Annotated in this window: 60 protein-coding genes and 2 pseudogenes (2 of these 62 cut by a window edge); 35 read left to right on the top strand and 27 right to left on the bottom strand. The window is 68.5% G+C overall.

The window, feature by feature from the left end; all coding sequences use genetic code 11:
* From GGQ61_RS17260 to GGQ61_RS22740, 5 genes and pseudogenes are all read left to right on the top strand, one after another.
* Positions 1–249: the final stretch of an HlyD family secretion protein gene (locus GGQ61_RS17260; protein WP_183775548.1), read on the top strand. The gene continues 852 nt to the left of window position 1, outside the view; only the last 249 of its 1,101 coding nucleotides appear in the window; its start codon lies off the left edge, out of view; it ends in the stop codon at positions 247–249.
* 12 nt (positions 250–261) lie between these two features.
* Complete coding sequence (locus GGQ61_RS17255) at positions 262–1,881, top strand: DHA2 family efflux MFS transporter permease subunit (protein ID WP_343056172.1); 1,620 nt, start codon at positions 262–264, stop codon at positions 1,879–1,881.
* Positions 1,881–2,489: a TetR/AcrR family transcriptional regulator gene (locus tag GGQ61_RS17250; protein WP_183775546.1), complete on the top strand. Its 609-nt coding sequence runs from the start codon at positions 1,881–1,883 to the stop codon at positions 2,487–2,489. Before GGQ61_RS17255 ends, GGQ61_RS17250 begins: the two co-directional genes overlap by 1 nt.
* 46 nt (positions 2,490–2,535) lie before the next feature.
* Positions 2,536–3,066, top strand: a pseudogene (locus GGQ61_RS17245) (discoidin domain-containing protein); the annotation flags it as partial.
* A 63-nt stretch (positions 3,067–3,129) separates the two neighbouring features.
* Positions 3,130–3,240 (top strand): annotated as a pseudogene (locus GGQ61_RS22740) (PEPxxWA-CTERM sorting domain-containing protein); the annotation flags it as partial.
* 4 nt (positions 3,241–3,244) lie between these two features.
* Here the strand turns inward: GGQ61_RS22740 and GGQ61_RS17240 are convergent.
* A complete protein-coding gene (locus GGQ61_RS17240) occupies positions 3,245–3,850 on the bottom strand; it encodes a TetR/AcrR family transcriptional regulator (RefSeq protein ID WP_183775535.1) in 606 nt (201 codons plus the stop codon).
* A gap of 103 nt (positions 3,851–3,953) precedes the next feature.
* Between GGQ61_RS17240 and GGQ61_RS17235 the strand changes: the two genes are divergently transcribed.
* The gene (locus tag GGQ61_RS17235) at positions 3,954–4,697 is read left to right on the top strand and encodes an SDR family oxidoreductase (protein ID WP_183775533.1); all 744 of its coding nucleotides are present in this window, start codon (positions 3,954–3,956) and stop codon (positions 4,695–4,697) included.
* Positions 4,698–4,822: 125 nt separating this feature from the next.
* On the opposite strand, the gene GGQ61_RS17230 is transcribed toward GGQ61_RS17235, so the two are convergent.
* The 4 genes from GGQ61_RS17230 to GGQ61_RS17215 form a co-directional block, all read right to left on the bottom strand.
* Positions 4,823–5,632, bottom strand: a complete 810-nt coding sequence (locus tag GGQ61_RS17230) for an SDR family oxidoreductase (RefSeq protein ID WP_183775531.1) — start codon at positions 5,630–5,632, stop codon at positions 4,823–4,825.
* Between the two features lie 90 nt (positions 5,633–5,722).
* Positions 5,723–6,934 carry a beta-ketoacyl-ACP synthase I gene (gene fabB, locus GGQ61_RS17225; protein ID WP_183775529.1) on the bottom strand — a complete coding sequence of 404 codons (1,212 nt, stop codon included), beginning with the start codon at positions 6,932–6,934 and terminating at the stop codon, positions 5,723–5,725.
* Between the two features lie 16 nt (positions 6,935–6,950).
* The gene (fabA, locus tag GGQ61_RS17220) at positions 6,951–7,478 is read right to left on the bottom strand and encodes a 3-hydroxyacyl-[acyl-carrier-protein] dehydratase FabA (RefSeq protein WP_183775527.1); all 528 of its coding nucleotides are present in this window, start codon (positions 7,476–7,478) and stop codon (positions 6,951–6,953) included.
* Between the two features lie 82 nt (positions 7,479–7,560).
* Positions 7,561–8,064 carry an SH3 domain-containing protein gene (locus tag GGQ61_RS17215; protein ID WP_246371015.1) on the bottom strand — a complete coding sequence of 168 codons (504 nt, stop codon included), beginning with the start codon at positions 8,062–8,064 and terminating at the stop codon, positions 7,561–7,563.
* 145 nt (positions 8,065–8,209) lie between these two features.
* On the opposite strand from GGQ61_RS17215, the gene GGQ61_RS17210 reads away from it, so the two are divergent.
* Positions 8,210–9,196 (top strand): 2-hydroxyacid dehydrogenase, encoded by a 987-nt coding sequence (locus GGQ61_RS17210; protein ID WP_183775523.1) that lies wholly within the window; start codon positions 8,210–8,212, stop codon positions 9,194–9,196.
* A gap of 55 nt (positions 9,197–9,251) precedes the next feature.
* On the opposite strand, the gene GGQ61_RS17205 is transcribed toward GGQ61_RS17210, so the two are convergent.
* Positions 9,252–9,998, bottom strand: a complete 747-nt coding sequence (locus GGQ61_RS17205) for a HesA/MoeB/ThiF family protein (protein WP_183775521.1) — start codon at positions 9,996–9,998, stop codon at positions 9,252–9,254.
* Positions 9,999–10,087: 89 nt separating this feature from the next.
* On the opposite strand from GGQ61_RS17205, the gene hslV reads away from it, so the two are divergent.
* From hslV to GGQ61_RS17185, 4 genes are all read left to right on the top strand, one after another.
* Positions 10,088–10,654: an ATP-dependent protease subunit HslV gene (gene hslV, locus GGQ61_RS17200; protein ID WP_183775519.1), complete on the top strand. Its 567-nt coding sequence runs from the start codon at positions 10,088–10,090 to the stop codon at positions 10,652–10,654.
* 37 nt (positions 10,655–10,691) lie between these two features.
* Complete coding sequence (locus GGQ61_RS17195) at positions 10,692–11,483, top strand: nuclear transport factor 2 family protein (RefSeq protein WP_183775517.1); 792 nt, start codon at positions 10,692–10,694, stop codon at positions 11,481–11,483.
* 14 nt (positions 11,484–11,497) lie between these two features.
* The gene (gene hslU, locus GGQ61_RS17190; protein WP_183775515.1) at positions 11,498–12,802 is read left to right on the top strand and encodes an ATP-dependent protease ATPase subunit HslU; all 1,305 of its coding nucleotides are present in this window, start codon (positions 11,498–11,500) and stop codon (positions 12,800–12,802) included.
* Between the two features lie 95 nt (positions 12,803–12,897).
* Positions 12,898–13,746, top strand: coding sequence for a hypothetical protein (locus GGQ61_RS17185; protein ID WP_183775513.1), 849 nt, complete (start codon positions 12,898–12,900; stop codon positions 13,744–13,746).
* 2 nt (positions 13,747–13,748) lie between these two features.
* Here the strand turns inward: GGQ61_RS17185 and GGQ61_RS17180 are convergent, their stop codons facing one another.
* The gene (locus tag GGQ61_RS17180) at positions 13,749–14,219 is read right to left on the bottom strand and encodes a DUF2244 domain-containing protein (RefSeq protein ID WP_183775511.1); all 471 of its coding nucleotides are present in this window, start codon (positions 14,217–14,219) and stop codon (positions 13,749–13,751) included.
* 86 nt (positions 14,220–14,305) lie between these two features.
* Here GGQ61_RS17180 and nth point away from each other — a divergent pair, with 86 nt between their 5' ends.
* The 4 genes from nth (at position 14,306) to GGQ61_RS17165 (ending at position 18,224) form a co-directional block, all read left to right on the top strand.
* On the top strand, positions 14,306–14,983 hold the full coding sequence (gene nth, locus GGQ61_RS17175) for an endonuclease III (RefSeq protein WP_183775509.1): 678 nt from the start codon (positions 14,306–14,308) through the stop codon (positions 14,981–14,983).
* Positions 14,984–14,987: 4 nt separating this feature from the next.
* Positions 14,988–15,899 carry a transcriptional regulator GcvA gene (gene gcvA, locus GGQ61_RS17170; protein WP_183775507.1) on the top strand — a complete coding sequence of 304 codons (912 nt, stop codon included), beginning with the start codon at positions 14,988–14,990 and terminating at the stop codon, positions 15,897–15,899.
* A gap of 90 nt (positions 15,900–15,989) precedes the next feature.
* Entirely contained in the window at positions 15,990–16,115 is a 126-nt protein-coding gene (locus GGQ61_RS22510) for a hypothetical protein (protein WP_281372716.1), read from the top strand.
* Positions 16,116–16,208: 93 nt separating this feature from the next.
* Positions 16,209–18,224 carry a PBP1A family penicillin-binding protein gene (locus GGQ61_RS17165; protein WP_183775504.1) on the top strand — a complete coding sequence of 672 codons (2,016 nt, stop codon included), beginning with the start codon at positions 16,209–16,211 and terminating at the stop codon, positions 18,222–18,224.
* 4 nt (positions 18,225–18,228) lie between these two features.
* Here GGQ61_RS17165 and GGQ61_RS17160 read toward each other — a convergent pair whose 3' ends face one another.
* The gene (locus tag GGQ61_RS17160) at positions 18,229–18,513 is read right to left on the bottom strand and encodes a hypothetical protein (protein ID WP_246371013.1); all 285 of its coding nucleotides are present in this window, start codon (positions 18,511–18,513) and stop codon (positions 18,229–18,231) included.
* Between the two features lie 134 nt (positions 18,514–18,647).
* On the opposite strand from GGQ61_RS17160, the gene GGQ61_RS17155 reads away from it, so the two are divergent.
* The 6 genes from GGQ61_RS17155 to GGQ61_RS17130 are packed head-to-tail and all read left to right on the top strand — an operon-like array spanning position 18,648 to position 22,701.
* Entirely contained in the window at positions 18,648–19,637 is a 990-nt protein-coding gene (locus GGQ61_RS17155; RefSeq protein WP_183775502.1) for an adenosine kinase, read from the top strand.
* A 3-nt stretch (positions 19,638–19,640) separates the two neighbouring features.
* On the top strand, positions 19,641–20,231 hold the full coding sequence (gene hisB, locus GGQ61_RS17150) for an imidazoleglycerol-phosphate dehydratase HisB (RefSeq protein WP_183775500.1): 591 nt from the start codon (positions 19,641–19,643) through the stop codon (positions 20,229–20,231).
* A 13-nt stretch (positions 20,232–20,244) separates the two neighbouring features.
* On the top strand, positions 20,245–20,877 hold the full coding sequence (hisH, locus tag GGQ61_RS17145; protein WP_183775497.1) for an imidazole glycerol phosphate synthase subunit HisH: 633 nt from the start codon (positions 20,245–20,247) through the stop codon (positions 20,875–20,877).
* Complete coding sequence (gene hisA, locus GGQ61_RS17140) at positions 20,874–21,596, top strand: 1-(5-phosphoribosyl)-5-[(5-phosphoribosylamino)methylideneamino]imidazole-4-carboxamide isomerase (RefSeq protein WP_183775711.1); 723 nt, start codon at positions 20,874–20,876, stop codon at positions 21,594–21,596. The genes hisH and hisA overlap by 4 nt, the downstream gene beginning before the upstream one ends.
* A gap of 14 nt (positions 21,597–21,610) precedes the next feature.
* A complete protein-coding gene (hisF, locus tag GGQ61_RS17135) occupies positions 21,611–22,378 on the top strand; it encodes an imidazole glycerol phosphate synthase subunit HisF (RefSeq protein ID WP_183775495.1) in 768 nt (255 codons plus the stop codon).
* Positions 22,375–22,701 (top strand): phosphoribosyl-ATP diphosphatase, encoded by a 327-nt coding sequence (locus tag GGQ61_RS17130; protein ID WP_183775493.1) that lies wholly within the window; start codon positions 22,375–22,377, stop codon positions 22,699–22,701. The genes hisF and GGQ61_RS17130 overlap by 4 nt, the downstream gene beginning before the upstream one ends.
* A 22-nt stretch (positions 22,702–22,723) precedes the next feature.
* On the opposite strand, the gene GGQ61_RS17125 is transcribed toward GGQ61_RS17130, so the two are convergent.
* Together GGQ61_RS17125 and GGQ61_RS17120 are read right to left on the bottom strand one after the other, a co-directional pair.
* Positions 22,724–22,957, bottom strand: a complete 234-nt coding sequence (locus GGQ61_RS17125; RefSeq protein WP_343056169.1) for a YdeI/OmpD-associated family protein — start codon at positions 22,955–22,957, stop codon at positions 22,724–22,726.
* A gap of 66 nt (positions 22,958–23,023) precedes the next feature.
* Positions 23,024–24,022: a sensor histidine kinase gene (locus tag GGQ61_RS17120; RefSeq protein ID WP_246371035.1), complete on the bottom strand. Its 999-nt coding sequence runs from the start codon at positions 24,020–24,022 to the stop codon at positions 23,024–23,026.
* Between the two features lie 146 nt (positions 24,023–24,168).
* Between GGQ61_RS17120 and GGQ61_RS22650 the strand changes: the two genes are divergently transcribed.
* On the top strand, positions 24,169–25,062 hold the full coding sequence (locus GGQ61_RS22650) for a CPBP family glutamic-type intramembrane protease (protein ID WP_183775483.1): 894 nt from the start codon (positions 24,169–24,171) through the stop codon (positions 25,060–25,062).
* Here the strand turns inward: GGQ61_RS22650 and GGQ61_RS17110 are convergent.
* The 5 genes from GGQ61_RS17110 to timA all read right to left on the bottom strand — a co-directional run bounded on the left by GGQ61_RS17110 (position 25,043) and on the right by timA (position 29,005).
* The gene (locus tag GGQ61_RS17110; RefSeq protein ID WP_183775481.1) at positions 25,043–25,351 is read right to left on the bottom strand and encodes a polyhydroxyalkanoic acid system family protein; all 309 of its coding nucleotides are present in this window, start codon (positions 25,349–25,351) and stop codon (positions 25,043–25,045) included. The genes GGQ61_RS22650 and GGQ61_RS17110 overlap by 20 nt on opposite strands.
* 133 nt (positions 25,352–25,484) lie before the next feature.
* On the bottom strand, positions 25,485–26,447 hold the full coding sequence (locus tag GGQ61_RS17105) for a Tim44 domain-containing protein (protein WP_221221085.1): 963 nt from the start codon (positions 26,445–26,447) through the stop codon (positions 25,485–25,487).
* Between the two features lie 82 nt (positions 26,448–26,529).
* On the bottom strand, positions 26,530–27,072 hold the full coding sequence (locus GGQ61_RS17100; RefSeq protein ID WP_183775478.1) for a Smr/MutS family protein: 543 nt from the start codon (positions 27,070–27,072) through the stop codon (positions 26,530–26,532).
* Complete coding sequence (locus tag GGQ61_RS17095; RefSeq protein WP_246371011.1) at positions 27,069–28,220, bottom strand: MltA domain-containing protein; 1,152 nt, start codon at positions 28,218–28,220, stop codon at positions 27,069–27,071. The genes GGQ61_RS17100 and GGQ61_RS17095 overlap by 4 nt, the downstream gene beginning before the upstream one ends.
* Before the next feature lie 173 nt (positions 28,221–28,393).
* On the bottom strand, positions 28,394–29,005 hold the full coding sequence (gene timA, locus GGQ61_RS17090; protein WP_183775476.1) for a TIM44-related membrane protein TimA: 612 nt from the start codon (positions 29,003–29,005) through the stop codon (positions 28,394–28,396).
* A gap of 151 nt (positions 29,006–29,156) precedes the next feature.
* On the opposite strand from timA, the gene secB reads away from it, so the two are divergent.
* Positions 29,157–29,654, top strand: a complete 498-nt coding sequence (gene secB, locus GGQ61_RS17085; RefSeq protein WP_183775474.1) for a protein-export chaperone SecB — start codon at positions 29,157–29,159, stop codon at positions 29,652–29,654.
* Between the two features lie 51 nt (positions 29,655–29,705).
* Here the strand turns inward: secB and cml are convergent, their stop codons facing one another.
* Positions 29,706–30,902 carry a CmlA/FloR family chloramphenicol efflux MFS transporter gene (gene cml / locus GGQ61_RS17080; protein ID WP_183775472.1) on the bottom strand — a complete coding sequence of 399 codons (1,197 nt, stop codon included), beginning with the start codon at positions 30,900–30,902 and terminating at the stop codon, positions 29,706–29,708.
* A 349-nt stretch (positions 30,903–31,251) separates the two neighbouring features.
* On the opposite strand from cml, the gene GGQ61_RS17075 reads away from it, so the two are divergent.
* Positions 31,252–32,115, top strand: a complete 864-nt coding sequence (locus tag GGQ61_RS17075; RefSeq protein ID WP_221221084.1) for a cation diffusion facilitator family transporter — start codon at positions 31,252–31,254, stop codon at positions 32,113–32,115.
* Positions 32,116–32,124: 9 nt separating this feature from the next.
* Here the strand turns inward: GGQ61_RS17075 and dnaQ are convergent, their stop codons facing one another.
* The 5 genes from dnaQ to GGQ61_RS17050 all read right to left on the bottom strand — a co-directional run bounded on the left by dnaQ (position 32,125) and on the right by GGQ61_RS17050 (position 35,922).
* Positions 32,125–32,832 carry a DNA polymerase III subunit epsilon gene (gene dnaQ, locus GGQ61_RS17070; RefSeq protein WP_183775468.1) on the bottom strand — a complete coding sequence of 236 codons (708 nt, stop codon included), beginning with the start codon at positions 32,830–32,832 and terminating at the stop codon, positions 32,125–32,127.
* 31 nt (positions 32,833–32,863) lie between these two features.
* Positions 32,864–33,487 carry a dephospho-CoA kinase gene (gene coaE, locus GGQ61_RS17065; protein WP_183775466.1) on the bottom strand — a complete coding sequence of 208 codons (624 nt, stop codon included), beginning with the start codon at positions 33,485–33,487 and terminating at the stop codon, positions 32,864–32,866.
* Positions 33,488–33,647: 160 nt separating this feature from the next.
* Positions 33,648–34,490 (bottom strand): shikimate dehydrogenase, encoded by an 843-nt coding sequence (aroE, locus tag GGQ61_RS17060; RefSeq protein ID WP_183775464.1) that lies wholly within the window; start codon positions 34,488–34,490, stop codon positions 33,648–33,650.
* The gene (locus GGQ61_RS17055; RefSeq protein ID WP_183775462.1) at positions 34,487–35,083 is read right to left on the bottom strand and encodes a Maf family protein; all 597 of its coding nucleotides are present in this window, start codon (positions 35,081–35,083) and stop codon (positions 34,487–34,489) included. Before GGQ61_RS17055 ends, aroE begins: the two co-directional genes overlap by 4 nt.
* Positions 35,080–35,922 (bottom strand): pyruvate, water dikinase regulatory protein, encoded by an 843-nt coding sequence (locus tag GGQ61_RS17050; protein ID WP_183775460.1) that lies wholly within the window; start codon positions 35,920–35,922, stop codon positions 35,080–35,082. The genes GGQ61_RS17055 and GGQ61_RS17050 overlap by 4 nt, the downstream gene beginning before the upstream one ends.
* Positions 35,923–36,435: 513 nt before the next feature.
* Between GGQ61_RS17050 and hemE the strand changes: the two genes are divergently transcribed.
* The 4 genes from hemE (at position 36,436) to rho (ending at position 40,827) form a co-directional block, all read left to right on the top strand.
* Positions 36,436–37,467 (top strand): uroporphyrinogen decarboxylase, encoded by a 1,032-nt coding sequence (gene hemE / locus GGQ61_RS17045; protein ID WP_183775458.1) that lies wholly within the window; start codon positions 36,436–36,438, stop codon positions 37,465–37,467.
* Positions 37,464–38,492, top strand: a complete 1,029-nt coding sequence (gene hemH, locus GGQ61_RS17040) for a ferrochelatase (protein WP_183775456.1) — start codon at positions 37,464–37,466, stop codon at positions 38,490–38,492. Before hemE ends, hemH begins: the two co-directional genes overlap by 4 nt.
* Before the next feature lie 27 nt (positions 38,493–38,519).
* Positions 38,520–38,981, top strand: a complete 462-nt coding sequence (locus GGQ61_RS17035; protein WP_183775448.1) for a CopD family protein — start codon at positions 38,520–38,522, stop codon at positions 38,979–38,981.
* 415 nt (positions 38,982–39,396) lie between these two features.
* Positions 39,397–40,827: a transcription termination factor Rho gene (gene rho, locus GGQ61_RS17030; RefSeq protein ID WP_183775446.1), complete on the top strand. Its 1,431-nt coding sequence runs from the start codon at positions 39,397–39,399 to the stop codon at positions 40,825–40,827.
* Between the two features lie 157 nt (positions 40,828–40,984).
* On the opposite strand, the gene GGQ61_RS17025 is transcribed toward rho, so the two are convergent.
* Together GGQ61_RS17025 and GGQ61_RS17020 are read right to left on the bottom strand one after the other, a co-directional pair.
* Positions 40,985–41,956: a quinone oxidoreductase family protein gene (locus GGQ61_RS17025; protein ID WP_183775438.1), complete on the bottom strand. Its 972-nt coding sequence runs from the start codon at positions 41,954–41,956 to the stop codon at positions 40,985–40,987.
* Between the two features lie 9 nt (positions 41,957–41,965).
* A complete protein-coding gene (locus GGQ61_RS17020) occupies positions 41,966–42,661 on the bottom strand; it encodes a dienelactone hydrolase family protein (RefSeq protein WP_183775436.1) in 696 nt (231 codons plus the stop codon).
* 193 nt (positions 42,662–42,854) lie between these two features.
* On the opposite strand from GGQ61_RS17020, the gene GGQ61_RS17015 reads away from it, so the two are divergent.
* The 6 genes from GGQ61_RS17015 to GGQ61_RS16990 all read left to right on the top strand — a co-directional run bounded on the left by GGQ61_RS17015 (position 42,855) and on the right by GGQ61_RS16990 (position 48,781).
* A complete protein-coding gene (locus GGQ61_RS17015) occupies positions 42,855–43,106 on the top strand; it encodes a DUF6489 family protein (protein WP_183775434.1) in 252 nt (83 codons plus the stop codon).
* A complete protein-coding gene (mnmE, locus tag GGQ61_RS17010; RefSeq protein ID WP_183775432.1) occupies positions 43,103–44,437 on the top strand; it encodes a tRNA uridine-5-carboxymethylaminomethyl(34) synthesis GTPase MnmE in 1,335 nt (444 codons plus the stop codon). Before GGQ61_RS17015 ends, mnmE begins: the two co-directional genes overlap by 4 nt.
* 160 nt (positions 44,438–44,597) lie before the next feature.
* Positions 44,598–46,448, top strand: a complete 1,851-nt coding sequence (gene mnmG, locus GGQ61_RS17005) for a tRNA uridine-5-carboxymethylaminomethyl(34) synthesis enzyme MnmG (protein WP_183775430.1) — start codon at positions 44,598–44,600, stop codon at positions 46,446–46,448.
* On the top strand, positions 46,426–47,088 hold the full coding sequence (rsmG, locus tag GGQ61_RS17000; RefSeq protein WP_246371007.1) for a 16S rRNA (guanine(527)-N(7))-methyltransferase RsmG: 663 nt from the start codon (positions 46,426–46,428) through the stop codon (positions 47,086–47,088). Before mnmG ends, rsmG begins: the two co-directional genes overlap by 23 nt.
* 7 nt (positions 47,089–47,095) lie before the next feature.
* Positions 47,096–47,887 (top strand): ParA family protein, encoded by a 792-nt coding sequence (locus GGQ61_RS16995; protein WP_221221108.1) that lies wholly within the window; start codon positions 47,096–47,098, stop codon positions 47,885–47,887.
* A gap of 6 nt (positions 47,888–47,893) precedes the next feature.
* On the top strand, positions 47,894–48,781 hold the full coding sequence (locus tag GGQ61_RS16990; protein WP_183775427.1) for a ParB/RepB/Spo0J family partition protein: 888 nt from the start codon (positions 47,894–47,896) through the stop codon (positions 48,779–48,781).
* 131 nt (positions 48,782–48,912) lie between these two features.
* Here the strand turns inward: GGQ61_RS16990 and holA are convergent, their stop codons facing one another.
* From holA to GGQ61_RS16970, 4 genes are all read right to left on the bottom strand, one after another.
* A complete protein-coding gene (holA, locus tag GGQ61_RS16985; protein WP_183775425.1) occupies positions 48,913–49,965 on the bottom strand; it encodes a DNA polymerase III subunit delta in 1,053 nt (350 codons plus the stop codon).
* A gap of 13 nt (positions 49,966–49,978) precedes the next feature.
* Entirely contained in the window at positions 49,979–50,473 is a 495-nt protein-coding gene (gene lptE, locus GGQ61_RS16980; RefSeq protein ID WP_183775423.1) for an LPS assembly lipoprotein LptE, read from the bottom strand.
* A gap of 5 nt (positions 50,474–50,478) precedes the next feature.
* Positions 50,479–53,064 carry a leucine--tRNA ligase gene (gene leuS, locus GGQ61_RS16975; RefSeq protein WP_183775421.1) on the bottom strand — a complete coding sequence of 862 codons (2,586 nt, stop codon included), beginning with the start codon at positions 53,062–53,064 and terminating at the stop codon, positions 50,479–50,481.
* A gap of 116 nt (positions 53,065–53,180) precedes the next feature.
* Positions 53,181–53,690 carry a DUF3576 domain-containing protein gene (locus GGQ61_RS16970; protein ID WP_183775411.1) on the bottom strand — a complete coding sequence of 170 codons (510 nt, stop codon included), beginning with the start codon at positions 53,688–53,690 and terminating at the stop codon, positions 53,181–53,183.
* Positions 53,691–53,974: 284 nt separating this feature from the next.
* Between GGQ61_RS16970 and GGQ61_RS16965 the strand changes: the two genes are divergently transcribed.
* Positions 53,975–54,000, top strand: partial view of an NtrZ family periplasmic regulatory protein gene (locus GGQ61_RS16965; protein ID WP_183775409.1) — the beginning only. It continues 346 nt past the right edge of the window; 26 of the gene's 372 nt are visible here — the first part of the coding sequence; it begins with the start codon at positions 53,975–53,977; the stop codon falls past the right edge of the window.

Genomic DNA, 54,000 nt, shown 5'->3' with positions numbered 1-54,000 from the left:
GACAGCTTCGCTCCGGCCACCGGCTCGGAATTCGCGCTGATCCCGGTCGAGAACGCGGTCGGCAACTTCACCAAGATCGCCCAGCGCCTGCCGGTGAAGATCGCCGTCGACCCGAGCTCGCCCCTGGCCGGCGCCCTGCGCCCGGGTCTGTCGGTCGCGGTCAAGGTCGACGTCACCGCCGACACCGGCCCGAGCTTCGCCGAAGCTGCGCCCTCGGCCGAGTACGCCCGGCGCGGCGTCGCCCGCTAAGGACCCGCGGCCGTGACCGACGCCGCCGTCGACCCCAAGCCGGGCGCCGCATCCGCGCCGCCGGGCGGTCACGTGACCGCGTCGGGCGAGGTCGACTGGATCAAGATCTTCCTCGGCTTCGGCGGGATGGTGATCGGCCAGTTCATGGCCACCCTGGACATCCAGATCGTCGCCTCCTCGCTCAGCCAGATCCAGGCCGGGGTCGGGGCCAGCGCCGACGAGATCAGCTGGGTGCAGACCATCTATCTGCTGGCCGAAGTGGTGATCATTCCGCTCACCGCCTACCTGACCAAGATGTGGGGCACGCGGCCGGTCTACGTGTTCGCCGCCGCCGCCTTCATCGTCACCTCGATCATGACCGGCCTGTCGACCAGCATCGAGATGATGATCGTCACCCGCGCGCTCCAGGGCTTGGCGGCCGGGGCGATGATCCCGGCGGTGTTCGCCACCGCCATGACCGTGTTCCCGCCGGAAAAGCGGGTGATGGCCAACGTCACCGTCGGCCTGATCGTCACCCTGGCGCCGACCATCGGCCCGACCCTGGGCGGTCACCTGACCGAGGCGCTGAACTGGCGATGGCTGTTCTTCGTCAACATCCCGCCCGGCCTGCTGGTGATGTTCCTGGTCGGCCGCTACGGCGACTTCGACAAGGGCGACCCGTCGCTGGCCAAGGGCATCGACTGGTTCGGCCTGTTCACGATGACGGTGTTCCTGCTCTCGATGCAGTACGTCTTCGAGGAAGGTTCGAGCGAGGGCTGGTTCGAGGACGACCTGATCCTCTGGCTGACGGTGACCGCGGTGATCACCGGCGTCGTCTTCGTCTGGCGTCAGCTCACCTACAAACAGCCGATCGTCTCGCTGCGGCCGTTCACCGACCGCAACTTCACCCTCGGCTTCCTGATGAACGCCGTCTCGGGGATGAGCCTGTTCGGCGGCACCTTCATCCTGCCCCTGTTCCTCGGGCAGATCCGCCAGTACTCGGCGGCCGAAGTTGGCACCACCATGCTGGTCTCGGGCCTGACCATGTTCCTCAGCGCGCCGATTGTCGGCCGTGTCGTGCGGCTGATGGATCCGCGGATCTCGCTGGTCGCCGGCTTCGCACTGGCCGCCTACGGGGTCGGCCTCGGGGTCAAGGTCACCGCCGAGTGGGGCTTCTGGGAATTCGCCGCCCTGCAGGCGATCCGCGGCTTCGGAGTGATGGTCGCGATGATCGCGGCCCAGGCGCTTTCGGTCTCGACCCTGCCGGTCTCGATGATGAAGGACGCCTCGGGCCTGGTGAACCTGATCCGCAACGTGGGCGGGGCCATCGGCCTGGCCATCCTGACCACCATCCTCAGCGACCAGACCGCCGTGCACCTCTCGGAGCTGTCGGCGGCGATGACAGTGGCCAATCTGCAGGGCCAGGAGATGCTGGCCGGCCTGACCTCGATGATGGAGGCCCAGGGCCTGGCCGATCCGGAAGGCGCGGCCCGCAAGTTCCTGGGCATGGCCCTGCGCCGTGACGCGGCCGTGCTCGGCTTCGCTGACGGCTTCTACTTCCTGGCCCTGGGCTGCGCCTTCGCCGCCCTGCTCGGCTTCCTGGCCACGCCCGGCAAGAGCGCGCCGCCGCCCAGCGGCGGCGGGGGCCACTGATGCCCCGCGCCCCTGGCCAGATCGACCTCGCCAAGACCGAAGCCATCCTCGACGCCGCCGCCGAGGTGTTCGGCGAGCGCGGCCTAGCCGCCTCGATGGAGGAGATCGCCCGCCGCGCGCGGGTGTCGAAGCAGACGATCTACAATCACTATGGCTCCAAGCCGGAACTGATCCGCGCCATTGTCGACCGGCGGGTGGCCGAGATCACCGCCCCGCTGCTGGTGCCCGAGGCCGTCGACCATCCGCAGGAGGCGTTGGCCGCGCTGGGCCGCTCGATGCTGAACGCGGTGCTGACCGCGCGCGGGACCTCCATGCTGCGCATGACGGTCGAGAGCGCCGGCGAGCAGCCGGACCTGGCGCGGGCCTTCTTCGAGGCCGGCCCGGCCACCTCGCGCCGAAGGCTGGCGGAGTTCCTGAAGATGGAGACCGAGAACGGCCGCATGGCGGTGGACGACCCGGTGCTGGCCGCGGAATTCTTCGCCAGCATGGTGATCGGCGGCCACCAGATCGCCCAGCTGCTGGGGGTCGAGCGTCAGTTCTCGGCCGCCGAAATCGACCGGGTCGCGGGCGAGGCGGCCGCGCGCTTCATGAAGGCCTATTCCGCGTAGAACCTGCGGCGCCGCACAACCTTCACCGAACGATGATGCGGGCGCCATGCGCGTGGGCGATCAGCCCTTCAGTCTTAACTGGAGAGCAACCATGTTCGCCAAGTCCCTGGGCCTCGCCGCCCTCGTCGCCGCCGGCTCGCTCGCGCTCCCCGCAGCGGCCGCGACCACGATCACTCCGGTCGGCGTCACCGCCACCAACACCTTCCCCTTCTGGGGGACCTATAACGCCGAGAACCTGATCGACGGCAGCGGCCTGTCGGGCGGCCTGCACGACGCCGACTACGCCAACATGTGGATGACCGACCTGGGCGTCTCCGCCGCCGCCCTGACCTTCGACCTGGGCCAGACCTACAAGCTCTCGGGCGCCGACATCTGGAACTACAACTTCGGCGTCGAGGAATTCGCCTCGACCCTCGACCGCGCCTCCAAGGCCTTCAAGATCTCGATCTCGACCGACGGCGTCACCTACACCCAGGTGCTGGCCGGCGAGCTTGCGCGCGGGACCGGCAAGGTGCTGGCCGCCGAGAACTTCGGCTTCAGCGGCGCGGCTCGCTACGTCCAGATCGCCTTGGACGGCAATCACCAGAAGTATCCGGAGACCTACGGCTACGCGCCGATCGGCCTGTCGGAGGTGCGCTTCACCGGCTCGGCGGTTCCCGAGCCGGCCACCTGGGCGATGATGATCACCGGCTTCGGCCTGGCCGGAACGGCCCTGCGCGCGGCCCGCCGCCGCGACCAGAAGTTCGCCTGACGCGTCAGGGCGCGGTGAGCGGCTCCCAGGCCGCCATCGCGCCCTTGGCCACGGCCAGCAGCGTCTCCTCGCTGGCCCCGTCCCGGGCCTGGATCGACATGCCTTGTTGGACGGTGAGGTAGAACGCCGCCAGCGCCGCGACGTCCGTGCCGGGCGCCAGTTCGCCGACCTCGACGGCCCGCCGCAGACGCCTCTCCAACCCCGACTGTCCCTGCGCCCGGTTCTCACGCAGGGCGGCGCAGACGCTGGCGCTGGCCTCGGTCGGATTGAGCTGGGAAAGCACGACCATGCAACCGCGCGGCTTGCCCGGCCTTGAGAAGGAATGTGCGGTGGCGGTCAGGAAACCTGCCACTGCCGAGCGCGCGTCGGGCGCGTTTTCCACCGCGTCCCAGATCGCCGGCCCTTCGGTGCGGCCGTAGAGCTCGATCGCCTCGCGGAACAGCGCCTCCTTCGACCCGAACGCCGCATAGAGGCTCGGCGAGCCGATGCCCATGGCCTCGGTAAGGTCGCTGATCGACGCGCCTTCGTAACCCTTGGTCCAGAAGACTTCCATCGCCCGGACCAGGGCGGCGCTGCGATCGAAACTGCGGGGTCGGCCGCGTTCGGCCATGGTTCAACCTTTCTATATCGACCGATATATAAATCTCTTGACGGAACCGGACAAGCCGACCATCTGCTTTCTGTATCGAACGACACAGAAATGGAGCACCCCCGTGTCGAACCTCTCCGGAAAGCGCGCCCTGGTCACCGGCGCCAGCCGCGGCATCGGCGCCGCCATCGCCCTGCGCCTGGCGCGTGACGGCGCCGACGTCGCCATCAGCTACGAGCGCTCAGCCGACAAGGCGCAGGCCCTCGTCCGGCAGATCGAAGCCTTGGGCCGCACGGGCCTGGCGATCCAGGCCGACAGCGCCGACCCCGCCGCGGTCAAGGCCGCAGTCGACCGCGCCGCCGCCGAGCTGGGCGGGTTGGACATCCTGGTAAACAACGCCGGCATCGCCCGCGGCGTCGGGCCGGTCGAAGGCTGGACGCTTGAGGACATCGACCAGCTGCTGGCGGTGAACGTGCGCGGGGTGATCGTCGCGGCCCAGGCCGCGGCCGCGCACCTGCCCAAGGGCGGGCGGATCATCAACATCGGCTCGAATCTGGCCGAGCGGGTGCCCATGGCCGGCATCACCCTCTATGCGATGACCAAGTCGGCGCTGCTGAGCTTCACCAAGGGCTTGGCCCACGACCTTGGCCCGCAGGGGATCACGGTCAACCTCGTCCATCCCGGTTCGACCGACACCGACATGAACCCCGCCGCCGGCCCCGGGGCCGACCCGCAGCGCGGACGCATGCCCATTCCCGAATATGGACAGCCCGAAGACATCGCCAGCGCCGTCGCCTGGCTGGCCAGCCCCGAGAGCCGCTTCGCCAACGGCGCCGGCTTCGTCATCGACGGCGGGGCGAACGCCTGAGCGCACAAACGCGTGTCATCCCGGAGCTCCTGTCCGGAATCCATTACCGCCGGGCTGTCAAAAAGGCGCCGGTGTTCATGGGGCCCGGTCTTCGCCTGCGGCGAAACCGGGATGACAGCCTCGGCTTACTCGCTGTCCGAGCCGAGGCCCATCATGTGGAAACCGGCGTCGACGTGGACGATTTCGCCCGTGGTCGAGAGGCCGAGATCCGACAGCAGCCACAGGGCGCAGCCGGCGACGCCTTCCATTGAGGTGTCCTCGCCGAGCGCCGACATCGACCGGCCCTGGGCCAGCATGCCGCGGCCGCCGCTGATCCCCGCCAGCGACAGGGTCTTCATGGCCCCAGCCGAGATCGCGTTGACGCGGATCTTCGCCGGGCCGAGGTCGCGCGCCACGTAGCGCGTCGCCGCCTCCAGGCCGGCCTTCGCCACGCCCATGGTGTTGTAGTTCGGGATCGCCCGCTCGGACCCGAGGTAGGTCATGGTCACGATCGAGCCGCCGTTCGGCATCAGCTTCGCGGCGCGCTTGGCGCAGTCGACGAACGAGAACACCGAGATATCCATGGCGCGCAGGAAGCTCTCGCGCGAGGTGTTCTCGACGAACGAACCCTTCAGCTCGTCCTTGTTGGCGAAGGCGATCGAGTGAAGGAAGAAGTCGATCGCGCCATGCGCCTTCTCGACGGCCTCGAAGGCGGCGTCCATCGACGCGTCATCCTGCACGTCGGCCGGCACGATGGCCTTGGCGCCGACGCTTTCGGCCAGCGGGGTGACCCGGCGCTCCATGCCCGGCAGGTGCAGGAAGCTGAGCTCGGCGCCCTGAGCCGCCAGCTGCGAGGCGATGCCCCAGGCGATCGACTGGTGGTTGGCGACGCCGGTGATGACGCCCTTCTTGCCCTTCATCAGGTCGCCCTTGGGCATCTGATAATCTTCGGCCACGCGTGGTCTCCCTGGCGTTCTGAACTTCGTCGAGGGTTTGTGAACGGGCGCGCTGGGCTGCGCAAGCCGCGTTCGCGTGAGGCGCGGATGCTAGACCCGCGCCATCACCAGGCAGCCATTGGTGCCGCCGAAACCGAACGAGTTCGACATCACGGTCTCCAGCTGCACGTCCTTGCGCTCGCGCAGGATCGGCAGGTCGGCGAACTCCGGGTCGAGATTCGCGATGTGGGCGCTCTCGGCCGCAAAGCCGTTGTTGAGCATCAGCAGGCTGTAGATCGCCTCCTGCGCGCCGGCCGCGCCCAGGCTGTGCCCGGTCAGCGACTTGGTCGACGAGATCAGCGGCACGTTCGAGCCGAACACCTCGCGCACCGCGCCCATTTCTTTGGAGTCCCCGACCGGGGTCGAGGTGCCGTGCGGGTTCAGGTAGTCGATCTTGCGGCCGCCGAGATCGGCCATCGCCAGACGCATGCAGCGCACCGCGCCCTCGCCGGACGGGGCGACCATGTCGAAGCCGTCCGAATTGGCCGCGTAGCCGACGATCTCGCCGTAGATCTTGGCCCCGCGGGCCTTGGCGCGCTCGTACTCTTCCAGCACCACGATGCCGGCGCCGCCGGCGATCACGAAGCCGTCGCGATCCTTGTCGTAGGCGCGGCTGGCGGTCGCCGGGCGGTCGTTGAAGTTCGAGCTCATCGCGCCCATGGCGTCGAACAGGACGCTCAGCGACCAGTCCAGCTCTTCCGCGCCGCCGGCGAACACCACGTCCTGCTTGCCCATCAGGATCTGCTCGTAGCCCGAGCCGATGCAGTGGGTGGAGGTGGCGCAGGCCGACGAGATCGAGAAGTTCAGGCCCTTGATCTTGAACCAGGTCGCGAGGGTCGCCGAGGCGCCCGAGCTCATCGCCTTGGGCACCGCGAACGGGCCGACCCGCTTGGGGCCGCGTTCCTTGGCGGTGTGGGCCGCCTCGATGATCGCCTTGGTCGAGGGGCCGCCCGAACCGACGATCAGGCCGGTCCGCTCGTGGGAGACCTCCGCCTCCTCCAGTCCGGCGTCGGCGATCGCCTGTTCCATCGCGATGTGGCCGAAGGCCGTGCCCTGAGCCAGAAACCGCGCCGCGCGCCGGTCGACCAGCTTTTCCCAGTCGAGGCCGGGGTCGGCATGGACCTGCGAGCGAAAGCCCAGCTCTGCGTACTCGGGCGAGAAGCTGATCCCGGACTTGGCCTCGCGCAGCGAAGCCAGGACTGCATTGGCGTCAGCGCCAATGGACGAGACGATACCGATGCCGGTGATAACGACGCGACGCATGTGCCTGCCCGTGCTCTCAGACTAGGTCCTTGGCGTCGAACAGGCCGACGCGCAGATCCTTGGCTTCGTAGATCACCTTGCCGTCGGCCTCGAGCACGCCGTCGCCGATGCCCATGACCAGCTTGCGGATGATCACGCGCTTGAGGTCGATCTTGTAGACCAGCTTCTTGACCTTCGGGGTCACCTGGCCGGTGAACTTCACCTCGCCGACGCCCAGGGCGCGGCCCTTGCCGGGCGCGCCCGACCAGCCAAGGAAGAAGCCGACCAGCTGCCACATGGCGTCCAGGCCCAGGCAGCCCGGCATCACCGGGTCGTTGATGAAGTGGCACTGGAAGAACCAGAGATCCGGATTGATATCCAGCTCGGCTTCCAGATAGCCCTTGCCGTGCGCGCCGCCGTCTTCGGTGATCTTCACGATGCGATCGAACATCAGCATCGGAGGCACCGGCAGCTGGGCGTTGCCCGGGCCGAACATCTCGCCTCGGCCGCAGGCCAGCAGCTCTTCGAGATTGTAGTGGTCCTTGGCCTTGGCGCCCTGGATCATGCTTGGCTTTCTTGGCGGCGGCCCGCTGTTCCGGGCCTCGGGAATCGTGAATTTCAGGCCCTAGCAGAGCCGCGCGGCAGGCTCAACGGCTGCGCGCGGCGCCGGGGCGGCCCACTTTACACTGGATCGCGTCGGAAGTTCCCCAGAGTTCGCCCGCCTGAGCCCAGCCGGAGACCCCGTCGCTGCGCACCCGGCACCAGCCTTCCTCACAGTCCTTGACCAGTTCGGCGATCGATCGCGGGTTCAGGTAGGCGGTGATCTCGGCCTCGGCTCGCGGCTTTTTGTGCAAGGCCAGACGCGTCGGCTTGACCCGCATGACCGTGGACTCGCCGCTGGTCAGCCGGCGATGCACCCAGGCCATTCCCCCGTCCGGATCGCAGATCCGCCGCCACTCGGTGTTCTCGGCGATCACCTGCACCGGCAGCCCCTTCGCCTGGTAGACCCACAAAAGCTTGTGATCTTCCCCCGGCCCGGCCCGCGCATAGACCTTGTCGAACTTCAGCGAGACGTAGCGCGGCACCGGCTGGCCGGACGGCGTCTGGCGCGGCGCCGCCTGGGCGGCAGGCGTCAGGGCGGCCGAAATCAACGCCGCCGTCAAAAAAACGGGCGTTACGCGCTTCCGCAGTCCAAAGGTACGTCGCTCGCCTTGGCCGTCCATGGGGGCTTTGCTAGAGGTTCTTCGTCACAACGCAAGGCGCGCCACGCGCAGTTAAAGATTCCTTTCAAACGCCATGGCCGCTCGAAAACCCAAAGTCATCGTCACCCGCCGCCTCCCCGACCCGGTAGAGACCCGGATGCGGGAGCTGTTCGACACCGAGCTGAACCTCGACGACGTACCGCTCGACCGCGAAGCGCTGATCAAGGCGGTGCAGCGGGCCGACGCTATCGTCCCGACCATCACCGACCATATCGACGCCGACCTGATCGCGGCGGCCGGCGAAAAGCTGAAGCTGATCGCCAACTTCGGGGCCGGGGTCGATCACATCGACGTGGCCGCCGCCAACGAGCGCGGCATCGCCGTCACCAACACGCCCGGCGTGCTGACGGAAGACACCGCCGACCTGACCATGGCGCTGATCATGGCCGTCTCGCGCCGGATCGTGGAGGGCGCCAACGTCGTGCAGGCCGGCGGGTTCACCGGCTGGACCCCGACCTGGATGATGGGCCGGCGGGTCAACGGCAAGCGGCTGGGGATCATCGGCATGGGCCGCATCGGCCAGGCGGTGGCGCGCCGCGCCAAGGCCTTCGGCATGCAGATCCACTATCACAACCGCAAGCCGGTCAGCCATGTGATCGCCGAGGAGCTGGAGGCCACCTACTGGGAGAGCCTCGACCAGATGCTCGCCCGCATGGACATCATCTCGGTCAACTGCCCGCACACCCCGGCGACCTACCACCTGCTGTCGGCGCGGCGGCTGAAGCTGCTGCAGCCGCACGCCGTGGTGGTCAACACCGCCCGCGGCGGCATCATTGACGAAGGCGCCCTGGCCGACCTGCTGGCCGCCGGCGCCATCGCCGGGGCCGGCCTGGACGTCTTCGAGTTCGAGCCGGCGATCAATCCCAAGCTGCTGACCCAGCCGAACGCCGTGCTGCTGCCGCACCTGGGCTCGGCCACGGTCGAGGCCCGCATCGACATGGGCGAGAAGGTGATCATCAACCTGAAGACCTGGATGGACGGCCACCGGCCGCCCGACCGCGTCATTCCGTCGATGCTCTAGTCCAAAGCTGTCATCCGAGTTTCGGCGCAGCCGAAGATCGGGACGACACGTGCGTCTAAGCCGCCGGACGCCCGCACACCTCGCACTCCGGGTCCGCGCCGATCCGCACGGTCCGGCTCTCGCCCGACAGTCCGTCATAGATCAGCAGCCGGCCGGCCAGCGGCTCGCCGGCTCCAGCGACCAGCTTGATCGTCTCCAGCGCCATCATCGAGCCGATCACCCCGGCCAGGGCGCCGACCACCCCGACGGCCGAGCAGGTCTCGACCTCGGGCGGGACCTCCGGCACCAGGCAGCGATAGCAGGGGCGGCCGCGAAACACCCCGACCTGGCCGGTCCAGCGGCCGATCGCGCCGGAGACCAGGGTTCGCTCGTGCTGAACGCAGGCGGCGTTGACCGCGAAGCGGGTCGCGAAGTCGTCGGTGCCGTCCAGCACCAGGTCGACCCCCGCGACCAGCGGCCCGACATTGCAGGGCTCCACATGCACCGGCGCGCAGTCGACGTGGACGTGCGGGTTCAGGGCGCGCAGCTGGTCGGCGGCGGCCTCGACCTTGCGGCGGCCGACGTCGGCGTCGCGGAAGATCACCTGGCGCTGCAGGTTGGAGGTGTCGACCACGTCGGCGTCGGCCAGCACGATACGCCCGATCCCGGCCGCGGCGAGATACAGCGCCGCCGGCGCGCCCAGCCCGCCGGCCCCGACGATCAGCACGCTTGCCGCCTTCAGCCGTTGCTGGCCCTGGCCGCCGACCTCGCGCAGCACCAGGTGGCGGGCGTATCGCTCGACTTCGTCGTCGGTGAAGCTCATCGTCTAACCCGTCCGTTCTTGGCGCTCGGCCGGCCGGTCCCGTCGCACCACGCTTGACCTCGCCCGTCCCCCTGGCCACATCGGAAGCCATGACGACAAGCTCGAACTCTTTTCCCGCCAGCTCTTTTCCGGATTGGCACGGCACCACCATCCTCGCGGTGCGCAAGGGCGGCAAGACCGTGATCGCCGGCGACGGCCAGGTGTCCATGGGCCAGACCATCGTCAAGGGCAACGCGCGCAAGGTGCGCACCCTGGCCGGCGGCAAGGTGGTGGCCGGGTTCGCCGGCGCCACCGCAGACGCCTTCACCCTGATCGAGCGGCTGGAAGCCAAGCTCGAGCAGTATCCGGACCAGCTGGCGCGCGCCTGCGTCGACCTCGCCAAGGACTGGCGCACCGACCGCTACCTGCGTCGGCTGGAGGCCATGCTGTTGGTCGCCGACAAGGACTCGATCTTCACCGTCACTGGCGTCGGCGACGTGCTGGAGCCCGAGACCGGCGTCGCCGCCATCGGCTCGGGCGGCAACTACGCCCTGGCCGCCGCCCTGGCCCTGGTCGACAGCGAACTCTCGGCCGAGGACGTCGCCCGCAAGGCGATGAGCATCGCCGCCAAGATCTGCGTCTACACCAACGGAGAGCTGACGGTTGAAAGCCTGTAGCCTGATCCTGGCTGCGCTTCTCCTCTCGACCCCCGTCATGGCCGAACCAGATCCGTCCGCGGTCGTCGCCGCGGAGCGGGCCTTTGCGGCCGACGGCCTGGCGCACGGGATCAAGCGCTCGTTCCTGGCCCACTCGACGCCTGACGCGATCGTGTTCGCGCCCGATCCGACCCGGGTGCGCGACCTCTACGGTTCGCGTCCCGACAAGCCCCATCCGCCGCTGGTCTGGTGGCCGCTGTGGGCGGGGATATCCCGCTCCGGCGACCTCGGCTTCACCACCGGACCGAGCACCTTCGACGGCAAGGAGAACGGCTGGTACTTCACCGTCTGGGCCCGTCAGCCCGACGGCGGTTGGAAGTGGATCTACGACGGCGGCTCGCCCAGCGCCCACGGCGCGGCGGCCCCTCAGGGCTCGCCGCCCACATACCTGCCCCCCGCCACCGGACCGCAGACCAACGCGGCCGCCGCGATGAGCGCCGTTCAGGCGGCCGAGGCGGACCTGGCCACGACCGCCGCCAGCGACCTCGCGGCGGCCTATCGCGCCGCCCTCGCCCCCGACGCCCGCGTCACCGGATCCTCGTCCGTCCCCGCGACCACCCCGACCGCGGTGAAGGCGGAGCTGGACCGCCGGCCCCCCGCCATCGCCTTCGTCCCGTTGGGAGGCCGCGCCTCGACGGGCGGCGATCTGGTGTGGACCTATGGCGAGGCCCGCTGGACGGAAGGCCCGAAAGATCGCCGCGGGCACTATGTCCGCATCTGGCAGAGCCGCGCCGACGGCTGGCGGCTCGTCTTCGATCAGATTCTTCCTGTCGCAGGCGCCCCGGCATGACTATCTAGCGGCCCATGACTGAGTTCTCTCCCCGCGAAATCGTCTCCGAGCTCGACCGCTATATCGTCGGCCATCCGGACGCGAAGAAGGCTGTCGCCGTCGCCTTGCGCAATCGTTGGCGCCGTCGCCGCGTGCCCGCCGACCTGCGCGACGAGGTGACGCCGAAGAACATCCTGATGATCGGCCCGACCGGCGTCGGCAAGACCGAGATCGCCCGCCGGCTGGCGCGGCTGGCCCAGGCCCCGTTCCTGAAGGTCGAAGCCACCAAGTTCACTGAGGTCGGCTATGTCGGCCGCGACGTCGACCAGATCATCCGCGACCTGGTGGAAAGCGCCATGGCCATGGTCCGGGACAAGCGTCGGGCCGGCGTACGCGCCCGCGCCGAGGCCGCCGCCGAGGAACGCATTCTCGACGCCCTGACCGGCCCCGGCTCCACCGCCGCGCGCGAGAGCTTCCGCAAGAAGCTGCGGGCCGGCGAACTGAACGACAAGGAAGTCGAGCTGACTCTCTCGGACACCGGCGGCGGCTTGCCGATGTTCGACATTCCCGGCCAGCCCGGCGCCCAGATGGGCATGCTCAATCTCGGCGAGATGATGGGCAAGGCCTTCGGCGGCCGCACCAAGACCCACAAGACCACCGTCGCCGGCGCCCACGCGCCGCTGATCGCCGAGGAAAGCGACAAGCTGCTCGACCAGGAGGCCCTGACCCAGGAAGCCCTGGAGCTGGCCGAGAACAACGGCATCGTCTTCCTGGACGAAATCGACAAGGTCGCGTCCAACCGCGATCGCGCCGGCGCCGACGTCAGCCGCGAAGGGGTTCAGCGCGACCTGCTGCCGCTGATCGAGGGCACCACCGTCTCGACCAAGTACGGGCCGGTCAAGACCGACCACATCCTGTTCATCGCCTCTGGCGCGTTCCACGTGGCCAAGCCTTCGGACCTGCTGCCAGAGCTGCAGGGCCGTCTGCCGATCCGCGTCGAACTGAAGGCCCTGAGCCGCGACGACTTCCGCCGCATCCTCACCGAGCCTGAGGCCAACCTCATCCGCCAGCACCAGGCGCTGCTCGCCACCGAAGGCGTGACCCTCACCTTCACCGAGGACGCCATCGACGCCCTGGCCGACGCTGCGGTGACCGTGAACGGCAGCGTCGAGAACATCGGCGCGCGACGGCTGCAGACCGTGCTGGAAAAGGTGCTCGAAGAGGTCAGCTACACCGCCTCGGACCGCGATGGCGAGACCATCAACATCGACGCGGCCTATGTAAAGGACCGCATCGGCGGCCTGGCCCAGAACACGGACCTTAGCCGCTTCATTCTCTGACCCAGGGTTTTCCCTAGGCCGGGCGAGGACTTGACCCCCTTGCCCGACGGCCGCGCGGGGCTCTCAATCGCGGCGACGCCGCAGGGAGGCCCCGCATGCAGGTCGAACTCGCCGAAGAGCGCATCTTCCGCATCGCCGACCGGTTCAGTCTGGAGCACGCCGAGGGCCGCGCCTGGGCCAAGCGTCTGGAGGCGTTCGGGGCCCTGGCGCGGGTCACCGGCCTGTTCAGCCAGCCCAAGGACGACGAGTTCGCGGTCATCTACCGCGAGCGGCGGCTGCAGCCGTTCTGGCGCATCGCTGTCTCGACGGCCACGGCCTACAAGCGGCGACGCAGCTATACGGTGGCCGTCGCGCCGGAAGTCCGCCAGGTCGACCTCGACGGCAAGGCGTTCGACGCCGCCGACGGCCGGTTCCTGCTCGAAGGACTGGAATCCTGCCGCGAGGAGGCCCGCCGCGAGGTGTTCGTCGACGGCCTGAGCAAACAGGCGACCCCTGCCCTGGCGACCTATCTGCAGCACGACGCGGTCGAGACCGACGCCGAGACCCTGGCCAAGGCGACCGCCGAGGGTATGGTGGTCGTGCCGCCTCAGGCCAAGGCCTCGATGGTGGTCCGCGACGTCGTCGCCGCGGCGATCGGCAAGATCGACGCCGACACCGTCACAGAAGAGCTGGTGCGGGTCGAGGCTGTCGACCTCTACTACCGGCCGATCCACGCGTTCCGCTACCGGCGCGCAGACAAGGAGGCGGTGGTCGAGTTCGACGCCGTCACCGGCGAGGCCCGGGTCGGCGGCGCGACCTTCGAGCAGTACCTGGGCAAGGCGCTGGACCCGCGTTTCCTGCTCGACGTCGGCGCCGAGACGCTGAACTTCGTGGTGCCGGGCGCGAACCTCGCCAAGCTGATCATCGTCAAGGGCATGGAGATGAAGGGCATGCGCCCTTCCTGAGGTCAGCCGCGGCGCGCGTCGTAGATCGCCCGCTCCAGGGCGCGGGCGAAGTCGGCCCGCTCCACCGGGCTCAGCGCCTGCGCAACCGAGGCGTGGCGGCCGGACATCGCCACCCGCACGCCGTGAACGACATCGTCCTCGTCGATCTCCAGCGCCACCCGGGTGAAGGCGGTCGGGCTTTCCCAGATCACTTCGCTGGACTTCGGCGTCTCGCGCACCACCCGCACCTCGCGCGCGGTGACCAGCACCCGCTCGATCTTCTTGGCGGCCGCATAGCTGGCGGCGAAGGCGGCGATCACGGCCAGCACGTCGAGCCCGAGGAACACCGGCACGAAGGTGGCGCCCATCGACAGAAACACGCCGGCCGCCACGCAGTTGAACAGCGTGACGATACCGATCAGCACCACGAACCCCCGCTGCGACAGCGAGCGGTTCGGCGTGATCACGGCGTCCATGTAGACGAGGCCATCCATTGGGCGTCCAATCTAACGCCGAAATCGGACGCGAAAAGCCCGCACCTCTTGGCGAGGCGGCCGGGCCGGGCGATGTTCGCCCCGCCATGGCCAAGCCCGTCACCAAGAAGCGCGTCTCGCCCGCGGAGAAAGCCCGCGTCGAGGAACTGTTCCACCGGTTCGAGTCGCTGAGCGACGATCCCCGCACCGAGCTGCATTACGACAGCCCCTACACCCTGGTGGTGGCGGTGGCGCTGTCGGCCCAGGCCACCGACGTCGGGGTCAACAAGGCGACCGCCAAGCTGTTCCCCGTCGCCCACACGCCGGAAGACATGCTGGCGCTCGGCGAGGAAGGGCTGATCCCGTACATCAACTCGATCGGCCTCTTCCGCACCAAGGCCAAGAACGTCATCGCCGCGGCCAAGATCATCGTCGAGCAGCATGGCGGCGAGGTGCCGTTGAACCGCGAGGACCTGATGGCCCTGCCCGGCGTCGGGCGAAAGACCGCCAGCGTGGTGCTGAACGAGCTGGGGGTGGAGCCGGCCATCGCCGTCGACACCCACGTCTTCCGCGTCGCCCACCGGCTGAAGCTGTCGGTCGGCAAGACCCCCGACCAGGTCGAGGCCGACCTCATGGCCCTCGTCCCGGCGCCCTACCTGACCCGCGCCCACCACTGGCTGATCCTGCACGGCCGCTACACCTGCCTCGCCCGGCGACCCAAGTGCGAGGAGTGCCAGGTGGCCGACCTGTGCCCGTCGAAGATCCTGTTCAGCCGCGCGACGTGACGCCATGGCCAACCATCTGCCGCTCAACGCCCTGCGGGTCTTCGAGGCCTGCGCCCGCCACGGCAGCTTCCTGAGCGCGGCGGACGAGCTCGCGATCACCCCCGGAGCGGTCTCGCGGCACATAAAGGGGCTGGAGGCGGAGCTCGAGACCCGGCTGTTCGACCGCTTCAACCGCGCGGTGCGGCTGACCGCCGCCGGCGAACAGTTGTCCGTCGGCGTGCGTCAGGGGCTCTCGACCATCCAATCGGCGGTCGACGCCGTGCGCTCCAAGCGCGACGCGCCGCTGGTGGTGACGGTGCTGCATTCTCTGGCCGCCCGCTGGCTGGTGCCGCGGCTGCATGACTTCCAACGCCGCTATCCGGAGGTCCAGATCCTGGTCGCCGCCTCGGACCATGCGGCCGACCTGGCGCGCGAGAACATCGACGTCGCCATCCGCCTGGGGCGAGGCCCCTATCCCGGCCTGCACGTCACCCACCTGTTCGACACCCTCATGACCCCGGTGTGCAGCCCCGGCCTCGTCGAGAAGCACGGACCCTTCAACCACCCAAACGATCTGCGCGGCGTGACCTTGCTGCACGACGTACTGATGCTGCCGGAAGAGCCGGACTGGGCTGACTGGCTGACCGCCGCCGGGGCCGACCGGGTCGATCCCAATCCGGGACCGCGCTTCTCCAACACCTACCTCGCGGTCGAGGCGGCGTTGGCCGATCGCGGCCTGGCCTTCGCGCACAAGGCCATGGTGATCGACGATCTGGCCAATGGCCGGCTGGTGCAGCCCTTCGACCTGTCGCTGCCCAGTCCGTTCAGCCACTGGGTGCTGTCGCTGCCGGAAAAAGCCGAGCAGCCCAACATACGGCGCTTCCGCAGCTGGCTGCTGGAACAGGCCCTGGCCGACGGCTTGACCGATCCCGATTGATCCAAAGTCAACTGACCGGCGCTAAGCTCGTTTGTCGCACCGCAACAAAAGAGCGAGATGGAGGGCGTCCGCCGCTGTAGGAGCCTCCCCGTGACCTGCACCTATCCTCAATCGATTGAATTTTCGCGCACTGACATGCTGCGCGACATCATCCTCGTCTTCGCTGTCGCTGTGATCGCCTCCCCCGCGGTGATCGCGCTTATCGGCGCGGCCTGACGAGCGCGGGCCGGCCCCCTTCCTCCAGCCGGCCCGCCCCCCTTCTTCCGTGCACGGCGAGACTCCTGGCGCACGGCTTGCAATGATCGGGGCGTGCCGCCCCCGCCCAAACCCATCTCAGGACGACGACCGACCCTGCGCCTGCCGCGGGTGAACTGGCGCGCGGCCGTCCTGACCGTGGCGATCCTCGCCAATCTGGGCCTCGGCGGCTGGTTCGCCTTCGACCGGGCCTTCCTGCAGGACCTGCCCGTCGTCCCGGACAAGGAAGCGCTATGGTCGATGGGCCGCCCGCCCGGCCTGACCTTCCTGGGGCCTGACGGCGAGGTGGTCGGCCGGCGCGGTCCGCGCCACGGTCCGCCCGCGCGCCTGTCGCAGATGCCCCAGCACGTGCCGCTGGCGTTCCTGGCGATCGAGGATCGCCGCTTCTACCAGCACGGGGCCATGGATCTGCGCGGCGTGCTTCGCGCGCTCAGCGTCAATGTCCGCGCCGGCGGGGTCGTCGAGGGCGGCTCGACGATCAGCCAGCAGCTGGCCCGCAACCTGTTCCTGACCCCCGACCAGACCCTGCGCCGCAAGGTCCAGGAGGTGCTGCTCGCCGCTCGGCTCGAACGGATGATGAGCAAGGACGAGCTCCTCGAACTCTACCTCAACCGGATCTATTTCGGCGGCCGCGCCTATGGACTGTCAGCCGCGGCGGAGACCTATTTCGGCAAAGCTCCGCAGGATCTCACCCTGGCCGAGGCCGCCGTGCTGGCGGCCTTGCCCCGGGCGCCCTCGCGCCTGTCTCCGGCCAACGCTCCCGAGGCCGCCTGGGCCCGCGGTCAATTGGTGCTGGAGCGCCTGGGCGAAATGGACTGGATCGAGCCGGCCCTGGCCGCGCGGACAGCCGCCGGCCCGCCCCCTCCCCTCGCCCGGCTGGCCGCCGACGGCGAAGGCGATATGGCCTGGGTGTTCGACGCCGCCGCCGCCGAGGCGCGCCAGCGGCTGGGCGGGTCGACCCCCGATCTTGTCATCCAGCTGACCGTCGATCCCAAGGCCCAAGCTATCGCCGGCCACATCGTCCGCCGCACCATGGCGCGCGAGGGCTATCGCCGGGGCGCCCATCAGGCCGCGCTGGTGGCCTTGACCCCCGACGGCGCGATCCGCGCCATGATCGGCGGGGTCGACCACGCCGCCAGCCCGTTCAACCGCGTCACCCAGGCCCGCCGCCAACCCGGCTCGGCCTTCAAGCCCATCGTGTGGGCCGCGGCGCTCGACCGCGGCGTGAGGCCGATGGATTGGCGCCGGGACGCGCCGATCCGCATCGGCTCGTGGACCCCCGGCAACTACGGCGGCGGCTATCATGGCGAGATTTCCGTGCAGCGCGCCCTGCAACTCTCGATCAACACCGTCGCCGTGCGGCTGGCGCGCGAGGCCGGGCTCGGCGAGGTGGGCGCGCTCGCCCGCCGCTTCGGGCTGACCGGCATCCCCGAGCACCCCGGCGGCTCCATCGCGCTTGGAGCCTACGAGGTCACGCCGCTGGAACTCGCCGGGGCCTACCAGGTGCTGCAGACCGGCGGCGGCAAGACCTCGCCCTACCTGGTGTCGAAGATCACGGACGCCCGCGGCAAGCTGCTGTTCGTCCGTCCGCCCAGCGCCGCGGTTCCGGTCTACCCGACCTACCAGGCCGCCCAGATGGTTCAGATGATGCGCGGCGTGATCCTCGCCGGCACCGGCCGCGAGGCTGCGTTCGGACGGCTGGCGGCGGCCAAGACCGGCACCAGTCAGGATCACCGCGACGCCTGGTTCGTCGGCTTCACGCCGGACTGGCTGTGCGCGGTATGGGTCGGCAACGACGACAGCCGCCCGACCGGCCGCATCACCGGCGGCCAGGTCCCCGCCCATATCTGGCGGGACTTCATGGCCGGCGCCCATCGCGGCCTGCCCGACGTCGAGTTCGCCTGGTTCCCGGCCCTGCCGCCGCCGCTCTATGTCGAGGAGCCTGAGCCGCCAGCCCCGCTGCGCGACGCCTTCGGGCCGGTGCGGCGCAACGCCATGGCGCGCGAGGTGGAAGAGCAGCCCGCCGAGATCGAGCCGACCCCGGCGGACTGGTCGCAGATTCCCTACTGACCGGTCAGGTGATGCGCTTGACGCTCACCGGGTCGCTGCTCGGGAAGCTTTCCTCCAGGCCTTCGTCCAGCAGCGCTTCCTGCCGGTCCTCGGCGTCCTTCTGCTTTTCCGCCAGCTGGTCGTGCTTTTCATTCTCGTCCAGCGTCCGGCCGGCGGGCCGGGCGTGCGGCGCTTCGCTCTTGTGATCGGCCATTTGCGGGCGGCCCTCGACGGCGGCGTCCGCCGCTGCGGCGCCCGAGCCGATCGCCTGGCCGCTGGTCTTGGGTTTGTCGCGCTTCAATATCGACATTGCGGTCCTCCGGTTGCCCAGGATGAACTCATGGGATCAGACCCGGTTGCGGCCGATGCGCCGCCTGCGTTGCCCCGAAAGGGCTTTCCCTGTAGGAGGCGAGCCTGATTTCAGCGAAAGCCAACCTTCCCCGCATGACCGAGCTCTACGACGTCGCCGCCATCGGCAACGCCATCGTCGACGTGATCGCCCCGGCGACCGACGACTTCCTCACCCAGCAGGGCATGGACAAGGGCGCCATGATGCTGGTCGACGAGCAGCGCAGCGCGGCGCTCTACGCCGCCATGCAGGCCGGGGTCGAAGCCTCGGGCGGCTCGGCCGCCAACACCGTCGCGGGCCTGGCCTCATTCGGCGGCCGCGGCGCCTTCCTCGGCAAGGTCGCCGACGACCAACTCGGCAAGGTCTTCACTCATGACATGCGTGCGATCGGCGCCCATTTCGACACCGCCCCGCTGCTGAACGGCAAGGCGACGGCGGTGTCGATGATCAACGTCACGCCGGACGGCGAGCGGACGATGTCGACCTTTCTGGGCGCCTCGACCGAGTTCGCCTCCGACGACATCGACCCGGCGGTCATCGAGGCGGCCAAGATCGTCTACCTGGAAGGCTACCTGTTCGACGCCGAGGCCGCGCGCCACGCCTTCGCCAAGGCCGCCGGCCTGGCCCGCGCCGCAGGTCGCATGATCGCCATCACCCTGTCGGACGGCTTCGTGGTCGAGCGCCACCGCGAGGCTCTGCTCGGCTTCCTGGAAACCCAGGTCGACCTGGTCTTCGCCAACGCCACCGAGGTGGCCTCGCTGTTCCAGACCGACGACTTCGACGCCGCGGTCGACGCGCTGCGCTCGAAGGTCAAGATCGCCGCGGTCACGCGCAGCGCCCAGGGCTCGGTCATCGCCGCCGGCGGCGAGACCTTCGAGGTTTCGGCCTTCCCGGTCGAGAAAGTCATGGACACGACGGGCGCGGGCGACCAATACGCAGCCGGGTTCATGTATGGCCTCGCCACCGGCCGGCCGCTCAACGTCTGCGGCCAGCTCGGATCGCTGGCGGCGGCCGAGGTGATCTCGCACTATGGCCCGAGGCCGCTGGTCAGCCTCAAGGACCTCGCGGCTTCGAAAGGACTCTAACGGATGGCCCGCACCGCGGAAGTGGTCCGCAACACCAAGGAGACCCAGATCACGGTTCGCGTAGATCTGGACGGCTCCGGCGTGGCTGACGTCGAGACCGGCGTCGGCTTCTTCGACCACATGCTCGACAGCTTCGCCCGCTTCGCCGGCGTCGATCTCCATGTCCGCACCAAGGGCGACCTGCACATCGACTTCCACCACACCGTGGAAGACACCGGCATCGTCCTCGGCCAGGCGATCAACAAGGCGCTGGACGGCTTCAAGGGCATCCGCCGCTTCGGTCACGGCTACGTACCGATGGACGAGACGCTGACCCGCTGCGCCCTCGACCTCTGCAACCGGCCCTATCTGATCTGGAAGGTCGCCTTCAAGACCCAGAAGATCGGCGATTTCGACACCGAGCTCTTCAAGGAGTTCCACCAGGCGTTCGCCATGCATTCCGGCGCCTGCGTGCACATCGAGACCCTGTACGGCGACAACAGCCACCACATCGCCGAAAGCGGTTTCAAGGCGCTGGGCCTCGCCCTGCGCGCAGCCGTCGAACTCGACCCCAAGTCCCATGGTCGCGCCCCGTCGACCAAGGGCGTCCTGTAGGAAAGTATACCCTATGCAGAGCGTCGCCCTGATCGACTACGGGTCGGGCAACCTGCGCTCGGCCGAAAAGGCCCTCGTCCGCGCTGCGGCGGGAACGAGCCAGATCGTCGTCACCAGCGATCCCGAAATCGTGGCCGCCGCCGACCGGGTCGTGCTGCCCGGCGTCGGCGCCTTCGCCGCGTGCATGAAGGCCTTGTCCGAGCGCCCCGGCCTGATCGAAGCCATGACCGAGGCGGTCCAGGTGAAGGGACGCCCCTTCCTTGGCGTCTGCGTCGGCATGCAGCTGCTGGCCACCCGCGGACTGGAGTTCGGCGAGACCCCCGGCCTCGGCTGGATCCCCGGCGACGTCCGCCGCGTCGAGCCGAACGACCCCGCCGCCAAGATCCCGCACATGGGCTGGAACACCCTGATCGACCCGCACGGCCCGGCGCCGATCGCCGGCGTCGGCGAGGCCCCCATGTACTTCACCCATTCGTTCGCCTTCTTCCCGGACGATCCCGCTGACGTCGCCGCCTATGTCGACCACGGCGGCAAGTTCCCCGCCGCCGTCGCCAAGGGCCATGTCGCGGGCGTACAATTTCACCCTGAAAAGTCGCAAAGCGCCGGCCTCGCCCTGCTGGCGCGTTTCCTGGAGTGGCGACCGTGATCCTCTATCCGGCCATCGATCTCAAAGACGGCCAGTGCGTCCGTGTCCTGCACGGCGACCTCGACACCGCCACGGTGTTCAACAACTCGCCCGCCGCCCAGGCGGCCAGCTTCGTCGAAGCCGGCTTCCACTGGGTCCACGTCGTCGACCTGAACGGCGCGGTGCAGGGCAAGGCCGTCAATGAGAAAGCCGTCGAGGCGATCCTCGAAGCCGTCTCGATCCCGGTCCAGCTCGGCGGCGGCATCCGCAGCCTGAAGGACGTCGAGCGCTGGATCGAAGCCGGCGTGTCGCGGGTCATCCTCGGCACCGTCGCGGTCACCGAACCCGAGATCGTCCGCGAGGCCGCCCGCCTGTGGCCCGAACAGATCGCCGTCTCCGTCGACGTCCGCGCCGGCAAGGTCGCGACCCAGGGCTGGACCGAAAGCTCCGACCTTGACGCGGTCACCGTCGCCAAGCGCTTCGAGGACGCCGGCGTCGGCGCTCTGATCATCACCGACATCGACCGGGACGGCACGGTCATGGGCTTCAATGTCGAGGCCTTCGGCGCCATCGCCGACGCCGTGGCCATCCCGGTCATCGCCGCCGGCGGCCTGGCCACCATCGACGACATCGTCAAGATCAAGGCCCGCAAGGGCGTGCCGATCGCCGGGGCCGTGCTCGGTCGCGCGCTCTACAACGGCGCGATCAATCCGGAAGAAGCCCTCAAGGTCGCCGCCTAAGGAAACTGGAAGAGATGCTCAAGGTTCGCGTCATTCCCTGCCTGGACGTCAAGGACGGCCGCGTCGTGAAGGGCGTGAACTTCGTCTCGCTGCGCGACGCCGGCGACCCGGTCGAACAGGCCACCGCCTATGACGCCGCCGGCGCCGACGAGCTGATGTTCCTCGACATCACCGCCAGCCACGAGCGCCGTGGCGCGATCCTCGACGTCATCGCCCGCACCGCCGACGTCTGCTTCATGCCGCTCAGCGTCGGCGGCGGCATCCGCCAGGTCGAGGACGCCCGCCGGCTGCTGCTGGCCGGGGCCGACAAAATCAGCGTCAACACCGCCGCGGTCGAGGACCCGGACCTGATCAGCGCCTGCGCCGACGCCTTCGGCTCCCAGGCCGTGGTCGTCGCCATCGACGCCAAGCGCACCGCTGACGGCTGGAAGGTGTTCACCTACGGCGGCCGCACCGACACCGGCCTCGACGTGGTTGAGTACGCGGTCAACGCCGTGAAGCGCGGAGCAGGGGAGATCCTGCTCACCTCGATGGACCGCGACGGCGCCAAGACCGGCTACGACCTCGACCTGCTGAAGGCCGTGACCAGCGCGGTCAACGTGCCGGTCATCGCTTCGGGCGGAGCTGGAAACGCCCAGCACATGGTCGATGCGGTCATCAAGGGCGGGGCCGACGCCGTGCTGGCCGCCTCGATCTTCCATTTCGGCGAGGTCTCCGTCGCGGAGGTGAAGCGCGAGATGGCCAAGGCCCACATTCCGGTCCGCATCACGGAGGCCGCATGAGCCGCTTCTCCGAGACCCTCGAGCGGCTGGCCGCCACCATCGAGGCCCGCAAGGGCGCCGATCCGGCCAGTTCTTATACCGCCAAGCTCTTGTCGGAGGGCGTCGAGCGTTCAGCCAAGAAGTTCGGCGAGGAAGCCGTTGAGGCGGTGATCGCCGCCGCCCAGGGCGACCAGGATGGCCTGGCCGCCGAGAGCGCTGATCTGATCTATCACTGGCTCGTTCTGCTGGCCCGCGCCGGCGTCAGCCTCGACGACGTCGCCGCTAAGCTCGAAGCCCGCGAGGGCGCCTCGGGCTTGGCCGAAAAGGCCTCACGTCCAAAGTAAATCCTCCCGCTGGCGGTGCGGCTCAGGAGGCGGCGTTCCAGCGCATCTTCATATAGATGTCGCCATCCTCGAGTTCGTCGAGCATCTGGGCCAGGCGCTTCTGGCGGGTTTCCGGCTTGCGGGCTCGGGTGATCCAGCCGAGGTAGTCGTTGCGCTGGAATGGCGGACGGCCTTCGTAGGCATTGACCAGGCCGCGGGCCTCGAGGGCCTGGCGCACGTCGTCCGGCATCGGGTTCAGATCACGGCGCAGCGTCACGGACGTCCTCCCTCGCGCCGATAACGATCGACTACGGTGAAGGTTCTCGCAAACTCTATGTGTGCTTCAGTGCGGCAACACCAAGGTGTGGCTGACACCCGGACCGTCGCCCCGCGTGAGGGCGCCGCCAGTCTGGCGGGCGAAGCCTTCGACCAGCTTGCGGCCGAGCCCGCGGCTGTTGACCTCCGCGTCCGGCGGCATGCCGACCCCATTGTCGGCGACCGTCAACTCGCAGCCGACCTCGCTCTGCTTGAGGGAGACGAGGATGCGGCCCGTCCGGCCGGTCGGGAAGGCGTGCTTGGCCGCGTTGGTGACCAGCTCGTTGACCACCAATCCCACCGCCACCGCCCGATCGCGGTCGCACGGCCACGAGGTCAAACAGCTGTCGAGCCGCACGTCGCCGCTCAGCAGCAGACTGTCGGACAGGTTTTCGCACAGGTCGCCCAGATAGGCGCCGAGATCGATCGCGTCGCCGGCCTCGTCCGGCGAATAGAGATTGGCGTGGGCCTGGGCCATCGAGTGCACCCGCCGCAACGCGTCGGCCAGCGCCTGCTCGGTGCTCGCCGCAGACGCTCGTCGCCGCTGCATGTCGAGCAGGCTCTCGACCATCTGGAAATTGTTCTTCACCCGATGGTTCAGCTCGCGCAGCAGCAGGTCGCGGACCTCGAGCTTGGCGGCCCGCTCGGCCTCGGCCACCCGGTAGGACGTGCGGAACGCCTGGGCCACGGCGATCACCGCGACACCGCTCAACGCGTTCAGCACCAGCGCCACGCTCTCGCCGGCGGTCAGCGGGCCGAACCGGGCGGGAAACAGCACCACGTACCAGATGCCGAGCAGGATGATCGTCAGGCTGTAGATCCCCGAGCGCCACCCGGCGAGCAATGTCGCCAGCAGCACCAGCGGGTAGAGGAAGACGTAGGGCGGGGCGACAACGACCAGCGAAATCAGCGCCCGCAGCACGCCGGCCAACGCCGCGCATACGCAGGCGCAGACCCACTCGGTCACCCAAGTGGGGACGTCCGGCGCGAGTCTCTCGCGCAGATTGAGGTCACCCAGCCCAAGCATCGGTGACACAACGTCGGTCTCCATGCGGCCCGGTCAAGGCAAAATTCACCCTATAGGCGAATTTCCGTCAGAAACAGCTCTGCGGGTGTGCATGGATGCTGCTCGCGCCGATGGCGCAAGCGCTCCGGCAGGAGCATAGTCCCACCGTGCTCTCTCCCTTTCCATTTCTGCAGGCTGTAACCGAACGCGACCGCCGCTGGCCGCGGGTCGCGGCCATGGCCGCGGCGACGCCGGCGGCGGTGATGCTGCTGTCGTTGGTGTTCGCCATCGTGCTGGGCACGCTGACCGGCGGCGCAATGTTCGAGGACACCGGGGGGCCGCGGCTGCAGCGCTCCGCAATCTACGTGCTGCAGCTTGGGATCGGGCTCGGCGCAATGGGCCTGGCCGTGCTGCTGGCCGCCCGCTACGTGTTCGGCCGCCCGATCGCCACCTGGCTGACCGCGGCGCCCCGCTTCCGTTGGCGACTGCTGCTGGTTGGCGCGGCCCTGACCGTGGTCGGCGTCGGGGTGCTGATGGTTGCGGATCTCGTGCTCAATCCGCACGAGTTCCAGATGCCGATCTTCGACCCCGGCGCCGGGCTCGGCTTGAAGGCGTTCTACGCCCTCGCGGTGGTGGCGGGTCTGCTCGTCGCCGCGACGGCGGAGGAGGCGGTGTTCCGCGGCTACCTGTTGCAGCAGACCGCCGCCTTCACGCACAATGTCTGGGTGCTGATCGTGGTCAATGCGGCCGCGTTCGCCCTGGCCCATCTGGAGTTCGATCCCGGCGCGATGGCGGCTCGCGCCTTGGCCGGCGCGGCCTTCGCCTGGGCGGCGCTGCGGCTCGGCGGCCTGGAGTTCGCGATCGGCGCCCACGTCGCGACCAACCTGATGATCGCCTTCTTCCAGGCCCCGATGCTGCCTGACGATCCCGAGGTCACGGGCGGCCTCGACGAAACGCTCATCGAGGTGCTGCTGGCCTTCTACATGGTGGCGGTCGTCGAACTGGTGCGCCGCTCGCCGCGGCTGATGGCCCCGTTCGCGTCTACTTCTTCTCGAGCATGAGCTGGCCTTCCTTCTTCAGCCGGCCCTTCACCTTGTCGGCGATCATCGCGAAGAAAGGCGGCAGGTCGACCTCCATGCGCACCGCGTCATCGGCCACGTCCAGCCGGCCGGCGACCGCCTGACCCACGACCTTGGCGGCGAACGACAGACGGTCGCCCTCCCAGGTCCGGGTCAGCTTCACGCCTTCGCCGAACTGATGGATCAGCTTGCCGACGCCGTCTTCGATGCGTTGGCGCGCCTCGGCCTTGCCGAGTTCGTGCGGGATGGTGACGACGACGGGCTTGGCCATGGGCTGATCCTCCAGCCGCTTTAACGAGCGAGCGGCGCAACCGCTCCAACGGAAGGTTGACCGTTGATCGCCTCGGACATCGTGGCCTGACGCCGACGACGGCGCGCCGCTTAGCGCGCCGTCAAGATCCGCCTCAGGCGTCCTGGATCGCCGACAGCTTCCAGCCTTCGTTCGGGTGACGCACGAAGGTCCAGAGTTCGGTGGTCTCGGTCGGGCGATCGGCGTCGCCCTCGACCACAGCGCCGGTCTGCCGGTCGACCATCACGTCGATGCTCGAATAGCGCAGGGCGGCGGTGGCGTAGTCGACCGGGCCCTCACGCCAGGCCTCGGCCACGTCGCCTTCCAGCATCTTCACGTCGCGGACCTCGTTGCGGCGGCCGGCGGTGGCGTTCTGGCCCAGTTCCTCGGCCAGGTAGCCCATGATCTCCGGGGTCGTCCGCTCGCGGATCGCGGCGTAGTCCTCGCGGCCGAAGGCCTCCTGGATCTCGCGCAGCAGTCGCTCGAAGGTCTCGCGGTCGGCGCCGGTGACCGCGAAATCCTGGCCGAGATCGACCGGCGGGGCATAGGGCTGCGGCGCGGCGGCCGGCTGGGCCGGCTGCTGCATCTCGAAGGGCGAGCGGAACGCGGCATTGTTGGCCGCCGCGGCCTGCGCCGGCTTGCGGCGCGAGGCGAAGAAGCGGAACGCCAGCATCGCCACCAGCGCGATCGCCGCGATCTGCAGCAGGCCGCCCAGTATCCCGGCCATGCCGGCGCCGAAGCCGTGGCCCAGCAGCAGGCCGATCAGGCCGCCGAGCATCAGGCCGCGGACGAGCGGGTTGCCGAACAGGCCCGGCTTCGGCGCGGCGGCCGGGTTGGCGGCGTTCGGACGGGCGGCCGGCGCCGTGGTCGGCGCACCCGGCTGGCGCTCGGTCATCGAGCGCTGCACCGGCGCGGTCTGGGTCGGCGAGGTCTGGGTCGGAGGCGCCGCCTGGTGGGTGCGCGCCCCGCGGCTGCCGAAGCTGCCCCCGCGACGGGCGTCCGCCTCGGTCACGAGCGCCAGCCCCATGGCCAGCGACAGGCCGCTGACGGCGAAGATCTTCGGAAGTCGGGAAGTCAAAGCAGCGTTTCCTTTTTAGTTGTCCGCGCGCATATCGTGCGCCAGGGCCTGGATTTCCAGGGGCCATACGCAGTTGTGACCGCTAGGTCCTCGGCTTGCGCTTCAGCGCCACATAGAGCGCACCCTCGCCGCCATGGCGGCGGTGGGCTTCGGAGATGCCGGCCACCACCCCGCGCAGCGCCACGCCGCCCAGCCACTCGGGCGCGCGCCGGCGCAGCACGCCGTCGCCCAGCGTCCCCTTGCCGGTGATCACCAGCACCGCGCGATAACCCTCGTCCCATGCCCGCAGCACGAAGGCCTCCAGCGCCGCCTTGGCGCGCTGCTGGTCCATGCCGTGCAGGTCGATGCGCGCGCCGATCGGGTCGCGCTCCTTGGCGATCCGGTGCTTGCGGCGCGGCTCGATGCCCTCGGGCTCGCCGCGCAACGGCGCACGCAGAGGCGGCATGATCTCGGCCAGGGGCAGCCGCGCGGCCGGATCGACGACGCGCCCCTTGGCCTTCAGCGCCGGGATCGCCGGCTCCGGCGGCGGCTTGGGCGCGTCGGTCTGGCGGCCCGGATGCGGGTGGACGGTGGCCGCCACCATCGCCCAGAGCTTCTGCTCGTCAGGGCGGATGGGCCGTTTCATCGATAGGGGCCGACCTTCGGGACTAGCCGGTGCATGCGCAGGGTGTGGCGGACGCGACCGGCCTCGGCGCCGGCCTGCGATCCGATGCCCAGATAGAGGTCGGCGCGCACCGGGCCCTTGATCGCCCCGCCGGCGTCCAGCGCCATCACCGTCCGGCGATAGGCCGGGAAGGCGCCCGACAGGGTCGGGGCCACGCCCTCGATGAAGTACAGGCCGCCGAGCGCGTTCAGCCCGGTGTCGACGGCGATCGAGCGGCCGGGCGGCAACGGAATCCCGGCTGCGCCGACGGGCTGGCGACCGTCGTCGGGGGCCAGGGTGAAGAACACATAGCGCGGGTTCAGCCGCATGATCTCGTCGGCGCGCGGGCCGCGATTGTCGGCCAGCCAGCTGCGGATGGCCTCGCCCGAGGTGTTGTTGGCGGGAAGCAGCCCGCGGTCGCGCATCGGGTTGGCGATGCCCTGGAACGGCTTGCCGTTGGTGGCGGCGAACACCGCCTTGGCGCGTCGTCCGGTTTCGAAGGTGAGCACCCCCGAGCCCTGGATCTGCAGGAAAAACAGATCCTCGGGACGCATCCAGGCGAGCGCCGGCCCGGCGCCGGCGCGCTCGATCGCGGCGCGGTCCGGATAGGGGCCCAGCTGGCCGCCGCCGCCGCGCTGCTGGGCCGGCTTACCGCCCACGCCGGTGCCGACGAGGTCGTCGCGCTTGGGCCGCACGGGAGCGGAGAACTCGGCGCTCGGCCGCTCGCGCGCCTCGTACTCCGGCGAGAAGTAGGCGGTCAGCACGCCCTCGCCGACCAGCAGCTCGGGCCGGAAATTCTCTTCCAGGAAGGCGCGCGCCCGCGGCCCATCCAGCGGACCGATCGCCCGCGCCCGGCGGCAGACCTCGCCCAGGGCCGGGTCGCGCGACACCCCGCAGGTGGTGCGGAACGCCTCGTATCCGGCCGCGTGGTCGTCCTGCGCCCAGCCGGGCACTTCGGCGAAGCTCTCGGGCCGGCCGGCCGGCGGCGTGGGCGTCGGAGGCTGGGTCGGGGTCGGACGCGGCGGCTGCGGGCCAGGGCCCGGCGCCGGCGGCTTGGGCGTGGCGCAGGCTGCGACCAGCAGGGTCAGCAGCAGGGCCGGAACCAGGCGGCTTGCATGTCGGATGTTCAAGGTCGCCCCCAGCGCTGTCGTCGACGTCGCGGCGATCGGCCCGCCGCCTTTCTCGAACTCAAAGACGCCCGACGCGCAAGGCGCGCCGGCTTCCTCTTCATAGTCCTGCGTTAGGGGCGGGAAAACGGCGTAAGGGTTAACAAACCCTTGCCGCCGTTCGGCTTTCACCGTGCTTAAGCTTCGGCGGCGGCGACGTTGACGAGCAGCCAGTTGGGGTCCCGGCTCTTGAGGCTGCGTTCGAAGGTCCACAGCTCGGCGGTCCGCTTATCGTCCACCGCCTCGCCTTCCGGGCCTTTGGTGCGGCTGCGGAATTCGGCCAGGAACCGGACCGTGATCTGCGCGGTCTCGCCGTGCAGGTCAGCCCGCTCCATGTCGGCCCGCGGCGGATGCAGGAACTCGACGGACTCGCTGCGGCCCTGGGCCTCGCGCTCGTCGATCGCGCTCTCGAAGCTGGCCAGCACGTTGGGAGCCAGCAGGTTGCGCAAGGTCTCGCGGTCGCCGCCGGCGAAGGCCCGCACCACCATCTCGTAGGCGCCCTTGGCCCCGCCCAGGAAGCGCGACAGGTCGAACGAGGGGTCGCGATGCTTGATCGCCGGAAGGCCGGTCAGGTCGACGCCGTCGTCGATCTGATCCATGGCCGGCGCCTGGCGCGCGCTCGCCGCCACGGAATCGGCAGCCTGGGTGTCCTCAGGCTGGCGGCCGACGCGCCGGCCCAGCACCGCATAGAGCTGGTACAGCACGACTCCGGCCAGGCCGGCGAAAATGATCAGTTCGAGGACTTGCAATTCTTCAGGCTCACGGAACGAACGTAATCTTCAATATAGGACAGCGTAACGCCCACGTCAGGGGCGACGTTGCCATGGCATAGGGCGCATGATAGCAGCCCAGGCCACAACAGGACGTGAATGCGCGTCCACCAACCGGATTTTCCCGACTATGACCGATACCGACGCCGCCGGCCCCGAGACCAACGGTGCGGGCGCCCCCGAGCCCGGCATCCGCATCCTCGCCCAGTTCATCCGTGACCTGTCGTTCGAAAACCCGCGCGCGCCGGAGACCCTGCGCGCCCAGAACGCCACCCAGCCGCAGATCGAAATGGGCGTCGAAATGAACGCCCGCGGCCGCGAGGACGGTCTGTTCGAGGTCGACCTGAAGCTGTCGGCCCGCGCCGAACGCGAAGACGGCCCGGTGTTCCACGTCGAACTGCTCTACGGCGGCGTGTTCCAGATTTCCGGCGTCAGCCAGGAAGACCTCGAGCCGGTGCTGCTGGTCGAGTGCCCGCGCTTCATGTTCCCGTTCGCCCGCCAGATCATCGCCTCGGTGACCTCGGACGGCGGCTTCCCGCCCTTCATGCTCGACCCGATCGACTTCGCCGGCGTCTACGCCGCGCGCAAGGCCCAGGGCATGGGCGGCGAGACCATCGGCAACGCCTAACGGCGACGAATTTGGAGGGGGACGGCCCGGGCCATCCCCCTCGCAGGGCCCCTAGGCCCGGCGCCTCGAATGCTTGGCGCCAAGCATTCCCAGCACCAGAAGCGCCATGCCGGCAGCGTAGGCGGCGAGCGGCCAAGCGCTGTCGCCGTCCAGCCAGATGACCGCGGCCGTGCCCAGCACGCCGACGATCACGCTCTCAATCGCGAAATAGAGCGCCACCGCTGTTCCCGCCGCAGCACCGAACGCCGCCAGCGCCCCGTTAGCGCAGACCGCGACCGCCAGCACCATACCGACAGCCATGACCCACATCGGCGCCAGCAGCGTCCAGATCGACGGCTCGGCCCAGACCTGACCGGCCGCCAGCAGCGCCGCCCCGACGATCAGCAGGCCCATGCCGCGCGCCAGGCTCCCGGCCGTTCCCCAGCGCGCGACGGCCCGCCCGACGAACCGGGAGGCGAGGATCATCATCCCCGCCGCCGAGGCGAACGCGATGCTGAACGCCAGCTGCGAGAGACTCGCCTGGCCGATCAGGATCCGCGGCGCGGTCGAGAAGAACACGAAGAACGTCCCCATCGCTGCGCTGAAGCCGAGCGTGTAGGTCCAGAATCCATAGCTGCGCAGGATCGCGGCGAGCGTCGGGCCCTTGCCGCGGCTGACCTCCGGCCGGGTTTCGGGCCAGCGGCGGACGGCCTGCAGCACTGCTCCAGTCATCAGCGCCGCCAGCACGGCGAAGATCGCCCGCCACCCAAGGCCCTTGGCGATCAACGCCCCGGCGATCGGTCCCAGCGCCGGAACGAACGACAGGATCGCCCCCAGCGTCCCATAGATGCTCGCGCCCTCGGGCCGCTGGGCATAGACATCGCGCACCGTGGCGAAGGTGGCGACCAGGGCCGCCGAGGCGCCCGCCGCCTGGACCACGCGCCAAAGGACGAACGCCGGCCCGGCGTCGCTCAGGGCCAGGGCCAGGCTGGCCGCGACGAACAGCAGCGCGCCGCCGAGCAGCACCGGCCGCCGGCCGATGCGGTCCGACAACGGCCCGAAGGCGAGTTGCCCCAGGCCGAGCACCGCCATGTAGAGGCTGAGGGTCAGTTGTACGACGGCGGGCGTCGTCGAAAGCTGGCCGGGAATGTCTGGAACGACCGGCAGATAGATGTCCATGGCCAGCGAGGCCAGGATGTCGAAGGGCGCCAGCAGCATCAGGGCGGCGGGCAGGGAATAGTCCCAGGGTCTGGCTTTGGAACCAGGCATGACTTTGCATCCACTCAAATCGGGAGATTTGGCGGCGGCCTGCCATGGCTCTGGAGCTGGGGTGTCGACCGCCGCAACAACGAAGGGGTGTTGTTGCGGCCTACCTGCTTGCGGACTTCATCGGGCCTCCGTTCGAGGAGCGTCGCCTAGCTAGGACCCCGTGCGGCCGAGCGCAAGCGCCGCACCGCCGTTCGACGGCGCCTCTGCTCACTCTCGACGCCGGCGCGCGGTTGGGCTTTCCTCGCCCGGGTTGAGCTACAGGTGCGCTTGCCGCATGACGCCGTCTTCCACGCCACGCCCTTCGGCCCCGCACCCTTCGGCCAGGGAGGAGCGGCTGCTCGCGACCTCGATGGCCACGACCATCGTCTTCGCCGTCGCCAGCATCGGGTTCGGCCTGTGGCTCGGCTCGAAGTCGGTGACGTTCGACGGATTTTACGACCTCATCGACGCGGCGATGACGGCCATCGCCCTGCTCATCGTGCGGCTGATCGCCCGCGGCGACGATCGCCGGTTCCAGTACGGCTATTGGCACCTCGAACCGATGCTCGCCCTGCTCAACGGCCTGGTGCTCAGCTTCGCCTGCGTCTACGCGTTCCTCGACGGGCTGAACGGCCTGCTGGCCGGCGGCCGCTCCGTGCAGTTCGGGCTCGGCGCGGTCTATGCCGGCCTAAGCAGCGCGCTCAGCTTCGGCATGTTCGCATATGTGCGCAGCTCGGCGCGTCACCTGAGTTCCCAGATGCTCGATGTGGACTCGCGTTCCTGGCTGATGGGCGGCGTGCTCAGCGCCGGGCTGTGCCTCAGCTTCCTGATCGGCAGGGCGCTCATCGGCAGCGGCGCGGAATGGATGACCCCCTATGTCGATCCGATGATCCTGGTGATCGTCGCGATCTGCCTGGCGCCGTTCCCGGCCCTCACCCTGTGGCGGGCCAGCCAGGACATCCTGATGATCGCGCCGACCCAGCTCGACCAGCAGGTTCGCGAGCTCGCCGCCGAGGTCGCCGCCCGATACGGTTTCTCCAATTTCAGCTCGCACGTGGTCCGTTCGGGCCGCCAGCAGTTCATCGAGATCGGCTTCGTCGCCCCGTCGGGCCAGACGACCATGAGTTTCGAACAGCTCGACACCATACGGCGCGAGATCGCCCTGGCGATGGGCGGGCTCAATCCCGGCTACTGGCTGACCGTCGACTTCACGGCCGACGAGCGATGGATCTGAGACGCGTGCCTAGAGCCCGAACTTGCCCCAGAGTTCCTCGCTCTTCACGACCTCGCGCACGAACTTGGCGTGCAACTCGCGCTCGGCGTCGGTGGAGCGGAAGGGCAGGGGACGGGGGCGCGCGCCATAGGCCGCAGCCTTGGCGACGGCGACGGCATGCGCGGTCATTTCGCGGGTGGTCAGTTCAAGCGTGAGGGCGCGGCCGCCCTTCAGCTCGAGATAGACCGCCGCTAGCAGCCGGGCGTCGATGAGCGCCCCATGCTTCTCGCGCTCGGAGAGCGAGATTTTGAAGCGCTTGCAGAGCGCGTCGAGCGAGTTGTGCATCCCCGGAAAGCGCTTGCGCGCCAGGGCCAGGGTGTCGATCCAGCGCTCCTCGGGAATGCCGGCGAGGCCGAGGCCCTCGAGCTCGTAGTTCACGAAGGTGCGGTCGAAGGTGGCGTTGTGGGCGATGATCGGCGCGTCGCCGACGAAGTCGAGGAACTCCTGGTGGATTTCCTTGTCGCGGAACTTCGGCTTGCCGCGCAGGAACGCCGCCGACAGGCCGTGGACCTTCTCGGCCTCAGGCGGCATGTCGCGCTCGGGGTCGATATAGACGTGGAAACTGCGCCCGGTCGGCAGGTAGTCCTCGATCTCGAGACAGGCGAGCTCGACGAGCTTGTGGCCGAGGTGCGGCTCGAAGCCGGTGGTTTCGGTGTCGAGAACGATCTCACGCGCCATGGGAACTACTTCGGCTGCTTCGCGCCAGCCTTCAACCCGGCGCCTTGTCGCGAGCTGGACGTCGCTGTGGATCGCGCATGGTGGCGATGATCTCGCTGACCTGTTTGCGCGCCGGTTCCAGGCCGCGACCGGTGTCGACGACGAAATGGGCGCGCGCCCGCTTCTCGGCGTCGTGCAACTGGCGCGAGAGAATGGCGTCGAGGCGTTCGGCGGTCATGCCAGGCCGAGCCAGGACCCGTTCGCGCTGCTGGGCCTCCGGCGCCGAGACCACCACTACCGCGTCCATGTTGGCGTGACCGCCGGTTTCGTAGAGCAGGGGGATGTCCAGGACGACCATGTCGGCCTCGGCCGCTTCCGCCGCCTTGAAGAAATGCACCCGATCGGCGCCGACCAGCGGGTGCACGATGGAGTTGAGCTTGGCCATCGCCTCGTCGTCGCCCAGCACGCGCTGGCGCAGGGCCTCACGGTCGACGGCGCCGTCCTTGGTCACACCCGGAAACGCCGCTTCCAGCGGGGCGACCGCCGCACCGCCCTTCTCGTAAAGATCGGCCACCGCCGCGTCGGCGTCGTAGACCGGGATGCCCGCCTCGCGGAACATCTGGGCGGTCGTGGACTTGCCCATGCCGATTGAGCCCGTCAGGCCGATGATGAGCATGCAATCCTCGCAATAAGTGTCATCCGGGTTTCGGCCAAAGGGCGAAGACCGGGAACCATGAACACCAGATGTCGGCCGATGTCGCGCAAGCCTTTCCTACAGAGCGATAATGGGTCCCGGCTCTCCGCTTCGCTGCGGCCGGCATGACATCCAATAGGTTTCACAGCCCCAACGCCTTGATCGCCAAGCTCCGCACATCGACGTCGCGCGGCGGAGGCTGGCCGTAGAAATACTCGAAACTCGGGACCGCCTGGCCGATCAGCATGGCGAGGCCGTCGACCGTTCGCCGCCCCAACCCTTCCGCCTGCGCCAGGAACGCGGTCTTCAGCGGCTTGTAGACCATGTCCATGACCACCGCGCCCGCCGGGGTCGCCTCCAGCGGAACCTCGAGCCCCGTGGACCCGGATAGTCCGGCCGAGGTGGCGTTGACCACCGCCACGACGCCGTCGAACGCCGAGGCCGCTTCGCTCAGCGGCAGGGACTGCGCGCCGAGCGGCTGCGCAATCTCCTGCGCCTTAGCCAGGGTGCGGTTGACGATCCGCACGTCCGGACAGCCGGCCTCGACAAAGGCCGCCGCCGCGCCACGGGCCGCGCCGCCGGCGCCCAGGATCGCCACCGGTCCGGCCTTGGGATCGAAGCCCGGCGCCTGGTCGGCGAACGCGCCCAGCATGCCGAGCCCGTCGGTGTTGTCGGCGAAGATCGTCCCGTCCTCGCGGAACACCAGCAGGTTGGCGGCCTCGGCGCTGCGGGCCCGGAAGCTGGCCTCGTCGGCCACGGCCAGGGCCTCGCCCTTGAACGGCAGGGTGACGTTCAGTCCCGCCACCGTCCCGCCGCGCAAGGACTCGGCGAAGGCCGTGAACCGACTGGGCTGCGTCGAGAACGGCACATAGACGCCGTCGATACCCGCCGCCGCCAGCCACGCGTTATGCAGGATCGGACTCATCGAGTGGGCGATCGGCCGCCCCACCACGCCGGCGACCCGCGTCGCGCCGGAAATACTCATGGCGTCAGCACCTGGTGCCGACGGAACAGGTCCAGCAGGCCCATCAGCGGCAGGCCGAGGATTGCGAAATAGTCGCCCTCGATCTTCGCAAACAGCTGCGCCCCGGGCCCTTCCAGCCGGTAACAGCCGACCGACCCCAGCATCTCCTCGCCCTCGAGCGCCAGGTACTCGTCCAGGAAGGCGTCGGAGAAGTCGCGCATAGTCAGGGTCGCCGAGACGATCTCGCGCCAGATCGGCGCCCCGTCCTTGGCCACCACCACCGCCGAATGCAGCTTGTGCGGCTTGCCGCGCATGGTCGCCAGCCGCTCGCGCGCGGCCTCCAGCGTCGCGGCCTTGTCGTAGAGCCGGCCCTCGAATTCCAATGTCTGGTCCGAGCCGATCACAAAGCCGGCACGGCCGGCGGAGATCTTCACCGCCTTGATCTCGGCGAGGGCGTCGGCGACATCGCGCGGGGTCGCGCCGTGGGCCAGCATCGAGGTCTTGACCGCGTCCTCGTCGACGCCGGCCACGGCGACCTCGAACGGCACGCCCGCCCCGGTCAGCACCGCGCGCCGCGCCGCGCTTTTCGAGGCCAGAATAATCGGCTCGCTCATCCGCCCAGCACCTCGACCTGGCCATGGCCGCCGTGCAGCAGGTTCAGCACCGCCGCGGCCGTCTCCTCGACGCTCCGACGTGTGACGTCGATCACCGGCCAGCCCTGACGTTCATAGAGCCGGCGCGCCTTCACCGTCTCCTCGCGCACCGCCTCGATGTCGATGTAGCTGCTTTCGCGATCTTCCTTGAGGCTCAGCAGCCGGTTGCGGCGGATCTGGATCAGCCGGTCGGGCGAGATGGTCAGTCCCACCACCAGGGTGTTCTTCAGCTCGAACAGCTTTTCCGGCGGCGGCCGGGTCGGCACCAGCGGCACGTTCGCCGCCCGCACGCCGCGGTGGGCCAGATAGATGCAAGTCGGGGTCTTCGACGTCCGCGAGACGCCGACCAGGACCACGTCGGCCTGCTCCAGGTCCTGGCCGCCCTGGCCGTCGTCATGGCCGATCGCGTAGTTCAGCGCGTCCATGCGGTTAAAGTAGTCGTTGTCCAGCGCATGCTGCACGCCCACCCGCCGGCTGATCGAGGCGCCGAGATAACGCTGCAGCGACGAGACCAGAGGGTCGAGCGCGGCGATGCACGGCATGTCCAGCCGCCGCACGCCTTCTTCCAGCGCCGTGCGCAGCTGATCGTCCACAATGGTGTGGATCACCACGCCGGGGGCTTCCTCGATATCGGTCAGCGCCCGCTCCAGCTGCCGGGGCGAACGCACCAGCGCGTAGATGTGCTCGATCGGCAGCACGTTCTCGAACCGGGCGCACACCGCCCGCGCCATCGCGTTCAGCGTCTCGCCGGTGGAGTCCGAGACCAGGTGGACGTGAAAGTAGGTCGCAAAGCGGGTCATGGAGCCTTTGCCGGCGCGTAAAGAGGAATCTGCTGGGCGGGGATCGCAAAGCTGGGGACGAAAGAGTCGAAACCTTCTTAACGAAGCCGGACCGTTTTGGGGAATAGCTGGCGCGCCGCTCAGCCGGTTGTGTACGGGCGGGAAAACCCCCCGGGTTTGCGCCCGGCCCGTCCACGGCTCCGCTGGTTAAAAAAGTATGAACAGGGTCGGTTTCCAGGGCGGTTTTGATGACTCGCGTTCGTCATCGTTAACTCCCTGTTAACCCTTTAACGAAAGGTAAACGCCGCCTGGGGTTCAGCGGTTTTCCCCGTAACTCACAGGTATGGCTTAACCATGTTGGGAAACGGCCGATCGCCTTGTTGAAAAGGGGTTGGCGCGGTATGGCCGGAGGAAGTTGTCCCCACTTCTCCAAGGGCCAACCTCTAACTCCACTTCCAATTTAAGAATCTTAGATATGAAGAAGAAGGGCAGGCGGGCTTGAGCCTTGCGTCCGAAGCCGGTTTAACGACGGCCATGTCGGAAAGTTCAAAACCGCGCCTGCTGCGGGCGCTCGCGGGCGAAACCCTCGATCGGCCGCCGGTCTGGTTCATGCGCCAGGCTGGCCGCTCTCTGCCCGAGTACCGCGAGCTGCGGGCCCGCGCCGGGGACTTCATCGCCTTCTGCCACAATCCGGAAATGGCCGCCGAGGCGACGCTGCAGCCGATGCGCCGCTTCCCGCTGGATGCGGCCATCGTGTTCGCCGACATCCTGCTGATCCCGCGGGCGCTGGGCCAGGACGTCTGGTTCGAGGCCGGCGAAGGCCCGCGGCTCGGTGAACTGCCGCCGATCGAGGCCCTGGCCGATCAGATCGAGGCGTCCACCGGCCGGCTCTCGGCGATCGGCGAGACCCTGAGCCGCGTCCGCGCCGAGCTTGAGCCCGAACGCGCCCTGATCGGCTTTGCGGGCGCGCCGTGGACCGTCGCCACCTACATGATCGAAGGCCGCGGCTCCCAGCGCGAGGCCGCCCGCGCCTACGCCTACAAGAATCCCGAAAAACTCGACGCTTTGCTGGATGTGCTGGTCGAGTCGACCGCCCGCTACCTGGTCATGCAGGCCAGGTCCGGGGCCCAGGTGCTGAAGCTGTTCGAGAGCTGGGCGGAAAGCCTTGCCGAGGACATGTTCGAACGCATCGTCATCGCGCCGCACACGGCGATCATCGAGAAGGTCCGCGCCGCCGGGGTCGACACGCCGTTCATCGGCTTCCCGCGCGGGGCCGGCGCCCAGGTCGCCAACTATGCGGCCAGGGTCCCGGTCCAGGCGGTTGCGCTCGACACCCAGGCGACCGCCGCCCTCGGAAGGCAAATCCAGGCCGGCGGCAAAACCATTCAGGGCGCGCTCGACAATCTGCTGCTGCGCGCCGGCGGCCCGGCGCTCGATGCGCGCGTCGATGCGCTGATCGAGCAGTGGAACGGCGGGCCCTACATCTTCAACCTCGGCCACGGGGTGATGCCCGATACGCCCATCGAGCATATCGAGCGGACGATCCGCAGGGTGACTGGCAAGTGACTAAGCTGGCCGTCGTCCTCTTCAACCTCGGAGGACCTGACGGTCCCGAGGCGGTGAAGCCGTTCCTCACCAACCTGTTCAGCGACCCGGCGATCATCACGCTGCCGGGGATCGTGCGCTTGCCGTTGGCCAAGATGATCGCCTCCGGGCGCGAGGAAGCCGCCAAGGCCAACTACGCGATCATGGGCGGCGCTTCGCCGCTGCTGCCCGAGACCCGGCGGCAGGCGGACGCGTTGCAGGCCGCCCTGTCGGCCGCACGGCCCGGCCTGGAGACCCGCGTCTTCATCTCCATGCGCTACTGGAAGCCGTTCGCTGACCAGACCGCCGCGGAGGTGGCCGAATTCGCGCCGGACGAGCTGGTGCTGCTGCCGCTCTATCCGCAGTTCTCGACCACGACGAGCGCCTCGTCTCTGAAGGACTGGGCTCGCGCCTACCGCGGCCCGGGAGCCAGCCACGTGGTGTGCTGCTATCCGACCGCTCAGGGTCTGGTCGAGGCCCACGCGCGCGCCATCAGCCAGACCTGGCTGAAGGCGGGCCGACCCGACAACGTGCGGCTGCTGTTCTCGGCGCATGGCCTGCCGGAAAAGGTCATCAAGGGCGGCGATCCCTACCAGGCCCAGGTCGAGGCCACCGCCCAGGCGGTCGCAGACCTGCTGCCCGAGCTGCCGGACTGGAGCGTCTGCTACCAGAGCCGCGTCGGCCGGTTGAAATGGATCGGTCCGTCCACCGACGACGCCATCCGCCAGGCCGCCGTCGACGGCAAGGGCGTGCTGGTCAGTCCGATCGCCTTCGTCTCCGAGCACGTGGAGACGCTGGTCGAGCTCGATCACGAGTATGCGGAATTGGCCCAGACGCTGGGCTGCGCGCCGTATCTGCGCGCGCCCACCCCGACCGTCGACGGCGCATTGATCGATGCCTTGGCGGCCGCGGCGCTGGAGGCGCTAGATCGTGGCGGGGCGCCGGCGCCGTTCGGGACGTGGCGCTGTCCGGCCGCCTATGGCAAATGCGCTTGCAGATCGAGCTAGTGTAGACTGGGCTAGGGGGAGCCTGCGATGAACCATTTCGACCTGCTGCGCGGCCTGCACATCATCGCCGTAATCGCCTGGATGTCCGGCATGATGTATCTGCCGCGGCTCTACGCCTACCACACCGAGACCGCGCCTCCCGGCAGCGAGTTCGACAAGAACTTCCTGGTCTGGGAGCGTAAGCTCCTGAAGATCATCATCAATCCGGCGATGATCATCGTCTGGGTGCTGGGGATCGGCTTGATCCTCTATCACGTCTATGCGGTGGGCGAGGGCTGGGGCTTCCTGCTGCAGCCGTGGATGATCGTGAAACTGGCCGCGGTGCTGTTCATCTCCGGCTGGCACGGCTTCCTGGCCGGCTCGTACAAGAAGTTCCTGGCTGGCCAGCGTCCGAAGTCGGCCAAGTTCTGGCGCGCCACCAACGAACTGCCGTTTCTGGCGGCTGTCGTCGCGGTCCTCGCCGTGACCCTTCAATTCGGCCAGCGCTGATCCTATTTGCCTGGTGATCCCGGTTTAGGCGCCGCCGAAGACCGGGAGAGGTCCCATGCCTTCCATGGCCGGGCCGACGGGTCCCGGCCATCCATAGACTCCGTCCTCGACGAATAGCGCCGACGCATATGGATCTCCGTCAGGCTAACGCGGCCGAGGAAGACCTACGGAGAGGCGACAGCGGACCGCGCGATCCCAGGCCACGCTTGACCCGCCGCCCGGCATGTGGTTCCGCTGACCGCACGTGGAGTCGCGCCGCGAAGCCACGCCCCGCCTTTTCCCGTGCGCCGCGCGCTGAACACCAGCCGCCGCGGCCCGGTCCTAGAAAAATTCATCGGCGCGCTCCCCGCGCCATTTGCGATTCCCCCGGCGCCCGAAGTCCGTTCGGCTCCGCTGGGACCACCAGAGTTGAATCATGAGCGAAGACACCCCCGCCCCGACCGAGGAAACCCCGGTCGAAACCACCGACGCCACCGAAACGCCGGTGCTGGAAACCGCCCAGGCTGAAGCCGGCGCCGAAACCGAGGACGAAGACGACGAAGGCCCCTCGGAGGTCGCCCAGGCGATCGCCGCCATGGGCCTCACTCGCATGTCCCTCCAGGAGTTGAAGGACAAGTCGCCCGCCGATCTGCTGTCCTTCGCTGAGACGTTGGAGATTGAGAACGCGAACTCCATGCGCAAGCAGGACATGATGTTCGCGATCCTCAAGGCTCTGGCCGAGGAAGGCGTGCAGATTTCCGGCTCCGGCACGCTGGAGGTCATGCAGGACGGCTTCGGCTATCTGCGCAGCCCGGAAGCCAACTACCTCTCCGGCCCCGACGACATCTATGTCAGCCCCTCGCAGATCCGGAAGTTCGGCCTGCGCACCGGCGACACCGTCGACGGCGGCATCCGCGCCCCGCGTGAGGGCGAGCGTTATTTCGCCCTGGTCAGCGTCGACCAGATCAACTTCGAAGCGCCGGAAAACGTCCGCCACAAGGTCCTGTTCGACAACCTGACGCCGCTCTATCCGGACCAGCGTCTGAAGATGGAGATCGAGGACCCGACCCTGAAGGACCGCACCGGCCGGGTCATCGACATCGTCGCCCCGCTCGGCAAGGGCCAGCGCTGCCTGATCACCGCCCCGCCGCGGGTCGGTAAGACGGTGATGCTGCAGAACATCGCCAAGTCGATCGAGACCAACCACCCCGAGTGCTACCTGATCGTCCTGCTGATCGACGAGCGCCCGGAAGAAGTCACCGACATGCGCCGCACCGTCCGCGGCGAAGTGGTGTCCTCGACCTTCGATGAACCCGCCACCCGCCACGTGCAGGTCGCCGAAATGGTCATCGAAAAGGCCAAGCGCCTAGTCGAGCACAAGCGCGACGTGGTCATCCTGCTGGACTCGGTCACCCGCCTCGGCCGCGCCTATAACACCGTCGTCCCGTCCTCGGGCAAGGTGCTGACCGGCGGTGTCGACGCCAACGCCCTGCAGCGCCCGAAGCGTTTCTTCGGCGCCGCCCGGAACATCGAGGAAGGCGGTTCGCTGACGATCATCGCCACCGCCCTGATCGACACCGGCAGCCGGATGGACGAAGTCATCTTCGAAGAGTTCAAGGGCACCGGTAACTCGGAAATCATCCTGGACCGCAAGGTCGCCGACAAGCGGATCTACCCCGCCGTCGACGTCATCAAGTCGGGCACCCGGAAAGAAGACCTCATCACCCCGAAGGAGCACCTGCAGAAGTCGTTCATCCTGCGCCGGATCATCACTCCGATGGGCGCCCAGGACGCGATCGAGTTCCTGCTCGACAAGCTCCGCCAGTCGAAGAACAACGAAGACTTCTTCCAGTCGATGAACACCTAGGGCCTTTAGCCTTAGCGCATATGAAAAAGGGGCTCGCGGCGACGCGGGCCCCCTTTTTTGCGCTAAGCCTATGACTCTAATCGTGTTTCACGTGGAACGCTCGGCGTGTCCGGGCGAGAAGCTACCAACTGTCCCCCGGAAGGGGAGGAACTCGAGCCTACGGGATCAGCAAACTCGCCCCGACCGTCTCGCGGCCTTCCAAGGCCTGATGCGCGCGCTGCGCCTCTTCCAACTTGAAAGTCTGGCCGATGTCGATCTTCACCGCGCCCGAGGCGATGACCCCGAACAGGGCCGCCGCGCTCTCGTCCAGCTCGGCCGTGGTCGCCAGGTAGTCGCCCATGGTCGGCCGGGTGAAGAACAGCGAGCCGGACTGCTGCAGCCGTGCCGGCGCGAACGGCGGAACCGGGCCCGAAGCATTGCCGAAGCTGACGAACAATCCGCGCCGCGCCAGACTCTTGAGCGTGCCCTCGAAGGTCGCCGCGCCGACGGAGTCATACGCGACCGGCACGCCGGCGCCGCCGGTGATCTCACGCACCTGCGCGGCCACGTCCTCGTCGCGATAGAGGATGACATGGTCGGCGCCGAGAGACGTCGCGCGCTCCGCCTTCTCCGCCGAGCCGGCGGTGGCGATCACCGTGGCGCCGATGTGCTTGGCCCACTGGACGAGGATCGAGCCGACGCCCCCGGCCGCGGCGTGGACCAGGATCGTCTCGCCCGCCTTCACCGGATAGCAGCGGCGGATCAGGAACTCGGCGGTCATGCCTTTCAGCATCGCCGCGGCCCCGACCTGGGCGCTGACCCCGGCCGGCAAAGCGACGGCCCGATCAGCAGCGACCGCATGATACTCGGCGTAGGCGCCGAGCGGTCCTGAGGCGTAGGCGATCAGGTCGCCGGCCTTGAAGCGGGTCACGCCGTCGCCGACCGCTTCCACGACCCCGGCGCCTTCCATCCCGAGCCGCGACGGCAGCTTCACCGGATAGAGGCCCGAGCGATGGTAGGTGTCGATGAAGTTGATGCCGATCGCCTGCTGCCTGACCAGGACCTGACCCGGTCCGGCGATGGGCGCGGGGATTTCGACGACGCCCAGGACCTCGGGGCCGCCGGTGGTTTCAAACTGGATGGCTTTCATGGCCGGACCTTAGGCGAGGTGCTGCTGGAAGAAGGCGAGGGTGCGGCCGCTGGCCAGTTTGGCGTCGGCGGCGTCGTAGTGCTCGCCGCCCTGGCGGGCGAAGGCGTGGTCACGGCCGGGATAGGTGAAGATCTCGACCTGCGGGTGGTTCTTCAGCTGCGCGAGGATCAGCGCCTGGGCTTCCTTCGGCACGAACTGATCTTCCTCGGCGATGTGCATCAGCAGCGGATGGGCCTGCTTCTCGCTCTCGACGAGATGTTTCTCGATGCCGACGCCGTAATAGGCGACCGAGGCGTCCGCATCCGTGCGGGTCGCGGTCAGATAAGCCAGCAGGCCGCCCAAGCAGAAGCCGACCGCGCCGACCTTGCCGTTGACCTCGGGTAGCGCCCGTACGTGGTCGATGGTCGCGGCGATGTCCTTGACGCCGGCGTCGATGTCGAATGCGTTGTAAAGCTCGAAGGCCTTCTTCCACTCGGCCTCGGACTGGTCGGTGATGTCGATGCCCGGTTCGATCCGCCAGAACAGGTCCGGGCAAACCGCCAGGAAGCCGGCCGCGGCCAGCTCATCGCAGACGCCGCGCATCACCGCGTTCACGCCGAAGATCTCCTGGATGACCACTATGGCCGGCGCCTTCGGGTTGCTCGGTCGCGCCACATAGGCGGCGAACTGGCCGTCGTCGGTCTTGATGGTGGTGGTCTCACCCATCGGTAACTCCCGTCTGAATAGTTATGCGGCGCCTATGCGCGGCGCTGCAGCATGTGGATACCGGTTCCCGCGCGCACAGCACGCTCACTTTTGCGAGTAGACTTGACTAAGGGCCGGCTGGAGGTGGCGCCCTTGTCCGGGCTAGGCTCATAACAATGTGGTCAAGCATTACGTCGGCTGTAGAGTTATCCGAATGAAGATGACGATTGAAATCGACTGTTCGCCCCAAGAGGCGCGCGCCTTTCTGGGCCTGCCGGACGTGACGGGTCTCAACGACAAACTCGTCGAAGAGATGCAGAAGCGCATGACGGCGAACATGGCCATGCTGTCGCCGGACGAGCTTATCAAGAACTGGACCGCGTTCGGAGTCGGGGCTCAGGAGCAGTTCCGCAACCTGATGAACGCCGCGGTTGATGTCGGCATGGGCGCTTCGCGCTCCAAATGACCGACACCATATTCGCGCCCGCGACCGCCGCTGGGCGATCGGCGGTCGCGGTCGTTCGCCTGTCCGGCCCAGGCGCCGGCGCGGCGGTGAAGGCGCTGGCTGGAAAGCTCCCGCGACCGCGCGAGGCGACGTTGCGCGTCCTGCGTGACGGGCAGGGGCGGGCGATCGATCAGGCCCTCGTCCTTTGGTTCGAGGGGCCGTCCAGCTACACGGGCGAAGACGCTGCGGAGTTTCACGTGCACGGGGGGCCGGCCGTGGTCGCCGGTCTGCTGGAAGCGTTGGCAGACCTGCGGCTTCGGTTGGCCGAACCGGGAGAGTTCACGCGCCGCGCCTTCGAGAACGGCAAGCTCGATCTGGCTCAGGCCGAGGGCGTCGCCGACTTGATCGAGGCCGAGACCGAAGCTCAACGGCGCCAGGCGCTCGACCAGCTGGGCGGCGCGCTCGGCCAGGCTCAGACCCGTTGGCGCGAAGGTCTGATCGAAGCCCTGGCGATGTTCGAGGCCGCGGTCGACTTTCCAGACGAGGAGGTTCCGGCCGACGTCGCGGCCCGGGCCAGACCCGTACTGGCGTCGTTGATCGGCGAGCTGGAACACGCCGTCGCCGACGTGAAGCGCGGCGAGCGGGTGCGCGAGGGCTTCCGCATCGCCCTGGTCGGAGCGCCGAACGCGGGCAAGAGCACGATCCTCAACGCACTGGCCGGACGTGAGGCGGCGATCGTCACCGCCACGCCGGGCACCACGCGCGACGTGATCGAAGTGCCGATGCGGCTTGCGGGGTACAAGGCGCTGTTGGCCGACACCGCCGGCCTGCGCGACACCCGCGACGAGATTGAGGCTGAAGGCGTGCGCCGGGCGCGGGCCTGGGCCAACGACGCCGACCTGCGGATCTGGGTGGTGGACGGCGCCAGCGACGCGGCGGCGACCGTGCCGACGCTGCATCCGCACGATCTATGCCTGATCAACAAGGCCGACCTCGTGCAGGGGGCCGAGACTGGCCATGCCCTGGTCGAAGCGCGGGCGCTCAATGTTGAGGTTATTAGGCTCAGCGCTTGGAAACCTGACGATATTTCCGCGCTGCTGATGGCCCTGGAGCATCGGGTCGTCGATGCCCTGGCCGGCGCAGAACTCCCGACGGCGACGCGCCTGCGTCACCGCGAGCTGCTTTCCGAAGCGCTGGAACGGCTCAATCGCGCCCTGTTGCTGGAAGACGATCTCGAACTTGCGGCCGAGGATGTGCGCCTTGCTGGGCGTGCCTTGGACCGGATCACCGGCCGGATCGACCCCGAGGACGTGCTGGACCGGGTGTTCTCCAGCTTCTGCATAGGGAAGTAGCTTCTGTTTCACGTGAAACGCCGCCGCTCGTCCGCGTTGTTTCACGTGAAACACCCATGCCTCCGCCAGCGGAATCCGGGGTGAAAAGGGGTCCTTTGTTCGCTATATAGCTGCCCATAGCGCCCCCGGCCTTCCGGGGGCGTCTTCCGTGGAGACTCGATTGAGCGCCTGGGACGTCATCATCATTGGGGGAGGGCATGCCGGCTGCGAAGCCGCGGCGGCTTCCGCGCGCGTCGGCGCCAACACCCTGCTGCTGACCCACAAGCTCGAAACCATCGGCGAGATGAGCTGCAATCCCGCCATCGGCGGTCTCGGCAAGGGCCACTTGGTCCGCGAGATCGACGCCCTCGACGGCTTGATGGGGCGCATGGCCGACCTGTCCGGCATCCAGTTCCGGATGCTCAACCGCTCCAAGGGCGCCGCCGTGCGCGGGCCGCGCAGCCAGATTGACCGCAAGCTCTATCGCCAGGCTATGCAGGCCGAGCTCGCCGCGACCCCCAACCTCACCGTGATGGCCGAGGCGGTCGAGGACCTCATCGTCGTGGACGGCGTCGTCCAGGGTGCGGTCGGTGCAACGGGGACGGAGTACCGCGCCGGCCGGGTGGTTCTGACCACCGGGACCTTCCTCAAGGGTCTGATCCATCAGGGCGAGACCCGCATCCCCGCGGGACGGGTGGGCGACGCTCCAGCGATCGGGTTGTCGGACCGTCTCTACGCCTCCGGGCTGGCCATGGGCCGCCTGAAGACCGGGACCCCCGCGCGCCTTGACGGTTCGACCATCGCCTGGGACGAACTGGAGATGCAGGCCGCGGACGATGAGCCGGTGCCGTTCTCGTTCCTGACAGATAAGATCACCGTGCCGCAGATCGCCTGCGGCGTGACCTACACCAACGCCCAGACGCACCAGATCATCGCCGACCGGCTGACAGAGTCGGCGGTTTATGGCGGCCGCATCAATGGCCGCGGGCCGCGCTATTGCCCGTCGATCGAGGACAAGGTGGTCCGCTTCGGCGACAAGGACAGCCACCAGATCTTCCTGGAGCCCGAGGGCCTGGACGACGACACCGTCTATCCGAACGGCATCTCGACCTCGGTCTCGACTGAGACCCAGGACCTGTTCCTGCGCACGATCCCTGGTCTCGAGAACGTCAAGGTCCGGCGCTACGGCTACGCCATCGAATACGACTACGTCGATCCGCGGGAGCTCTATCCGACCCTGGAGGTGAAGAAGCTTCCGGGCCTATATCTCGCCGGCCAGATCAACGGCACGACGGGCTACGAGGAGGCGGGGGCCCAAGGCCTGGTCGCGGGGCTCAACGCCGCGCGCGCCGCCTCGGGGCAGGACCCCGCCGCCTTCGGTCGCGACGAGGCCTATATCGGCGTGCTTATCGACGACCTGACGACGCGCGGCGTCACCGAGCCCTATCGGATGTTCACGAGCCGGGCGGAATTCCGCCTGACCCTCCGGGCCGACAACGCCGACCAGCGTCTGACCGAACGCGGTATGGCCTTGGGCGTGGTCGGTGTTTCACGTGAAACGTCCTACCGGGCCAAGGCCGCCGAGTTGGCCCACGCGCGCGAGCGGGCAGGGCGGTTGACCCTGTCTCCGAACATGGCCCAGAAGGCCGGCCTGCCGGTGAAGTCCGATGGCGTGGTCCGCGACTTCGTGCAGCTGCTGGCCTACCCGACGATCAGCTTCGACGACCTCGCCCGCATCTTCCCCGAGGCGGGCGCGTGGTCTGCCGATTGCCGCGAGCAGCTCGAGATCGACGCCGCCTATGCCGGCTACCTCGATCGGCAAGCCGCTGACGCCGCGGCCTTTCGTCGGGATGAGAACCTGCGGCTGCCGGCAGATCTCGACTACGCCGGCGTCGGCGGCCTTTCCAACGAGGTCCGCGAAAAGCTCACGACCGTCCGCCCGCTGACTCTCGGCCAGGCCGCGCGGATCGAGGGCGTGACGCCCGGCGCGCTGACCGCCCTGCTGGCCCATGTTCGCCGTCGCGCCGCCTGATCGCATGACCGTGGATGTGACCGACGCGGCGAGCTTCGCCGCCGCGACCAACGCCGGCCCCCAGGCCATCGCCGACCTCGAGCGCTACCGGTCATACCTGGCCGAGTGGAACGAGAAGATGAACCTGATCGGGCCGGCGACGCTCGACACGTTCTGGTCGCGGCACGCCTGGGATTCGGCTCAGATCCTGCCGCTGGCGCCCGACGCGCTGACCTGGGCCGATCTCGGAACCGGCGTGGGGCTTCCCGGCATCGTGTTGGCGATCATGCAGAAGGACCGGCCCGGGTTCCACGTGCACCTGGTCGACAGCCTCACCAAACGCTGTCGCTTCCTGAACGAAGTGGTGAGCGGATTGCAGTTGCCGGCGACCGTTCACAATTCACGTGCGGAAGACTTGTCGCTGACTGTGGATATCGTCACGGCCCGGGCTTGCGCGCCCCTGTCCCGGCTGCTGGGGTATGCCCAGCCCTACTTCAAGCGAGGCGCGCAGGCGCTGTTCCTAAAAGGGCAGGAGGTTGCGTCCGAACTCGAAGACGCGGCGAAGACCTGGGATTTCGAGGCGGACGTGTCGCCAAGCCTCAGCGACGCCAGAGGCCGGATCGTGCGTGTGAGGAGACTCGGCCGTGGCCGTAAAAGCTAAGCGAGGCCTGCGCGTCCTGGTGGTCGCCAACCAGAAGGGCGGGGTGGGCAAGACCACCACGGCCATCAACCTCGGCACCGCGCTCGCCGCCGTCGGGGAAAAGGTGTTGCTGATCGACTCCGATCCGCAGGGCAACGCCTCGACTGGCCTCGGCGTCGGCCGCGCCCAGCGCAAGGTCACGCTCTACGACGTTCTGATGGGCGAAGCGCCGATCTCCTCGGCGGTGGTCAACACCGTGCTGCCGGGCCTCGACCTGGTGGCCGCCGATCCCGACCTCTCAGGTGTCGAACTGGAGCTGGGCCAGCAGGCCCGCCGCTCGTTCAAGCTCCGCGACGCCCTGGAGCCGATCCGTGCGGAGGGCGAATATACCTACGTCCTGATCGATTGCCCGCCGTCGCTGAACCTGCTGACGGTCAACGCCATGGCGGCGTCGGACGCGGTGCTGGTGCCGCTGCAATGCGAGTTCTTCGCCCTGGAAGGCCTCACTCAGCTGATCCGGACGGTCGACCTGGTGCGCGGCAGCCTGAACCCGAACCTGGAGATCCAGGGCGTGGTTCTGACCATGTACGATCGCCGCAACAGCCTGTCGGAACAGGTGGCCCGCGACGTCCGCGGCCATTTCGGCGAGACGGTCTACAACACGGTGATCCCGCGCAACGTGCGAGTCTCGGAGGCCCCCAGCTACGGCAAGCCGGTGCTGGTCTACGATCTGAAGTGCTCAGGCTCGCAGGCCTATCTGAAATTGGCGCGTGAAGTGGTGCTGCGTGAGCGCAATCGCCGCGCTCAGGCGGCGGCCTAGGGGGACATGATGGTCGAGAAGCGTGGATTGGGCCGCGGCCTGTCGGCCCTGCTGGGCGATGTGGACGAGGCCAAGGTCGTGGCCGGCGCGCCGGTCGACGAGGTCGCCGGCGTCCGGGAGATCCCGATTGAGCTGATCCATCGCAACGTCCACCAGCCGCGTTGGGTGTTCACGGAGGCGGAGGTCGATGAGCTGGCCGGCTCGATCCGCGAGAAGGGCGTGCTGCAGCCAATCCTGGTGCGGCCGGCGCCGGGCCTGCCCGGCGAGTGGGAGATCGTTGCCGGCGAGCGCCGCTGGCGCGCCAGCCAGAAAGCCGGCTTGCGGGTTATGCCGGTGCTCGTCCGCGAGCTGGACGACGTCCAGGTGCTCGAGATCGGCGTCATCGAGAACGTCCAGCGCGCCAACCTCAATCCGATCGAAGAGGGCGCGGCCTACCAGCAGCTGATCGAGAAGTTCGGCCGCACCCAGGAACAGGTGGCCGAGAGCATCGGCAAGAGCCGCAGTCACGTGGCCAACACCCTGCGGCTGATGAACCTGCCCGAGCCGGTCCGCAACTATGTGCTCGAGAGCAAGCTGTCGGCCGGCCACGCGCGGGCGATCCTCACCGCCGACGATCCGGTCGCCCTGGCGGAGAAGATCATCGCCGGCGGTCTCTCGGTCCGTGAAGCCGAGGCCCTGGCCCGCGGCGGCGCGCCGAAGGCGGGCCGACCGAAGTCGGCCTCGCGCAAGCCTGCCAAGGACACCGACACTCAGGCGCTTGAGGTCGACCTCTCCGATGCGCTCGGTCTCGACGTCGAGGTGCTCGATAAAGGAGGCGTCGGCGAGCTGCGCATCAAGTACGCGACGCTTGAACAGCTCGACGAGCTCTGCCGCAAGCTGACCACGCGCGGCTGATCTCTAAGTCCTTGATTTTAAAGAGCTGGACATCGGAATTCGCGTTCTCGCTAAGCGGGCGTCCAGGAGTACGGCGCGAGAGCGCTCCCTGCGCCACAGCGCCGATTTCAAAATTGGACTTTTAGCGCCGTCTAGAGCCCCAGACGTCTCGCCCGACCAGCGATGGTCAGGGCCAGGCGCTCGGCGATCAGGCTGTCCGGCGAGCCGGCGGTCTTCACCGCCTTGTCGGCGGCGAGCACCTCGGGCTGCAGCTTGTCGAGTTCGGCCAGCGACCAGCTGCGCGCCTGACGCAAGAACTCGCGCTCCTGTTTCCAGAACACGCCGGACGCCTTGGCCGCCTCTTGCAGGCCGGCGCCGTTCTTGGCCAGGGTCAGGGTTCGGCGCATCCGGCCAAGGTACATGCTGATCGCGCGGATCGCGGCGGCGCCGGCCTCGCCCTCGGCGGCGGCGCGGCGCAGGCCCGCCTGGGCCTCGGCCAGTTTGCCGCCGAACGCGTCGGCCGCGGCATCGGAGAGAGATGCCTCCGGCTCTACGCCCAGGAAGTCGTCCAGATCGCGCGGGGAGGCCGTGCGTCCGCTGCCCGGCTCCAGGTACAAGGCCAGCCGCTCGATCTCCTGGCGGGCGACGCCACGCTCCTTGGGCAGGCGTCCGACGAACAGCTGCAGGGCCTGGGCGTCCAGCCCGACGCCGTCCTGCGACAGCAGCTCGCGCACGAGCCGCGCGACGTCGCCGGGCTCGTCTTCGTAGCAGGGGATGACGACGGCGTCGGCGGCCTTCTCGGCGGCCTTGCGCAGGGCGGAGTCGCGGCCGAGGGCGCCCGCCTCAACGATGAAGAAGGCGTCGGGGTTCAGCTTGCCCTCAGCGTGGGCGACGAGGGTCTCGGCCACCTGCTTGTCCAGGGCGGCCTTCTCAGTGGCGAAGCGCAGGCGCACAAGTCGCCGCCCGCCCATCAGCGATTGCGCCGCCAGCTCGCCTTCCAGTCGGGCGCCGTCGGAGTCGAGGTCGCCGTCAGTCAGCAGGGCGACGTCGAACGGGTCGTCGAGGTTGGGAACGAGCTTGCGGGCCAGCTGCAGCCCGCGGTCGCGGACCACGCCGGTGTCGCGGCCATAGATCACGGCGACCCGGATCGGCGGTTCCGGCCGGGCCAGAAACCGCTCGATGTCAGGCCGCTTGGATAGGATCACGGCCTTGAAGTCCTTACGATTTTCCCTGCGTCGCCAGCCAGGCGGCGAGCTCGAGCTGGATCAGCCGCGCGCACTCGGCGGCGGCGCGGTCCTGGGCGTCCTGCTGGGCGGTGATCGAGGCGTAGGGCTGGTCGGCGCTGTCGTAGGTGACCTGGGCGCGGGTCGAGCCGGTCTTCACCTGGGCGCCGGTGGACGACGCCACCAAGGTGTAGCGCGCGGTCAGCACATACTCGTAGCGGGTGGCGACGTTGTCGACCCGCAGGCCACGCGGGTAGCGAGTCTCCGACAGCGCCAGATCCATCCGGTACTTCGGCGTTCCCTTGGCGTTGGCCAGGGCGTCGTCCAGGTGCTCGCGAATCAGCTGTCCGGTGCGGCCGGGCGGGGTGGTCACCTGCACCGAATGCAGCTGCGCCGTCACTGCTGGGTCGCCGTAGAGCGGCGTGAACCCGCAGCCGGCCAGGGTCAGTGCCCCGGCGGCGATGAGGGCGGAAGCAACGACGCGGTTCATGCAGGTCACCCGGCCACGATGTTGACGATGCGGTCCTTCACGACGATCACCTTCTTGATCGCCAGGCCCTCAAGGCGCCGCGCGATCTCGGGATCGTCAAGCACGATCTTCTCAACATCGGCCGGTTCGAGGCCGGCGGCGACCGAAATCTCCCCGCGGCGCTTGCCGTTCACCTGAACGGGCAGAACCTTGACCGCGTCCTGTGTCAGGGCCGCGTCGTACTCCGGCCAGGGCGCGGCGACGACCATGCCCTCGCCGCCGATCCGGGCCCAGGCTTCCTCGGCCAGGTGCGGGGTGAACGGCGAGATCAGCCGGGCGAACGCCGAAAGCGCTTCCTGGCGAGCGGCCAGGACGGGCGCGGTCGCCTTGTCGGCTGGGAATTCCTTGAGTTTGTTCAGGAATTCGTACATCCGCGCGATGCCGGAATTGAACCGGAAGGTCTCCACCGCCTCGGTCACCGCCTTGATGGTGCGGTGGGTGACCGCGCGCAGTTCGTCGGCCTTCGGATCGGGGGAGAGGGCAGGGGCAGGGCCTGCGGGCTGGCTGTCGAACTCGTTCCAGACCCGGTTCACGAACCGCCAGGCGCCGTCGACGCCCGCCGCTGACCACTGGGTGTCGCGCTCGGGCGGGCTGTCGGACAGCACGAACAGACGGGCGGCGTCGACGCCGTAGACCTCGAAGATCTCTTCCGGCGCGACGGTGTTGCGCTTGGACTTCGACATCTTCTCGACGTCGCCGATGACCAGGTCTTCGCCGGTCTCCAAACTGCGGGCGCGGCGCTTGCCGTCTTCGGCGAGAATCTCGACTTCCTTGGGCTCGACCCACTCGCCGCTCTGGGCGCGGCGGTAGGTCTCGTGCGTAACCATGCCTTGCGTGAACAGGCCGGCGAAGGGCTCGCGCACGCTCAGCATTCCTTCGTCGCCCAGGGCGCGGGTCACGAAGCGGGCGTACAGCAGGTGCAGGACCGCGTGTTCGATACCGCCCACATACTGGTCGACGGGCAGCCAGTAATCGGCCGCGGCCTTGTTGATCGGCTCGGCCGCCTCGGTGTCGGTGAAGCGGGCGAAGTACCAGGAGCTGTCGACGAAGGTGTCCAGCGTGTCGGTTTCGCGCGTCGCCTCGCCGCCGCATTGCGGGCAGCTGGCGTTCTTCCATGTCGGATGCCGCGCCAGGGCGTTGCCCGGCTTGGAGAAGTCCATGTCGTCAGGCAAGACGACCGGCAGCTGGTCCTTCGGCAGAGGGACCACGCCGCACTTGGCGCAGTGCACGACCGGGATCGGGCAGCCCCAGCCGCGCTGGCGGGCTACGCCCCAGTCACGCAGGCGGAACACAGTCGCGCCCTTGCCCTGGTTCTGGGCTTCGATCCGGGCGATCGCGGCGGCCTTGGCCGGCTCGATCTCCAGGCCGTCCATGAAGTCGGAGTGGAAGATGGTCCCGGGGCCGGTGTAGGCCTCGTCGCCGATGGTGAATGCGGCGGGGTCCTCCCCGGGCGGCAGCACCACCGGCTTAACCGGCAGCCCGTACTTGCGGGCGAATTCCAGGTCGCGCTGGTCATGGGCCGGGCAGCCGAAGATCGCCCCGGTGCCGTAGTCCATCAGGATGAAGTTCGCGATCCAGACCGGGAGGCGCCAGGTCGGGTCGAACGGGTGAGCGACGGTCAGGCCGGTGTCGAAGCCGATCTTCTCTGCGGTCTCGATCTCGGCTTCCGAGGCGCCGCCCTTGCGGCATTCTGCGATGAAGGCGGCGACCTTGGGGTCGGCGGCCAGTTGCTCCGCCAGCGGATGGTCCGGGGCGATGCCCACGAAGCCCGCGCCGTACAGGGTGTCGGGGCGGGTCGTGTAGACTTCCAGCCCGGCCTCGAAGCCTCTGGGGGCCTCTCCGGCCCATCCGAAGCTGAACTTCAGGCCCTTGGAGCGGCCGATCCAGTTCTCCTGCATCAGCCGGACCTTGTCGGGCCAGCGGTCCAGCGTCTTCAAGCCCTCGATCAACTCCTCGGCGTAGTCGGTGATACGAAGGAACCACTGGTTCAGCTTGCGTTTCTCGACCACTGCGCCCGAGCGCCAACCACGGCCGTCGACCACCTGCTCGTTCGCCAGCACGGTCTGGTCGACCGGGTCCCAGTTGACGATGCTTTCTTTGCGATAGACCAGACCGCGTTTCCACAGGTCCAGGAACCAATCCTGCTGCTTGCCGTAGTAGGCCGCGTCGCAGGTCGCGAATTCGCGCGACCAGTCGATCGACAAGCCCAGTTCTTTCAGCTCGCCCCGCATCTTGGCGATATTGTCGTAGGTCCAGCCGCGCGGATCGACGCCGCGCTCCATGGCCGCGTTCTCGGCCGGCAGGCCGAAGGCGTCCCAACCCATCGGATGCAGTACGTTGAAGCCGCGGGCGCGCTTGTAGCGGGCCACGACGTCGCCCAGCGAATAGTTGCGCACATGGCCCATGTGCAGACGTCCCGAAGGATAGGGGAACATCTCCAGGGCGTAGTACTTCGGCACGCCCGGGGTCGGGGGACCGGCCTTGAACACCTCGGCGTCGGCCCACGCCTTACGCCACTTCGGCTCGGTCTCTTTCGGATTGTAGCGGGCCATTGGGGGCGCTCTTCAGACTTCGATAGGTGACGGCCAGCGGCGGAAGGCGCTGGCCCTTGGGAGGGAGCGCATCCGAACCGGTTTCCACCCTTGCTGAATGCGCCCCGAGACGGGCCTTAGCCGATGTTCGACAGCCGAAGCTGCCGCGCCTTGGTAAGGATCGCGTTTTCCAGGTCGGTCTCGGTCTGGCCGGCCGAGGGCGCGTCGGTCCAGTTCCCGGTCGCATCCTTGACCTGCTTGAAGACGGCCACGTTCAGGCCGTCGGCGCGCAGACGCGAGTCCAGGATGTAGACGGTGCACTTGAAGCGCTCGTCCGGCTTTTCCGGGTTCACGTACCAGTCGGTGATCACCACGCCGCCGTACGGGTCGGCCGAGGCCAGCGGCATGAAGGACAAGGTGTCCAGCGTCGCTCGCCACAGATAGCCGTTCACCCCGATTGCGGGCTGACCCGCATTGGCCGGAGCAGACTTCTTGCCGCCGCCGAGACCAAACACGCTGAAACCGCCGGGCTCCTGGGTCTGGAAGGTCCGGGGACCGCCGCTTGAGCACGCGGCCAGCGCCGTGAGGCTCAGCACCAAGGCTCCGGTCGTCACGCCACGCATCAACTCACCGCGCACAAACGGCATATATCGGCTCCTAGTCGTTCTTCCGCGATCGGTTCGCGCCGCGGCGCCGCCCCCACGCAGCCGCGCCCTCTATAACAACGCCCGTGGAACCGCCAAACAGGAATCGCGTGTCCCAGCCGCCACAGGCGCCGACGATCTGCCTGCGAAGCGTGCAGAGGCCCCCGAGAGTCGGTTGACCTGACGTCGCCCAGGACTTTAATCGGCTCAACGGTCACGTCTCTAAGTGGCGTGTTCGGGGCTAAGGGGCCATATAGGTAGTCATGTCCAAGCGGTTGGTCATCTCGTTGATCGGCGCGGCGCTCCTCGCGAG

Source organism: Phenylobacterium haematophilum, assembly GCF_014196295.1.
GTDB classification, from domain to species: domain Bacteria; phylum Pseudomonadota; class Alphaproteobacteria; order Caulobacterales; family Caulobacteraceae; genus Phenylobacterium; species Phenylobacterium haematophilum.
The sequence above is the reverse complement of the archived record's forward strand: the minus strand, read 5'-3'. Positions and strand labels throughout refer to the sequence as shown.

Excerpts from the sequence above, each read along its gene's own strand:
- GGQ61_RS17250 (WP_183775546.1), top strand. The coding sequence starts at position 1,881 with ATGCCCCGCGCCCCTGGCCAGATCGACCTCGCCAAGACCGAAGCCATC.
- GGQ61_RS17240 (WP_183775535.1), bottom strand. The coding sequence starts at position 3,850 with ATGGCCGAACGCGGCCGACCCCGCAGTTTCGATCGCAGCGCCGCCCTG.
- fabB (WP_183775529.1), bottom strand. The coding sequence starts at position 6,934 with ATGCGTCGCGTCGTTATCACCGGCATCGGTATCGTCTCGTCCATTGGC.
- fabA (WP_183775527.1), bottom strand. The coding sequence starts at position 7,478 with ATGATCCAGGGCGCCAAGGCCAAGGACCACTACAATCTCGAAGAGCTG.
- GGQ61_RS17210 (WP_183775523.1), top strand. The coding sequence starts at position 8,210 with ATGGCCGCTCGAAAACCCAAAGTCATCGTCACCCGCCGCCTCCCCGAC.
- GGQ61_RS17205 (WP_183775521.1), bottom strand. The coding sequence starts at position 9,998 with ATGAGCTTCACCGACGACGAAGTCGAGCGATACGCCCGCCACCTGGTG.
- hslV (WP_183775519.1), top strand. The coding sequence starts at position 10,088 with ATGACGACAAGCTCGAACTCTTTTCCCGCCAGCTCTTTTCCGGATTGG.
- GGQ61_RS17195 (WP_183775517.1), top strand. The coding sequence starts at position 10,692 with ATGGCCGAACCAGATCCGTCCGCGGTCGTCGCCGCGGAGCGGGCCTTT.
- hslU (WP_183775515.1), top strand. The coding sequence starts at position 11,498 with ATGACTGAGTTCTCTCCCCGCGAAATCGTCTCCGAGCTCGACCGCTAT.
- GGQ61_RS17185 (WP_183775513.1), top strand. The coding sequence starts at position 12,898 with ATGCAGGTCGAACTCGCCGAAGAGCGCATCTTCCGCATCGCCGACCGG.
- GGQ61_RS17180 (WP_183775511.1), bottom strand. The coding sequence starts at position 14,219 with ATGGATGGCCTCGTCTACATGGACGCCGTGATCACGCCGAACCGCTCG.
- nth (WP_183775509.1), top strand. The coding sequence starts at position 14,306 with ATGGCCAAGCCCGTCACCAAGAAGCGCGTCTCGCCCGCGGAGAAAGCC.
- gcvA (WP_183775507.1), top strand. The coding sequence starts at position 14,988 with ATGGCCAACCATCTGCCGCTCAACGCCCTGCGGGTCTTCGAGGCCTGC.
- GGQ61_RS17160 (WP_246371013.1), bottom strand. The coding sequence starts at position 18,513 with ATGTCGATATTGAAGCGCGACAAACCCAAGACCAGCGGCCAGGCGATC.
- GGQ61_RS17155 (WP_183775502.1), top strand. The coding sequence starts at position 18,648 with ATGACCGAGCTCTACGACGTCGCCGCCATCGGCAACGCCATCGTCGAC.
- hisB (WP_183775500.1), top strand. The coding sequence starts at position 19,641 with ATGGCCCGCACCGCGGAAGTGGTCCGCAACACCAAGGAGACCCAGATC.
- hisH (WP_183775497.1), top strand. The coding sequence starts at position 20,245 with ATGCAGAGCGTCGCCCTGATCGACTACGGGTCGGGCAACCTGCGCTCG.
- hisF (WP_183775495.1), top strand. The coding sequence starts at position 21,611 with ATGCTCAAGGTTCGCGTCATTCCCTGCCTGGACGTCAAGGACGGCCGC.
- GGQ61_RS17130 (WP_183775493.1), top strand. The coding sequence starts at position 22,375 with ATGAGCCGCTTCTCCGAGACCCTCGAGCGGCTGGCCGCCACCATCGAG.
- GGQ61_RS17120 (WP_246371035.1), bottom strand. The coding sequence starts at position 24,022 with ATGCTTGGGCTGGGTGACCTCAATCTGCGCGAGAGACTCGCGCCGGAC.
- GGQ61_RS17110 (WP_183775481.1), bottom strand. The coding sequence starts at position 25,351 with ATGGCCAAGCCCGTCGTCGTCACCATCCCGCACGAACTCGGCAAGGCC.
- GGQ61_RS17100 (WP_183775478.1), bottom strand. The coding sequence starts at position 27,072 with ATGAAACGGCCCATCCGCCCTGACGAGCAGAAGCTCTGGGCGATGGTG.
- secB (WP_183775474.1), top strand. The coding sequence starts at position 29,157 with ATGACCGATACCGACGCCGCCGGCCCCGAGACCAACGGTGCGGGCGCC.
- cml (WP_183775472.1), bottom strand. The coding sequence starts at position 30,902 with ATGCCTGGTTCCAAAGCCAGACCCTGGGACTATTCCCTGCCCGCCGCC.
- GGQ61_RS17075 (WP_221221084.1), top strand. The coding sequence starts at position 31,252 with ATGGCCACGACCATCGTCTTCGCCGTCGCCAGCATCGGGTTCGGCCTG.
- dnaQ (WP_183775468.1), bottom strand. The coding sequence starts at position 32,832 with ATGGCGCGTGAGATCGTTCTCGACACCGAAACCACCGGCTTCGAGCCG.
- coaE (WP_183775466.1), bottom strand. The coding sequence starts at position 33,487 with ATGCTCATCATCGGCCTGACGGGCTCAATCGGCATGGGCAAGTCCACG.
- aroE (WP_183775464.1), bottom strand. The coding sequence starts at position 34,490 with ATGAGTATTTCCGGCGCGACGCGGGTCGCCGGCGTGGTGGGGCGGCCG.
- GGQ61_RS17055 (WP_183775462.1), bottom strand. The coding sequence starts at position 35,083 with ATGAGCGAGCCGATTATTCTGGCCTCGAAAAGCGCGGCGCGGCGCGCG.
- GGQ61_RS17050 (WP_183775460.1), bottom strand. The coding sequence starts at position 35,922 with ATGACCCGCTTTGCGACCTACTTTCACGTCCACCTGGTCTCGGACTCC.
- hemE (WP_183775458.1), top strand. The coding sequence starts at position 36,436 with ATGTCGGAAAGTTCAAAACCGCGCCTGCTGCGGGCGCTCGCGGGCGAA.
- GGQ61_RS17035 (WP_183775448.1), top strand. The coding sequence starts at position 38,520 with ATGAACCATTTCGACCTGCTGCGCGGCCTGCACATCATCGCCGTAATC.
- rho (WP_183775446.1), top strand. The coding sequence starts at position 39,397 with ATGAGCGAAGACACCCCCGCCCCGACCGAGGAAACCCCGGTCGAAACC.
- GGQ61_RS17025 (WP_183775438.1), bottom strand. The coding sequence starts at position 41,956 with ATGAAAGCCATCCAGTTTGAAACCACCGGCGGCCCCGAGGTCCTGGGC.
- GGQ61_RS17020 (WP_183775436.1), bottom strand. The coding sequence starts at position 42,661 with ATGGGTGAGACCACCACCATCAAGACCGACGACGGCCAGTTCGCCGCC.
- GGQ61_RS17015 (WP_183775434.1), top strand. The coding sequence starts at position 42,855 with ATGAAGATGACGATTGAAATCGACTGTTCGCCCCAAGAGGCGCGCGCC.
- mnmE (WP_183775432.1), top strand. The coding sequence starts at position 43,103 with ATGACCGACACCATATTCGCGCCCGCGACCGCCGCTGGGCGATCGGCG.
- rsmG (WP_246371007.1), top strand. The coding sequence starts at position 46,426 with ATGTTCGCCGTCGCGCCGCCTGATCGCATGACCGTGGATGTGACCGAC.
- GGQ61_RS16990 (WP_183775427.1), top strand. The coding sequence starts at position 47,894 with ATGATGGTCGAGAAGCGTGGATTGGGCCGCGGCCTGTCGGCCCTGCTG.
- lptE (WP_183775423.1), bottom strand. The coding sequence starts at position 50,473 with ATGAACCGCGTCGTTGCTTCCGCCCTCATCGCCGCCGGGGCACTGACC.
- leuS (WP_183775421.1), bottom strand. The coding sequence starts at position 53,064 with ATGGCCCGCTACAATCCGAAAGAGACCGAGCCGAAGTGGCGTAAGGCG.
- GGQ61_RS16970 (WP_183775411.1), bottom strand. The coding sequence starts at position 53,690 with ATGCCGTTTGTGCGCGGTGAGTTGATGCGTGGCGTGACGACCGGAGCC.